The organism is Streptomyces sp. DF42, from assembly GCF_058267695.1.
In genome coordinates this window covers 8,952,448-9,010,118 of the sequence record NZ_CM177859.1, presented here as the reverse complement: position 1 = coordinate 9,010,118, position 57,671 = coordinate 8,952,448, and the positions used below count along the sequence as shown (strand labels likewise).

At 72.0% G+C, this 57,671-nt stretch carries 36 protein-coding genes, 1 tRNA gene and 2 pseudogenes (1 of these 39 running past the window's edge); 26 read left to right on the top strand and 13 right to left on the bottom strand.

Translation table 11 applies throughout. The features are described 5' to 3' along the window. The first annotated feature begins 102 nt into the window (after positions 1–102). The 10 genes from ACYUED_RS41400 to ACYUED_RS41355 all read left to right on the top strand — a co-directional run bounded on the left by ACYUED_RS41400 (position 103) and on the right by ACYUED_RS41355 (position 24,568). A complete protein-coding gene (locus ACYUED_RS41400; protein ID WP_491289542.1) occupies positions 103–918 on the top strand; it encodes an AraC family transcriptional regulator in 816 nt (271 codons plus the stop codon). Between the two features lie 486 nt (positions 919–1,404). Continuing rightward, complete coding sequence (locus tag ACYUED_RS41395) at positions 1,405–1,671, top strand: acyl carrier protein (RefSeq protein WP_491289541.1); 267 nt, start codon at positions 1,405–1,407, stop codon at positions 1,669–1,671. Continuing rightward, positions 1,655–2,512 carry an alpha/beta fold hydrolase gene (locus ACYUED_RS41390; protein WP_491289540.1) on the top strand — a complete coding sequence of 286 codons (858 nt, stop codon included), beginning with the start codon at positions 1,655–1,657 and terminating at the stop codon, positions 2,510–2,512. Before ACYUED_RS41395 ends, ACYUED_RS41390 begins: the two co-directional genes overlap by 17 nt. A gap of 147 nt (positions 2,513–2,659) precedes the next feature. After that, on the top strand, positions 2,660–9,805 hold the full coding sequence (locus tag ACYUED_RS41385) for an SDR family NAD(P)-dependent oxidoreductase (protein ID WP_491289539.1): 7,146 nt from the start codon (positions 2,660–2,662) through the stop codon (positions 9,803–9,805). Positions 9,806–9,887: 82 nt separating this feature from the next. After that, positions 9,888–17,387, top strand: coding sequence for a beta-ketoacyl synthase N-terminal-like domain-containing protein (locus tag ACYUED_RS41380; RefSeq protein WP_491289538.1), 7,500 nt, complete (start codon positions 9,888–9,890; stop codon positions 17,385–17,387). Positions 17,388–17,417: 30 nt separating this feature from the next. Further along, on the top strand, positions 17,418–19,037 hold the full coding sequence (locus ACYUED_RS41375; protein ID WP_491289537.1) for a PfaD family polyunsaturated fatty acid/polyketide biosynthesis protein: 1,620 nt from the start codon (positions 17,418–17,420) through the stop codon (positions 19,035–19,037). Then, entirely contained in the window at positions 19,034–20,722 is a 1,689-nt protein-coding gene (locus ACYUED_RS41370; RefSeq protein WP_491289536.1) for an acyl-CoA dehydrogenase family protein, read from the top strand. Before ACYUED_RS41375 ends, ACYUED_RS41370 begins: the two co-directional genes overlap by 4 nt. After that, the gene (locus tag ACYUED_RS41365) at positions 20,722–22,527 is read left to right on the top strand and encodes an acyl-CoA dehydrogenase family protein (RefSeq protein WP_491289535.1); all 1,806 of its coding nucleotides are present in this window, start codon (positions 20,722–20,724) and stop codon (positions 22,525–22,527) included. Before ACYUED_RS41370 ends, ACYUED_RS41365 begins: the two co-directional genes overlap by 1 nt. Further along, positions 22,524–23,288, top strand: coding sequence for a 4'-phosphopantetheinyl transferase family protein (locus tag ACYUED_RS41360; protein WP_491289534.1), 765 nt, complete (start codon positions 22,524–22,526; stop codon positions 23,286–23,288). Before ACYUED_RS41365 ends, ACYUED_RS41360 begins: the two co-directional genes overlap by 4 nt. Continuing rightward, positions 23,267–24,568, top strand: coding sequence for an NAD(P)/FAD-dependent oxidoreductase (locus tag ACYUED_RS41355; RefSeq protein ID WP_491289533.1), 1,302 nt, complete (start codon positions 23,267–23,269; stop codon positions 24,566–24,568). The genes ACYUED_RS41360 and ACYUED_RS41355 overlap by 22 nt, the downstream gene beginning before the upstream one ends. A 23-nt stretch (positions 24,569–24,591) precedes the next feature. On the opposite strand, the gene ACYUED_RS41350 is transcribed toward ACYUED_RS41355, so the two are convergent. Next, on the bottom strand, positions 24,592–25,212 hold the full coding sequence (locus ACYUED_RS41350; RefSeq protein ID WP_491289532.1) for a MerR family transcriptional regulator: 621 nt from the start codon (positions 25,210–25,212) through the stop codon (positions 24,592–24,594). A 102-nt stretch (positions 25,213–25,314) separates the two neighbouring features. Between ACYUED_RS41350 and ACYUED_RS41345 the strand changes: the two genes are divergently transcribed. Genes ACYUED_RS41345 through ACYUED_RS41335 form a run of 3 tightly spaced genes read left to right on the top strand, consistent with a single transcriptional unit; the run spans position 25,315 to position 27,807 of the window. Then, positions 25,315–25,716, top strand: a complete 402-nt coding sequence (locus ACYUED_RS41345; protein WP_491289531.1) for a DUF3291 domain-containing protein — start codon at positions 25,315–25,317, stop codon at positions 25,714–25,716. A gap of 32 nt (positions 25,717–25,748) precedes the next feature. Then, entirely contained in the window at positions 25,749–27,194 is a 1,446-nt protein-coding gene (locus ACYUED_RS41340; protein ID WP_491289530.1) for an MFS transporter, read from the top strand. 10 nt (positions 27,195–27,204) lie between these two features. After that, on the top strand, positions 27,205–27,807 hold the full coding sequence (locus tag ACYUED_RS41335) for a TetR/AcrR family transcriptional regulator (protein WP_491289529.1): 603 nt from the start codon (positions 27,205–27,207) through the stop codon (positions 27,805–27,807). On the opposite strand, the gene ACYUED_RS41330 is transcribed toward ACYUED_RS41335, so the two are convergent. Further along, complete coding sequence (locus ACYUED_RS41330; protein ID WP_491289528.1) at positions 27,746–28,849, bottom strand: DNA glycosylase AlkZ-like family protein; 1,104 nt, start codon at positions 28,847–28,849, stop codon at positions 27,746–27,748. The genes ACYUED_RS41335 and ACYUED_RS41330 overlap by 62 nt on opposite strands. 66 nt (positions 28,850–28,915) lie before the next feature. After that, complete coding sequence (locus ACYUED_RS41325; protein WP_491289527.1) at positions 28,916–29,257, bottom strand: DUF5713 family protein; 342 nt, start codon at positions 29,255–29,257, stop codon at positions 28,916–28,918. An 86-nt stretch (positions 29,258–29,343) separates the two neighbouring features. Between ACYUED_RS41325 and ACYUED_RS41320 the strand changes: the two genes are divergently transcribed. Together ACYUED_RS41320 and ACYUED_RS41315 are read left to right on the top strand one after the other, a co-directional pair. Continuing rightward, the gene (locus tag ACYUED_RS41320) at positions 29,344–30,141 is read left to right on the top strand and encodes an N-formylglutamate amidohydrolase (protein WP_491289526.1); all 798 of its coding nucleotides are present in this window, start codon (positions 29,344–29,346) and stop codon (positions 30,139–30,141) included. Between the two features lie 167 nt (positions 30,142–30,308). Continuing rightward, a pseudogene (locus tag ACYUED_RS41315) lies at positions 30,309–30,737 on the top strand (cytochrome P450); the annotation flags it as partial. 15 nt (positions 30,738–30,752) lie between these two features. Here ACYUED_RS41315 and ACYUED_RS41310 read toward each other — a convergent pair. From ACYUED_RS41310 to ACYUED_RS41300, 3 genes are read right to left on the bottom strand one after another with little or no spacing between them, the layout of a single operon-like run. Then, positions 30,753–31,226, bottom strand: a complete 474-nt coding sequence (locus ACYUED_RS41310; protein ID WP_491289525.1) for a hypothetical protein — start codon at positions 31,224–31,226, stop codon at positions 30,753–30,755. Between the two features lie 17 nt (positions 31,227–31,243). Next, positions 31,244–31,819, bottom strand: coding sequence for an RNA polymerase sigma factor (locus ACYUED_RS41305; protein WP_491289524.1), 576 nt, complete (start codon positions 31,817–31,819; stop codon positions 31,244–31,246). Between the two features lie 59 nt (positions 31,820–31,878). After that, on the bottom strand, positions 31,879–33,315 hold the full coding sequence (locus ACYUED_RS41300) for a S8/S53 family peptidase (RefSeq protein WP_491289523.1): 1,437 nt from the start codon (positions 33,313–33,315) through the stop codon (positions 31,879–31,881). 148 nt (positions 33,316–33,463) lie between these two features. On the opposite strand from ACYUED_RS41300, the gene ACYUED_RS41295 reads away from it, so the two are divergent. Next, on the top strand, positions 33,464–36,028 hold the full coding sequence (locus ACYUED_RS41295) for a CHAT domain-containing protein (protein WP_491294673.1): 2,565 nt from the start codon (positions 33,464–33,466) through the stop codon (positions 36,026–36,028). A gap of 94 nt (positions 36,029–36,122) precedes the next feature. On the opposite strand, the gene ACYUED_RS41290 is transcribed toward ACYUED_RS41295, so the two are convergent. From ACYUED_RS41290 to ACYUED_RS41280, 3 genes are all read right to left on the bottom strand, one after another. After that, complete coding sequence (locus tag ACYUED_RS41290; RefSeq protein WP_491289522.1) at positions 36,123–38,396, bottom strand: helix-turn-helix transcriptional regulator; 2,274 nt, start codon at positions 38,394–38,396, stop codon at positions 36,123–36,125. A 778-nt stretch (positions 38,397–39,174) separates the two neighbouring features. Next, positions 39,175–40,038 (bottom strand): glutathione S-transferase C-terminal domain-containing protein, encoded by an 864-nt coding sequence (locus ACYUED_RS41285; RefSeq protein WP_491289521.1) that lies wholly within the window; start codon positions 40,036–40,038, stop codon positions 39,175–39,177. A 56-nt stretch (positions 40,039–40,094) separates the two neighbouring features. Next, entirely contained in the window at positions 40,095–40,205 is a 111-nt protein-coding gene (locus ACYUED_RS41280; protein ID WP_491289520.1) for a putative leader peptide, read from the bottom strand. Between the two features lie 270 nt (positions 40,206–40,475). On the opposite strand from ACYUED_RS41280, the gene ACYUED_RS41275 reads away from it, so the two are divergent. After that, entirely contained in the window at positions 40,476–41,750 is a 1,275-nt protein-coding gene (locus ACYUED_RS41275; RefSeq protein WP_491289519.1) for a hypothetical protein, read from the top strand. A 166-nt stretch (positions 41,751–41,916) separates the two neighbouring features. On the opposite strand, the gene ACYUED_RS41270 is transcribed toward ACYUED_RS41275, so the two are convergent. Then, positions 41,917–42,711 (bottom strand): sulfite exporter TauE/SafE family protein, encoded by a 795-nt coding sequence (locus ACYUED_RS41270; protein ID WP_491289518.1) that lies wholly within the window; start codon positions 42,709–42,711, stop codon positions 41,917–41,919. 260 nt (positions 42,712–42,971) lie between these two features. Between ACYUED_RS41270 and ACYUED_RS41265 the strand changes: the two genes are divergently transcribed. Then, a complete protein-coding gene (locus tag ACYUED_RS41265; protein WP_491289517.1) occupies positions 42,972–43,967 on the top strand; it encodes an MASE1 domain-containing protein in 996 nt (331 codons plus the stop codon). A gap of 5 nt (positions 43,968–43,972) precedes the next feature. Here ACYUED_RS41265 and icmF read toward each other — a convergent pair whose 3' ends face one another. Further along, a complete protein-coding gene (icmF, locus tag ACYUED_RS41260; RefSeq protein WP_491294670.1) occupies positions 43,973–47,203 on the bottom strand; it encodes a fused isobutyryl-CoA mutase/GTPase IcmF in 3,231 nt (1,076 codons plus the stop codon). Between the two features lie 1,147 nt (positions 47,204–48,350). Between icmF and ACYUED_RS41255 the strand changes: the two are divergent. The 7 genes and pseudogenes from ACYUED_RS41255 to ACYUED_RS41225 all read left to right on the top strand — a co-directional run. Next, a pseudogene (locus tag ACYUED_RS41255) lies at positions 48,351–48,716 on the top strand (arabinofuranosidase catalytic domain-containing protein); the annotation flags it as partial. 29 nt (positions 48,717–48,745) lie between these two features. Then, positions 48,746–50,065, top strand: coding sequence for an extracellular catalytic domain type 1 short-chain-length polyhydroxyalkanoate depolymerase (locus tag ACYUED_RS41250; RefSeq protein ID WP_491294668.1), 1,320 nt, complete (start codon positions 48,746–48,748; stop codon positions 50,063–50,065). Positions 50,066–50,724: 659 nt separating this feature from the next. Further along, positions 50,725–50,835, top strand: a complete 111-nt coding sequence (locus tag ACYUED_RS41245) for a keywimysin-related RiPP (protein ID WP_107047813.1) — start codon at positions 50,725–50,727, stop codon at positions 50,833–50,835. Positions 50,836–50,861: 26 nt separating this feature from the next. Next, positions 50,862–52,712 carry a lasso peptide isopeptide bond-forming cyclase gene (locus tag ACYUED_RS41240; RefSeq protein ID WP_491289516.1) on the top strand — a complete coding sequence of 617 codons (1,851 nt, stop codon included), beginning with the start codon at positions 50,862–50,864 and terminating at the stop codon, positions 52,710–52,712. A gap of 36 nt (positions 52,713–52,748) precedes the next feature. Then, the gene (locus ACYUED_RS41235) at positions 52,749–53,003 is read left to right on the top strand and encodes a lasso peptide biosynthesis PqqD family chaperone (protein ID WP_491289515.1); all 255 of its coding nucleotides are present in this window, start codon (positions 52,749–52,751) and stop codon (positions 53,001–53,003) included. Beyond that, positions 53,000–53,437 (top strand): lasso peptide biosynthesis B2 protein, encoded by a 438-nt coding sequence (locus tag ACYUED_RS41230; RefSeq protein ID WP_491289514.1) that lies wholly within the window; start codon positions 53,000–53,002, stop codon positions 53,435–53,437. The genes ACYUED_RS41235 and ACYUED_RS41230 overlap by 4 nt, the downstream gene beginning before the upstream one ends. Next, entirely contained in the window at positions 53,434–55,305 is a 1,872-nt protein-coding gene (locus ACYUED_RS41225) for an ABC transporter ATP-binding protein (protein ID WP_491289513.1), read from the top strand. The genes ACYUED_RS41230 and ACYUED_RS41225 overlap by 4 nt, the downstream gene beginning before the upstream one ends. Before the next feature lie 239 nt (positions 55,306–55,544). Here the strand turns inward: ACYUED_RS41225 and ACYUED_RS41220 are convergent. Next, positions 55,545–55,618: transfer RNA gene (locus tag ACYUED_RS41220), tRNA-Pro, on the bottom strand. A 145-nt stretch (positions 55,619–55,763) separates the two neighbouring features. Further along, positions 55,764–57,245 (bottom strand): MFS transporter, encoded by a 1,482-nt coding sequence (locus ACYUED_RS41215; RefSeq protein ID WP_491289512.1) that lies wholly within the window; start codon positions 57,243–57,245, stop codon positions 55,764–55,766. A gap of 361 nt (positions 57,246–57,606) precedes the next feature. Between ACYUED_RS41215 and ACYUED_RS41210 the strand changes: the two genes are divergently transcribed. Further along, positions 57,607–57,671: the 5' portion of a TetR/AcrR family transcriptional regulator gene (locus tag ACYUED_RS41210; RefSeq protein ID WP_491289511.1), read on the top strand. 514 nt of this gene lie beyond the right edge of the window; the window shows 65 of its 579 coding nt (coding positions 1–65); its start codon is at positions 57,607–57,609; its stop codon lies beyond the right edge, outside the window.

Sequence of the window (57,671 nt, the reverse complement as noted above, 5' to 3'; positions counted from 1 at the left end):
CACTGAAAGGTCGATTCCGGAACGCTCATGGTCGATTTCGCATCGTTACCGATCCCCGTGGTGCCCTACAGACCCATCTGCCGACCGGGCCTCGCTGTCGCGATGGCGAGCCTTCGCAAGCTGCGCGCCATGGCCGACCTGGGCTTCCTCGCCGCTCCCCACCGGCTCGACTTCCACCAGATCGTGCTGGTCACCGCGGGGAGGGGAACGTTCGAGATCGACTCCACGCTGCTGGAGTGCCAGGCCGGCACGCTGCTGTGGACCCGGCCCAACCAGGTGATCCGGTCCCGCCCGCATCCGGACATGGACGCGGACATCATCATGTTCACCGAGGCGTTCCCGCTGCAGATGAGCGCCCACCTGGGCATGCTCGACGATGTCCTGCGCCCCTCGCACTGGCGGCTCTGCCCCGCCGAACTGTCCGCGTTCCAGCGGGTCCTGAGTGTCTTACAGGAGGAGTTCGAGCGACCCGACCAAGGGCTCGGCGAAGAACTCCTCAAACACCTGCTGGCCGTGGTGCTGCTCCACATCGACCAGCTCTGCCGCAGGCGCAACGGTGAGGTGGAGCCCAGCACCCTCAGCACCGACCAGAGCGAGCTCTTCCTCCGCTTCCGCCGCGAACTGGACCGGCACTACCGCGACACCCGGCTGGTGGAGGACTACGCCAACGCCCTCAACTGCAGTACGCGCGCCCTGGCCCGGGCCTGCCGGACCGTCGCCGGTACCTCCGCCAAGGACGTGATCGACGCGAGGGTCGCACTGGAGGCACGGCGTCTGCTGGTCCACACGGATCTGCCCATCACGGCCATCGCCCGCCACCTCGGATTCTCCGAAGTCACCAACTTCGGCAAGTTCTTCGTCCGACGCGTGAGTATGACACCGGGCGCCTTCCGACGCGAGGCGAAGGGTAACCAGTAGTAACCCGCCGTCCACGAGTTCCTTTTAACTTGCCCGTTACTTTGGAACGCGGCCGCCCACTCCGTAAACATGGATTTCTTTCCACTGGCCGGAAGGCCTGTTGTTAAAGATTCCAGAACCTGGCAAGACTGTGGCCTGCGTGCTTCGGGCGACCAACCAAAAGCATCGCAGGCTTGCAGGCCCGCAAGTCTTGGCCGATCGAGCACGGAATGGACCAGACCACGCATTATTGACACGTTGTCATTCGCCGCACCGTAGCGGCGTTTCGCGGAAAACGGCTTCGCCTCGTTACTGCTTACCGCGTTTTCGATTCCGGTGCGCCAGATCGTCCCCTTTCCCCACCGGCGTCCCGCGAAGCCCTGCGTCAAACACGCGTCATCTCCCTGGGCGCCACCGTCAAGGACGACGCGTGCCCTCATCTCCGACCGCACGCTCCTGAGGCGCGCCCCTGCGCCCCAGGAGCGACTCAGGAAAGGACGACACATCATGACCGCAGTGACCGCCGCCGACGCGGAGACTTGGCTCATCGAGAAGATCGCCCACCGTCTGGGCGTGGCCACCGGCGAGGTCTCGCGCGAGGTGTACTTCGACGAACTGGACCTCGACTCGACCGAAGCCCTCATCCTGGCGGGCGAGTTGGAGAACTGGCTCGGCTTCGAGCTCAGCACGACCACCCTCTGGTACCACCCGACGGTGAAGGACCTGGCCACGTATCTCGCCGAGGAGAGCGGACAGCGTGCGGCCACCGCGTGACGTACGGCCGCCGGTGGCCCGGGTCCTGAGGGCCGCGGCCTCCGGCGGGCGGACGGTGTACCTCGTCCACCCCGGCGCCCTCGCGGCCTCCGTGTACCAGGGCCTGGCCGACGCACTGCCGGCCGGCGCCGGGCTGACCGTGCTCGACCTGGGCTCGGTGCCCGAGTACGCGGAAGCGGCGCTCACCGGAGGCCGGGCCGCCACCACTGTGGAGGACCTGTCCGCCGTACTGCTGACCGCGATGGGGCCGCACCAGGGGCCGTACACGCTCGTCGGCTGGTCCTTCGGCGGTGTGCTCGCCCTGTCCATGACCGGGCAACTGCCCGCCGGCCAACTGCCCGAGCGGCTGGTCCTGTTGGACAGCATCGCCCCGACCGAGGAGTACCAGCAGCCCGACGAGGCGCTCGAACCCGACCTGCTCCTCGGCTGGTTCGCCATGTACCTCGGGGCCAAGCGCGGCCGTCCCGTCCCTGTTCCCGCCGTGCGGCTGGCCGGCCTCGGTGTCGACGAGGGGCTCACCGTCGTCCTCGACGCGGGCATCGCCGCCGGGGCCCTCCTCCCGGACACTCCGCTGCCGGGACTGCGCAAGCTCTACGACACGTACGTCGACGGGCTGCTGCGCAACAACCGCCTGACGGCTCCCCACCGTCCGGCTCCCGCTCCCCTCCCCCTCACCCTGGTCAAGGCCGAGGGCAGCCTCATCCCGGGCGACCCGACGCTCGGCTGGCAGCCGCTCGCCCCGCGCGGCCTCACCACGCGCACCGCTCCGGGCGATCACTACACGATGCTCGACCGTCCGGACGCGCTCCGTGTGCTCGCTCCCCTGCTCGCCCCCGCCTGATCCCCACCGCTTCGTCCCTTCATCCCCCTCCGCGTGTCCGCGCGTCGCTCTGCCCTGCCCTGCTCACATCCCCCTACGTCATCCGAAGGGCCCCCGACCCGCCCCGGGCCGCTCCAGCGCCCGCCGTACGACGAAGAGAGCCTCTCCGTGAACGCTTCACATCCTTCTGACCTCGACCGCCGGCTCGCGCGGGATCCCATCGCGATCGTCGGCCTGTCCGCCCTGTATCCCAAGTCGCGTGATCTGCGGGAGTTCTGGGGCAACGTCGTCTCGGCCGCCGACTGCATCGAGGACGTCCCAGCCACCCACTGGGACCTGTCGGAGCACTACGACCCCGACCCGTCCGTGCCCGACAAGACGTACGCCAGGCGGGGCGGGTTCATTCCGACCGTCGACTTCAACCCGCTGGAGTTCGGGCTGCCGCCCAACACCCTCGAAGTCACCGACGTGCTCCAGCTGCTCAGCCTCGTGGTGGCGCGCGACCTGCTCAAGGACGCGGGCGCCGGGCAGGACTGGTACGACGCCTCCCGCACCGGCGTGGTCCTCGGGGTGACCGGCGCCAACCAGCTCACCCAGCCGCTGACCGCCCGGCTGCAGACGCCGGTCCTGAAGGAGGTCGTGCGCTCCTGCGGGCTGAGCGACCGGGACGCGGAGGAGATCGCCGAGAAGTTCAAGCTGGCCTTCGCACCCTGGGAGGAGAACTCCTTCCCCGGCATGCTCGGCAACGTCGTCGCGGGCCGCATCGCCAACCGCCTCGACCTGGGCGGCACCAACATGACGATCGACGCGGCCTGCGCCAGTTCGCTCGGCGCGGTCAAGTCGGCGATCAGCGACCTGCTGGAACGGCGCTCGGACATGATGCTGGTGGGCGGCTGCGACGCCGAGAACACCATCTTCATGTACCTGTGCTTCAGCAAGACGCCGGCCTTCTCCAAGGCGGGCCGCATCCGCCCCTTCGACACGGACGCGGACGGCACCCTCATCGGCGAGGGCATCGGCATGCTGGCCCTGCGCCGGCTGTCCGACGCCGAGCGGGACGGCAACCAGATCTACGCGGTGATCCGGGGCATCGGCTCCTCCAGCGACGGCCGCTTCAAGTCCATCTACGCCCCGCGCAAGGAGGGCCAGATGACGGCCCTGCGGCGGGCGTACGAGGACGCCGACTGCTCCCCGGCCTCCGTCGAGCTCTTCGAGGCGCACGGCACCGGGACGGCGGTCGGCGAGGCGACCGAACTGTCGGCACTGGCCGCGGTGGTCTCCGAGTTCACCGAGGAGCGGCAGTTCGCGGCTGTCGGCAGTGTGAAGTCGCAGATCGGCCACACCAAGGCGGCGGCGGGCGCGGCCGGGATGATCAAGCTGGCGCTCGCGCTGCACCACAGGCTGCTGCCGCCCACCATCAACGTGGACCGGCCCAACCCGGCCCTGGACTGGACCGAGAGCCCGTTCTACGTCGGCACCCGCACCCGCCCCTGGGTCCTCGACCCGAGCCGTCCCCGACGGCGGGCAGGCGTCTCGTCGTTCGGCTTCGGCGGCACCAACTTCCATGTGGTGCTGGAGGAGCACGGCGACGGCGGCGACCTGCAGGTCCTGTTCCCGGTGAGCCGCGTTTATGCATGGCATGAACCTGACATGAACAGCCTGGTCCGGGCCGTCTCCGGCGGAGCTGCCCCGCGCACCGACCCCGCCCCGGCCGGCCACCCCCGACTCGCCCTGGTCGCCCGCGACGACACGGAGCTCGCCGAACTGCGCGCCCTGGCCGCGGCCGAGCTGCAGGCCAAGCCCACCGCCGACGCCTGGTCGCACCCCAAGGGCGTCTACTTCCGCGCGTGCGCGGCCCCCACCGGAAAGGTGGCCGCTCTTTTCGCCGGGCAGGGCAGTCAGTACGTCGAACCGGGCCGAACGGCGGTGCTCGCGCTGCCCCCGCTGCGGGCTGCCTTCGACCGGGCCAACGCGGCGTTCGGCGAGCACGAGCGGCCGGTGTCCCGCGTCGCCTTCCCGCCGCCGGCCTTCGACGAGGTGACCCGCGCGGCTCAGGAGAGCGAACTGCGCCGCACCGAGTACGCGCAGCCCGCGATCGGCGCGCTGGCGGCCGGCCACTACCGCTATCTGAGCGAACTGGGCTTCGCCGCCGACGGGTTCCTCGGGCACAGCTTCGGCGAGCTGGCGGCGCTGTGGGCAGCCGGGGCGGTCGACGACGGCACGTTCTTCGCGCTGGCCCGCGCCCGGGGCGCGGCGATGGCTCCGCCCGCCGCCCCGGGCTTCGACGCCGGGGCGATGGCCGCCGTGTCCGCACCCGAGGACCAGGTTCGCCAACTCCTCGCCGAGCACCCGGAGTTGATCGTCTGCAACCGCAACGCGGCCGACCAGATCGTGGTGGGCGGTGCCACCGACGTGGTGGAGCGGCTGGTGGCGGCTGCGGGCGCGGCCGGGATCAGGGCGCTGCGGCTGCCGGTGTCGGCCGCCTTCCACACACCGTTCGTCGCGCACGCCGTGGAGAAGTTCGGGCAGGCGGTGGCACAGGCCGAGATCGGCGAGCCGCGCCTGCCCGTGTACGCCAACTCGCCCGGCGCCTCGTACGGTCCGGACGTCGAAGCCAATCGGCGCACGCTGGTCGACCAGCTGGTCAGTCCGGTGGAGTTCGCCGATCGCGTGGAGGAGATGTACGCGGCGGGCTTCCGCACCTTCGTCGAGTTCGGCCCCAAGGGCGTGCTGACCCAGCTGGTGCGCCGCATCCTCGGTGAGCGCGAGCACTTCGCCGTGCAGCTGGACCCGGGCGACAAGCGGGACGCCGAGCCGGCCCTGAAGCGGGCCCTCGCCCAACTGGCCGTACTGGGACTGCCGTTGGCCACCGCGGACCGTTACGTGGCGGAGCCCGCCCCCGTCGAGCCGGCCAAGGGCATGACCGTGCCGCTGAACGGCATCAACCATGTGCCCGAGGCCCGTAAGGCCGCGTACCGGGATGCCGTGGCGAACGGCTACCGCGTCTCCCTTCCGGCCGCCCCCGCGCCGCGGCAATCCGTAGCGCTGCAGCAGCCCGTGGCGGCTCCGCAGCCGACCCCGGTGCCTGCCGCCGCGACCCCGTCCCCGCTTCCCTGCACGGCCGAGACGCCCGCCGCCGCGCCGCCGCTCGTGGCAGCGGCGCCGTCCGCCCAACTGGACTTCCTGGAGAGCGAGTTCATGGAAGACGAACCCCTGGCCCCCGCCCCGTCGGCCGACGACCGGCTCACCAGTCTGATCTCCGACCACCTGGCCCTGCACTACGACTACCTCACCGGCCAGCTCACCAGCGCCCAGCGCATGATGGGCCTGCTGGAGCGGGCCGACGAGCAGGGCCGCATCGACACGGTGCTGCCGGGTGTGGCCTCCGTCAAGGAGCACGGGCTGGCGATCGGGCGTGCGCATACGCGGGCCAACGAGATCCTGCGGGACATGGCGACCCTGGAGCTGGGCGCGGCTGCCCCGGTGGCACCTGCTCCCGTCGCGGTGCCGACTCCCGTACTCGCTCCCGAGCCTCCGGCATCGCTGGTGGCACCGCCTGTCCCGGCCGCGCTTCCCCCGTCTCCGCCCGCCCCGGCGCCCGCGGCCCTGGAGCCGCCGGCCGTGCCCGAAGAGTCGACGGCCACCGGCGCTGCGGCCGACGACGTCGAGGGGGCGCTGCTCGCGATCGTGTCCCAGAAGACCGGCTACCCCGCGGACATGCTGGACCTCGACATGGACGTGGAGGCGGACTTGGGCATCGACTTCATCAAGCGCGTCGAGATCATGGGCGTCCTCCAGGAGCAGTTCCCCAGCCCCACCCCCGTCGGCCCCGAACAACTCGCCGAACTCCGCACGCTCAGCGAGATCGTGAACTTCGTGCTGAGCCTGGGCGGAGTCAGGAACGGCCGCCCAAAGGCGGTGGCGACGCCGGCCGCCGTTCAGGTCGTCGACAGCGGCGCCATAGCCGCCGCACTGCTCGGCGTGGTCTCCGAGAAGACCGGCTACCCGGCGGAGACGCTGGACCTCGACATGGACGTCGAGGCGGACCTGGGCATCGACTCCATCAAGCGCGTCGAGATCATGGGCGTCCTCCAGGAACGCTTCCCCAGCCCCACCCCCGTCCGCCCCGAACAACTCGCCGAACTCCGCACGCTGAACGAGATCGTCGGCTTCGTCCTGGAGCTCAACGGCCCCGGTGCGGCCGTGACGTCGAGCACTCCCGCGACGCCCGCGCCGTCCGCCGCGCCGGCGGCGACCGCAGCGCCCACCGCCTCCGGCGCCTCCACCGACGACGTCAAGGCCGCCCTGCTGGAGGTCGTCTCGACGAAGACCGGCTACCCGGCCCACATGCTCGACCTCGCCATGGACGTCGAAGCCGACCTCGGCATCGACTCCATCAAACGCGTCGAAATCATGGGCGTCCTCCAAGAGCAGTTCCCCAGCCCCACCCCCGTCGGCCCCGAACAACTCGCCGAACTCCGCACGCTGGGCCACATCGTGGGCTTCGTCGGCGGACTCGCCGGCGCGACTACCGCTGAACCGCAGCGACCCCACGCACCGTCCGCCACGGCCGCGGCGACCGCAGCGCCCACCGCCTCCGGCGCCTCCACCGACGACGTCAAGGCCGCCCTGCTGGAGGTCGTCTCGACGAAGACCGGCTACCCGGCCAACATGCTCGACCTCGCCATGGACGTCGAAGCCGACCTCGGCATCGACTCCATCAAACGCGTCGAAATCATGGGCGTCCTCCAAGAGCAGTTCCCCAGCCCCACCCCCGTCGGCCCCGAACAACTCGCCGAACTCCGCACGCTGGGCCACATCGTGGGCTTCGTCGGCGGACTCGCCGGCGCGACTACCGCTGAACCGCAGCGATCCCACGCACCGTCCGAGACCGCCGTCGCCGACGCCCCCACGCCGGGTGCGCTGGGCCGGGGGCAGGCCGCGCTCGTGGAACTGCCGGTGCCCGACCGGCTGGTGGGTGCCTACCCGCAGAAGGCCGTCGCGCTCGTCGTGGACGACGGCAGCGAGGTCGCTCAGGCCGCTGCGGCCGGACTCGTGGCGGACGGCTGGCAGGTGCGCGTGTTGCGCCTGCCCGGTGTTCCGCAGCGGATCACCGGTGGCGCGGACGCGGCCCTCACCGGATGGGGCGCCCAGGAACTCGCCTCTCACATCGAGCAGTTGGCCGCGGAGTCGCTGCGTCTTGTCGCCTTCTTCGCCGCCGCGGACAAACTGCCGTGGGCGGAGGGAGTACGCCGGCTCGCGCACGCACTCCTCGTCGCCAAGCACGTCGTGGGACCGCTGACGGCCGCCGCCGGCACCGGGCAGCGGGCAGCGTTCGTGACCGCCACCCGGCTCGACGGCTCCTTCGGCCTGCACGGAGAGGCCGAGGACGCGGCCCCGGCCGGCGGAGTCGGCGGCCTGGTCAAGACCCTCGCCGTGGAGGCGCCCGAGGTCTTCTGCCGGGCCGTGGATCTCGCGCCCGCCCTGAGCGCGGCGCAGGCCGCCGGACTGGTCCTGGCCGAGATACACGACGCCTGCGCCACCTCGGTCCAGGTGGGCCACGACGGCACCCGCAGGGTCGCCCTCACGCTCGGCGAGGAGCCGGCCGCCCCGGCCACCGGCGTCCCCGTGCTCGCCTCGGACGATCTGCTGGTCGTCACGGGCGGCGGACGCGGCATCACCGCCCGCTGCGTCGCCGCGCTCGCCGCCACGCACCGCCCCGGGCTGCTCCTGCTCGGCCGTACCGCACTCGGCGCGGAGCCCGCGTGGGCCGCCGGGCTCACCGATGCTGCGGCGCTGAAGGCCGCGGCCGTGGAGCAGCTGCGGCAGGCCGGCGAGAAGCCGACCCCCAAGCGCGTCGAGCAGCTCTACCAGTCGGTCGTAGGCGAGCGTGAGATCCGGGCGACCTTGGCGGAGATACGGGCTGCGGGCAGCGAGGCCGAGTACCTGACGGTCGACATCACCGACGTCTCCGCCACGGCCGCCGCGCTGGCGCCGTACCGGGACCGCATCACGGGTGTGGTGCACGGTGCCGGAGTCCTCGCGGACCACCTGATCTCCGCGAAGAAGGCGGCCGAGATCGAGCGGGTGTTCGCCGTCAAGCTCGGCGGGCTGCGTTCGGTGCTCGCAGCCCTGGGTGACCGGCCGATGCGGCACGTGATGCTCTTCTCGTCGGTGGCCGGGTTCTTCGGCAACCGCGGCCAGTCGGACTACGCGATGGCCAACGAGGTGCTCAACGCCTGGGCCACGGCCTACAAGCGCCGCCACCCCGAGGCCCATGTGACCGCGCTCAACTGGGGCGCCTGGGACAGCGGAATGGTGTCGCCGCAGATCAAGGCGGTGTTCAAGGAGCGCGGCATCACCCTCATCCCGGAGGGAACCGGAGTCCGGCTGTTCACCGAGCAGTTCGCCCCCGAGCGGGCGGGTGACGTGGTCACCATCCTCGGGCCGACCACTCCCCTGTCCGCGCCGGAGCACTCCGTATCCACCGCGCCGACCGTCGTGGAACGTGACCTGTCCGGCCTCGTGACCGATCCCCTGGTCGCCGACCACGTCATCGGCGACGCACCGGTGCTGCCCGCGGCAGCGGCCCTGGGCTGGGCAGTGGGCGCCATCGAGCGGCTGACCGGTCAGGTCGTCGCCCGGATACGGGACTTCTCGGTCCACAAGGGTGTCGTCTTCGACGGTGGCCTGGACGCCGGCCGGTTCCAGCTGTCCGTCAGTCCGACGCCGGACGGGACCGAGGCCGACGTCTCGATCCGCTCCGTGAACGGGGAAGGGGCCATACGACCGCACTTCGCGGCCCGGGTGAGCCTGGGTGCGGCGTCCGAGCGGCCGCAGTCCCTGTCCGGGCTGCCCGTCCTCGGCGGCGGCAGCGACGCGCGGGACTTCTACGCCGACGGCACTCTGTTCCACGGCGAGTCGCTGCGGGGGCTGCGCCGGGTACTGGAGGCGGGGGCCTCGCGGCTGGTCGTCGAGTGTGCGCTGGCCGAACACCGGCCCGCCGGTGGGGCGTTCGGGAGCGAGCGGTACGCGCCCGGCACCGCCGATCTGCTGCTGCAGGCCGCGCTGGTGTGGATGCGGCTGAACCTGGAGACGGCGAGCCTGCCGATGGCGGTGGCACGGGTCGACCTGTTCGAGGCGCTGCCCGACGGCGAGCCGTTCCTCGTGGTGGTGGAGCCGGAGTCGACGAACGGTCAGAGCGCGGCGCTCACCGTGACGGCGTGCGCGCCCGACGGACGCGTGTTGATGCGGTTCACCGGCGTCTCCCTTGTGTCCACCCCGCAGCTGGCCGCCAAGTTCGCGAGCCGCTGAACCGACCTACGGCCAGCCGGGCCCGGCGGACGGCCTTCCCCGACCGCCCGCCGGACCCGGCCCCTTGGAGGAGACAGCTGCAATGAGCAAGTTCGCCATCGTCGGGATCTCCTGCCTGTTCCCCGGCGCCCACACCCCGGACGACTTCCTGCACAACCTCCGCGCCGGCACGGACAGCCGACGTGACGGCGGCGAGGAGGTCTTCGGAGCACCGCTCGACGAGCGTGACCTCGACCCCCGCCACCGCATCACCTCCCGTCGCGGCGGCTTCGTCACCGACTTCCGCTTCGACCCGGCCGGCTACCGCCTGGACGCCGACCGCCTCTCCCGTCTCGACCGCCTCTTCCACTGGTCGATGCACACCGCCCGCGAGGCACTGCGCGACTGCGGCCTGGCCGACCGCCCCGAGATCCTGGCCCGCACCGGCCTCGTGATGGGCAACTACTCGTTTCCTACGCCGACTTCGGCGAAGGTCAGCGTCCCGCTGGCGCAGGAGGCCGTGCTGGCCGGGCTGCGCCGGGCCGGGCTTCCCGAGCTCGCCGGGCTGGAGGGGGCGCGCCCGCTGGTGGACCGCGACGCGATCGTTCCCGAGAACCTGCGGGTGAGCGGTTCGCCCGCCGCGGTCACCGCCGCGGCCCTCGGTCTCGGCGGACCGCGCTACTGCCTGGACGCGGCGTGCTCGTCGGCGCTGTACGCCCTCAGCCTCGCCTGCGGTCACCTCGCCTCCGGCCGGGCGGACGTGGTGCTGGCGGGCGCCGTATGCGCGCCCGACCCGACCCTGATCCACCTGTCCTTCTCCGACCTGCACGCCTACCCCGAGGACGGCTTCAGCCAGCCCCTCGACGGCCGCTCCGGTGGCATCGTCACCGGGCAGGGCGCCGGCATGGTCGCGGTCAAGCGGCTGGCCGACGCGCTGCGCGACGGCGACCGCATCCACGCCGTGGTGGACGGCATCGGTCTGTCGAACGACGGCGCCGGCCGCCACCCCCTCGTGCCGCGCAAGAACGGCCAGCTCGACGCGCTGGCCCGGGCGTACGCCGACGCTGGCGTCGACCCGTCCGACGTCGACTACCTGGAGTGCCACGCAACCGGCACGCCCATCGGGGACGCGACCGAGACGGAGTCCGTCGCGGAGTTCTTCGGCGCGCACGGCCCGGTGCCCCTGCTCGGGTCGGTCAAGGGCAACATCGGGCATCTGCTGACCGTCGCGGGACTGAGCAGCCTGCTCAAGGTCGTGCTGGCCATGGCGGACGGCACCATCCCGCCGACCGTCGGAGTGGCGGAGCCGATCAGCTCCCCGGACGGAAAGGTCGGCGCCGAGACCCTGGTCCGCTCCCCGCGCCGGTGGCCCGAGACCCCGGGCCCCCGACGGGCGGCGGTGTCCGCCTTCGGCTTCGGCGGCACGAACGCGCACGTCGTGCTCTCCGCCGCACCCGACACGGCGGAGCATGCCGCCGCCGAGCCCAGGACGCTGCCCGGGCTGGACGTCGTGGGCCTCGGGGCTGCCTACGGCTCGCTGGAGACGCTGGACGCCTTCGAGCGCGCCGTCCACCGCGGCGAGGACGCGCTACGGCCGCTGCCCGAGCGGCGCTGGCGGGGCCTGGACGCCGCCGAGGGCGGAACCCTCGACCGGGCCGGACTCACCGCACCGCACGGCGCGTTCGTCGACGGCGTCGAGGTCGACCCCGCCGAACTCCGCGTTCCTCCCGCCGACTTGCGCATCTACAACCCGCAGCACGCCCTGATGACCAGGGTCGCGGACGAGGCCCTGCGCGACGCCGGGTTCCGGCTCGGCACCGGGGGTCGCGACACGCCCGCCCCGCGCCGGGTGGCCGTGGTGGTGGCCGCGGAACTGGAGCCGTACACGCACGCCCGGCTGAGCCGGTACGGCCTTGCGGCGTTCCTGCGCACCGAGTTCGACCGGGCCGGGATCCAGCTCACCGAGGAGCAGCGGGCGGCACTCGCCGAGGTCGCCCGGGACGCCGTGGTGGACCCGATCGGCGCGAACGAGGTCCTGAGCTACATCGGCAATGTCATGGCCGGGCGGATCTCCTCCCGCTGGAACTTCACCGGCCCCTCGTTCACGCTCTCGGCCGAGGGCGCGGGCACCGCGGAGGCCCTGGAGGTCGCCCGACTGCTGCTGCTCGACCCGGAGTTGGAGGCGGTGCTGGTCGGCGCCGTGGATCTGGCGGGTTCGGCGGAAAGCCTCCTGACGGGCCCCCGGCCGGCCGCCGAGGCGGGGCTGTCCTTCAACGAGGGTTCCGGTGGGTGGCGGGTCGGCGACGGTGCGGGCGCCGTGGTCGTCACGCGCGCCGATGCGCTGCCGGGCCGGGTGCACGCCCGGATCGACGCGGTCGCGGTGCGCTACGGCGACACACCCGACGCCCTGGCCGAGGCCGCGACGGCGGCACTGGATGAGGCAGGGGTCGCCGCCGCCGACGTGGGATACCTGGAGGCCCACGCGGGTGGCACCGCCGACGCCGACCGCGCAGAGGTCGCCGCTCTGTCGCGGGTCTACCGGCACGGATCCGGCAGCACGGCGCTCGGCAGCGTCAAGTCCCAGCTGGGCGACACCGGTTGCGCCGCCGGGCTGGCCGGTCTGATCCGGGCCGCGCTGTGCGTCCGGCACGGCTATCTGCCCGGCACGCCCGGCTGGCGCCGCCCCGCCGACGACCTCGCCGAGCTCTTCGCCGGCTCCGCGTTCCACGTGCCCGACGCCTCGCGTCCCTGGCTGCGGGAGCGGTCCGAGGACCGTCGTCACGCCGCCGTGGACATCGTGGGGGCGAGCGGCTCCCACGCCCACGTGGTGCTGTCCTCCGTACCGGCTGCCGAACGTCCCCGTCCCGCCGCCGACTGGCAGCGCGCCGGCGGTCCCGTGCTGCTGGCGCTGGGCGCCGACACACCGGACGGGCTGCTGGCCGAGGCCGAGCGGCACCGCGCGCTGCTCACCGACGGGGCCGACCCGCGGGTGCTGGCACGTGAGGCGGCCGAGAATCTGGGGGCACGGGCGCTGCGCATCGTGCTCGTCGGAGGCGAACGTGCGGCGCTGATACGGCAGTTGGAGCTGGCGATCCGCGATGTTCCGGCAGCTCACGCCGAGCGCAGGGAGTGGGCCACTCCGGCCGGTTCCTTCTTCACGCCGCGGCCCATCGGCCCCTCCGGCAAGGTCGCGCTGGTCTACCCCGGGGCCTTCAACAGCTACCCGGGCCTGGGCGCCGACCTGTTCCGGGCCTTCCCCGGCCTGCTCGACCGCTTCGAGCGGCAGGCCACCGAGCCGGCCCGGATGCTGCGCGCCGCCCACCTCTACCCCCGCACCCTGGAAGCCCTCGACCGGCGTGGCCTGATGCGGCTGGAGGAACGGCTCGGCGACGACGTCCCGTTCATGCTCGCCACCGGCACGAGCTTCTCGATCCTCTACACCGCGCTCGTACGGGAGGTGCTCGGCGTCACCGCGCACGGCGGGTTCGGCTACAGCCTGGGCGAGTCGAGCATGCTGTTCGCGACGGGAGGCTGGGACCCGGCCGGCCGCAGTGACGCCCTGATCAGCGACAGCCCCGTCTTCCAGGACCGGCTGTGCGGACCGCGGCGCACGGTGCGGGAGTCGTGGGGTCTGCCCGAGCGGACGCCCGACGCCCAGGTGTGGGCGTCCCATGTGCTCCTTTCCCCCGCCGAGCCGGTGCGCGAGGCGCTCACCCGCTACGACCGCGTTTACCTCACCCACGTCAACACCCCGCAGGAGCTGGTGATCGCGGGCGACCCGGCCCAATGCCGCGCGTTCATCGCGGAGTTGGGCTGTCCGGCCGCCCGCTCTCCCGTCAACGTCGTCATGCACTGCCCGGTCGTGGACCCCGAACTCGACGCCCTGGCCCGCATGAACGACTACCCGCTCGGCTCGATCGGCGGCCTGGAACTGTTCAGTGCCTACGACTACCAGCCCCTGCCCGCCGAACGGCTGGCCGAGTCCCCTCGGCGCATCGCGCACACCCTGCGCTCCGAGATCGATTTCCCGCGCCTGGTGCGGGCGGCGTACGAGCGGGGCTACCGCTACTTCATCGAGGTCGGCCCGGGCGCCACCTGCTCGCGCTGGATCCGGGACACCCTGGGCGACGCCCCGCACGTGGCGGCCTGCGTGGACCGCCGGGGCGTTCCGGCCACCACACCGCTGGCCCACCTGGCGGCCCGGCTCGTCGGCCACGGTCTGCCGGTGGACCTGACCGCCCTGCTCGGGCCGGCCGCAGAGCCCGCTGCCAAGGCCCGCCGTCTGCCCACCATCCGGGTGGGCCAGGGAGAGGCCATCCCGCAGCGCATCGCCCGTGAGGCCGTGGCCGCGCTGTCGGGAGCCGGCCGCCCGGAGCGCACGATGCCGACTCACGCGCTCCGCGAGACGGTCCCCCCACCGAGTGCCCACCGCGCCGAGGCGCCCGTCGTCCACGCGCCCGTCGTCCACGCACCTGCCGTCCGCGCACCTGTCGCGCCGGCAACCGCGGGACCGTCCGCCGTGGCTTCCGTCGCTCCGACGGCCTCGAAGCCGTCCACGATCCCGGCCTCCGCCGCCCCGGCAACCCCGCCGTCCTCCACCACCTCCACACCCGCCGCCCCGGCAACCCCGGCACCGTCCGCCGCACCCGCCGTCCCGGCGACCGCGCCGAACCTGCCCCCCGTGCCCGTCCTTTCCATCCCGCCGGAGGAGTCCGCCGACATGCCCGCCGACCCGACCCTGGAAGTCACCGACGTGATCACCTTCGACGGCGATCCGGTCACGGTCCTCGCCTGGGGCGGCCCGCAGCCGCCGGTGGCCGCCACCCCGGCCGTGACCGCGCCCCCGCTCGCCGGACCGCCTGCGCCTGGGCCTGCGCCTTCCGCCCCCACCACCGCCGACCGCGGCCCCGCCGACCGCGGCCCCGCCGCCGACCTGGTACGGGACCTGCGGCGCGAGATGCTGGCCGCCCACGAGGTCGTGATGGAAACCCACCGGGTGCTCCAGGAGGCCACCCTCGACCGCACCGAGACCCTCCTCGACCGCACCCGGACTCCCCTCGGTCGCACCGAGGTTCCCCGCCGCACCCCGACTCCCGTCGACAGGTCGGCACCCCACAACTTCCGTCCTGTCGCGCCTGCTTCAGCCCCGGCAGCCCTCCCTCAGGTGCCCCCCACGCCCGAGCGCCCCGCCCAGGTGCCCCCCACGGTCCACGAGGGCGTCGTCTGGGACGAGGCTGCCCTGCTGGAGTTCGCCACCGGCTCCGTGGCCAAGGTCTTCGGCCCCGACTTCGCCGAGATCGACACGTACGGTGCCCGGGTGCGGCTGCCCGCGCCGCCCTACCACTTCGTCACCCGCGTCACCGAACTGGACGCCAGGCCGGGGGTGTTGGAGCCGTCCCGCATCACCACCGAGTACGACGTCCCCGAGGACGCCTGGTACGCCGTCGACGGCGGGGTGCCCCCGGCCGTGACCGTGGAGTCCGGCCAGTGCGACCTGCTGCTCGTCAGCTATCTCGGCATCGACTTCCGCAACAAGGGCGAGCGGGTCTACCGCCTGCTCGACAGCTCGCTCATCTTCCACGGCGGACTGCCCACGACCGGGCAGACCCTGCGCTACGAGATCTCCATCGACCGGTTCGTCCACCAGGGCGACACCACGATCTTCTTCTTCAGCTACCACTGCTACGCCGACGGGGAACTGATCCTCGAACTCAAGGACGCCTGCGCCGGGTTCTTCAGCAAGCGGGAGCTGGAGACCCCGCTCGGTGTCGTCCTCAACGACAAGGACCGCGCCCGGCGGGCAGCGCTGCCCAAGGGCACCTTCAAGCCGCTGGCGTACGCCCGCAAGCACCAACTCGACGCACACGACCTGGAACTGCTGGCTCAGGGCCGGCCCGGCGACGTCTTCGGCCCCGACCACGCGCAGGACCCGGGCATCAACCCGGCGCTGCGGCTGCCGGACGAGCGGCTGCGCATGGTCGACGAGGTCACCATCGACCGCAAGGGCGGCCCCTGCGAGCTCGGCTCGATCGGCGCGGTCAAGCGCCTTCAGCCGGACGGCTGGTACTTCACCTGCCACTTCCCGGACGACCCGGTGCTCGCCGGCTCGCTGATCGCCGAGGGCGCGGTCCAGTTGCTGCAGATCTACCTGATGCACCAGGGCATGCATCTCACGCTCCCGGACGCCCGCTTCCAGACGGTGACCGGGCGCCGGATCGACGTCCAGGTGCGCGGCCAGGTCACCCCGAAGGACGCCGAGATCCGCTACGAGGTCGAGGTCACCGAACTGACGCTGCTGCCGCGGCCGACCGTGATCGCGGACGTCCTCGTCTACCTCGGCGACAAGCCGGTGGTGCGGATGCAGAACCTTGGTCTGCAGATCGTGGAGAAGCCCGGCACGCCGTACCGGCCGGAGATCGGCGGTGTGCCGAAGTTCCTGGGCCGTCGTAACCGCAACGGCGAAGCCGCCATGATCAACGAGCTCCATCTGGCCCATTCCGCCAAGGGCCTGCTGGACATGGCGATGGGCCCGGAGTTCGAGATCTACCGCACCACCCGCGCCCCCTACATCCCCAACGGCGACTTCCAGTTCGTCGACCGGGTCATGTCCCTCACCGGAGAGCGTGGCGACCTGAGTCCCGGCGCGGAGATGGCCACCGAGTACGACTCCCCGGAGGACGCCTGGTACTACCGCGAGAACTCCTCGCCGTACATGCCGAACTGCGTCTACATGGAGAGCTCGCTGCAGGCGGCGATCTTCCTCGGCTACTACCTGGGCGCCACGCTCCGCCAGCCCGAGGAGGAGTACGCCATCCGCAACCTCGACGGCCGGGCGACCCTGGTCAAGGACATCGACCTGCGCGGCAAGACCATCCGGCACCACTCGAAGCTGCTGACGACAAGTGTCATCTCCGGTGCAGTACTGCAGAACTTCTCGTACGAACTGAGCGCCGACGGGGAGGTGTTCTACACCGGCGAGTCCCTCTTCGGCTACTTCAACGCCGACGCGCTGTCCAACCAGGTCGGCCTGGACAAGGGCACCTACCTCAAGCCGTGGATCGAGGCCGAGCAGCCGGCGGCCGACCGGGTGAAGCGGATCGAGCTGGGCGAGGGCTCGCCGGTCTTCCGCGATCCCGCGGGCGGTCGACTGCGCCTGCCCGACGGACGGTTCGACCTCGTCGACCGGGTCGATCTGGTTGCGGACGGCGGCCGGTACGGCGCCGGATATCTGCACGGCCACCGCAGCCTCCGGCCCGACGAGTGGTACTTCGACTGCCACTTCCACCGGGACCCGGTGATGCCGGGCTCGCTGGGCGTCGAAGCGGTGCTGCAGGCGATGCGCCTGTTCGTCCTGGACGGGAACCTCCCCGAGGGCATCGCCCGGCCGCGCTTCGCCATGGCCACCGGCGTCGAGACCCAGTGGAAGTACCGCGGTCAGATCCTGCGCGACGACCGCGAGTTGTTCTTCGACGTGCACGTCAAGGAGGTCCGCAGGGAGGCCGACCGGCTGCTGCTGATCGCCGACGCGGACCTGTGGAAGCCGGGTCTGCGCATCTACGAACTCACCGACGTAGCCATCGAAGTCCGTCCCGAAGCCGACTGACGTCGCCCCAGCCGAGGAGTTTGACTACCCATGAGCACGACACAGGACCCTCTCCGCTGGTCCGGACACGGATGTCCGAGCGTCGACTCGGCCGGAATCCACCAGGCCCTGGCCCAGGTGGAGCAGCCCGGGTTCATCGTCTCGACGGCGCGCGGGATCGGCGCGGTCGCGGGCGGCACGGCGGGCCCCGGCGGCAACGGCCCCGCCGTCCTGGCCGCCGTACCCGCTCTCCCGCCTCAGCGGCTCGGCTCGGCCGAGTTCCGGTCCGCGCACGGCGTACGGCAGTCGTACATGGCGGGCGCCATGGCCGGCGGGATCGCCTCCGCCGACCTGGTGATCGCACTGGCCCGGCAGGGCTTCCTCGCCTCCTTCGGCGCGGCGGGCCTGCTGCCGGAGACGATCGCGAAGGTACTGGGCCGGTTCGCCACCGAGATCCCCGGGCTGCCGTACGCCGTGAATCTCATTCACAGCCCGAGCGAGGAACGGCTGGAGCGCGAGGCGGTCGAGCTGTTCCTGCGGCACGGTGTGCGGTGCGTGGAGGCCTCCGCGTACCTCGGACTGAACGCGCACCTGGTCCGTTACCGGCTGGCCGGGCTGCGGCGCGAACCGTCCGGCCGGGTGGTCGCCGAGCACCGGGTCATCGCCAAGGTGTCCCGGGCGGAGACCGCCGAACGCTTCATGCGCCCAGCCCCGGCCGCACTGGTCGACACCCTGCTGCGGGACGGGCTCGTCACCCCGGAGCAGGCGCAGCTCGCCCACCATGTCCCGCTCGCGGACGACATCACCGTGGAGGCCGACTCCGGCGGCCACACCGACCGCCGTCCGCTGCCGGCCCTCTTCCCGGTCATCCTGCGTGTGCGCGACCACATCCAGCGCGAACACCGCTACGCCACCCCCATCCGGGTCGGTGCGGCGGGCGGCCTCGGCACCCCGGCAGCCGTGGCCGCCGCCTTCACCATGGGCGCGGCCTACGTGGTCACCGGCTCCGTCAACCAGTCCTGCCTGGAGTCGGGGACCTCACCGGCCGCCCGGGCGCTGCTCGCCCAGGCGGAGGTCACGGACTGCGTGATGGCGCCCGCGGCCGACATGTTCGAGATGGGGGTGGAGCTGCAAGTGCTCCGCCGCGGCTCGATGTTCGGGATGCGGGCCCAGCAGCTGTACCGCCTCTACCAGGCCTACGACGGCCTGGAGGCGTTGCCCGCCGAGGAGCGGGCGCGGCTGGAGTCGCAGCTGTTCCGCCGCCCACTGGAGGCGATCTGGCAGGAGTGCGTGGCGTACTTCAGCCGCCGCGACCCGGACCAGCTCGCGCGTGCCGCGGACAACCCCAAGCGCCGGATGGCGCTGGTGTTCCGCTGGTACCTGGGGATGGCCTCGCGCTGGGCGGTGACCGGCGAGGCCGACCGCACGGCCGACTACCAGATCTGGTGCGGCCCTTCGATGGGCAGCTTCAACGCCTGGGTCGCCGGCAGCTACCTCAGCTCCCCCGAGAACCGCACGGTCGCCGACGTCGCCCACCACCTGATGCGCGGCGCCGCCTTCCACACCCGCCTCGCCCAGCTGGCCACCGCGGGCGTGACCATCCCGTCCTCCGCGGCCGACTACCAGCCCGTGCCGCTGGAGCTGCCCGCCCTCACCGAGGCCGCCCGATGAGCGAGTTGACGCCGCAGGCCGTCGAGGAGCTCCTCGGGGATCCCGACGACCCTGCCAACCCGCACGGCTTCGCGGCCGCCGTCGCCCGCGACGAGGCCGACGCCCACCCGGACGAGCTGTGCCGCACGCTCGTCTCGGCAGGCTTCCACCTCAACTACCTGCCCAGGGAGTGGGGCGGCACCCTCGCCTCCTTCGCCGACAGCATGACTCTGGTGCGCGCCGCGGCCCGCCGGGACGTCAACGTCATGCCCGGGACCATGTTCAGCATCATCGCCGCCACCTGCCTACAACTGCACGGCAACGAGGAGCAGCGGCGTCGGGTGGCCGGCATCCTGACCCGCGGCGGCTCGGTGGGGTTCGCCCTGACCGAGGCCGACCACGGCAGCGATCTGCTGTCGGGCGAGGTGCGGCTCGACGAGGACGGCCGGCTGTACGGCGAGAAGTGGATGGTCGGCAACGGCCTGCGCTGCGAGGCCGTCTATGTGCTCGCCCGCACCGGCAAGCGTGGCCCGGGGGCGTTCTCGGCGTTCCTGCTGGACCCGGAGAGTGAGGGGCTGGTCCGTGAACCCGGCGCCCGCACCGGGGGCATGCGGGGCGTGGACACCGCGCGCTTGCGCTTCACCGGGCTGCGGGTTCCCGACGACGCGCTGGTCGGCAAGAAGGGTGAGGGGCTCGAAGTGGCCGTCCTCGCCCAGCAGGCCGTACGCCTGATGAGCATGGCCGGCAGCCTCGGCTGCGCGGACACCGCTCTGCGCCTGACGCTTGGTTTCGCCGCCGAGCGGCGGGTCGCCGGTCGGCCGCTGGCCGAATCACCGCACCCGCGCCGGGACTTGGCGATCGCCTCCGCGGCGCTGCTGGCCGCGGACGCGGTGGCGCTGGCCGCCGCCCGGGGCATCCATGTCGCCCCGGGGGCGTTCAGCGTCTGGGCGCTCGCCGCCAAGCATGTGGTGGCGGAGGCCACGGACGAACTGGTCCGGCGCTGTGCCGGCGTCCTCGCCACCCGCTCGGTGCTGCGCGAACAGGCGCCGGGCGCCGGGCTGTTCCAGAAGCTCCGGCGTGATGTGACCGTGGTCCGGGTGATCGACGCCAGCCCGCTGGCCAACCTGCGCGCGTACGCGGCGCAGATCCCCTCGCTCGCCGGGCGGGCGGACACAGCGGATCAGGACGTCCTGCGCCAGATCTTCGACCTGGACGCCGAGTTGCCGCCATACGAGCCGACCCGGCTGGACCTGGTCGTCCGTGGCGCGGATCCCGTGATGGGCCAACTGCCCGACGTCTCGGACTTCCTGGAGGACCGGACCGCGGCGCTCGTATGGCAACTCGGCGACGCGCTGGCCACGTTGGAGCGCGAGGCCGGTGCGGTACGGCGGCCCGGCGCCTGCCCCACCGCCCGGGTCGACCTGGCCGAGCGCTACGCATGGCTGCACGCGGGCGCCGCGTGCGTGCACCTGTGGTGGGCCAACCGCGGCCGTTCGCTGTACGGCGGTGAGCCGGGCGACCCGGGCTGGCTGCGGGCGGCCCTCGCCTTCCTGCTGGCCCGCGCCGACGGCGTCGACCCTCGCCGCGCGGGCGCCGACCTGCTGCCCGCCCTGGACACCACCCTGGCGCTCACCGGCGACAACCGGCTACTGACCGCCCTGCCCGTCCCTCTCGCTCCCGCCTCGCACCGGATGGAGAACTCCTGATGTCCCAGGCCGAGTTGACCGAACTCGCCGAGCGGCTCGAACAGTACCTCGGCGATCCGCACGACCCGGCGAGCCGGATGTCCTTCCCCGCCGTACTCGACCACGACGAGCGCGACAGCTTCCCGTACTCCTTCGTCAGCATGCTGCACCGTTGGGGCTTCCTCGACTACGGGCTGCCCGCCGAGCAGGGCGGCAAGGCCGGCAACCCGGAGACCGGGTTCACGCTGATGCGGCTGGTCGCACGCCGGGACGGGGCGACCGCGATCGCGCTGGGCCTGACCAACGCCGCGTTCACGCCCGTGTGGATCGCGGGCACCGACGAGCAGAAGCGCCGGCAGATCGACGACGTGCACGGGGGCGTCAGCATCGCGTGGGGGCTGTCCGAGGCCGCGCACGGCAGCGATCTGCTGAGCAATGAGGTGGTCGCCGAGAAGGTGCCGGGCGGCTACCGGGTGACCGGTGAGAAGTGGCCGATCGGCAACGCCACCTTCGCCGACCGCATGGTCGTCTTCGCCCGCACCGGGCCGCGCGGCGGCGCCGGGGACTATTCGATCCTCGTCGTCGACAAATGGCGGGCCGAGGCCGAGACGCTGCGCGAGACGCCGCTGCTCAAGCTGCACGGCGTGCGGGCCCTGGATCTCAGCGGCCTGCGGATGGACGGGGTGTTCGTGCCCGAGTCCGACCGCATCGGGGCCGAGGGGCAGGGACTGGAGATCGCCCTGAAGACCAGTCAGACGGCGCGGGTGGTGATCCTCAGCCTCGCCCTGTCGGGCGTGGACACCTCGCTGCGTACCGCGCTGGAGTTCGCGGGGGACCGGGTGCTGTTCAACACCCCGGTGATCGAGTCTCCCTACACCGGGCGCCAACTCGCCGAGTGCTTCTCCGACCTGATGGTGGCGGACGCGGTGTGCCTGGGCGCGGTGCGCAGCGTGCAGGCCTCGCCGGCGCAGGTGAGCGTGTGGTCGTCGGTGGCCAAGTACGTGGTGCCGACGCTCCTGGAGCAGACGCACTCCCGGCTGAGCGTGGTGCTCGGCGCGCGGACGTTCCTGCGCACGCATCCCCGTTTCGGCATGCACCAGAAGATGCTGCGCGACCTGATGGTGACGAACGTCGCCGACGGCAACACCGTCGTCAATCTGCGCAATATCGGCCACCAGCTGGCCTCCCTCCTGGAGAGGGCGCGTACGGCGAGCCCGGAGCTGCGCCGCCAGGCCGCGGAGCGCACCGCCGTGCTCTACGCCATGGACGCCGAACTTCCCCTCTACCGGCCGCACTTGCAGGAGTTGTCCAGCCGCGGTCTCGACGACGCGATCCTGGCCGCACCCGACGCTCTGGTACGGCTGCGGGTGCTCGCCGACCGGGCGGCCGACAAGGACCGCGACCGGCTGCTGCTCGCCGCCGACGTGGCCGGCGCGCTCCTCGCCAGGCTCGGCCCGTTGGAGGAGCAGGCCCAGCAGCTGCGCGCGGAGCTGGGCCGCGGGTACGCCACCTCGGCCGAGCTGTTCGACCTGGCGCAGGAGTACTGCCTGGTGCACGCGGCCACCGCGTGCGTGCACACCTACGTCCACTCGCAGGAGTCGATGGCCGCCCCGCTGCCGAGTGCCGCGCTGCTGCTGCTCCAACTGGAGCGGCTGAACCGGCAGTTGCACCCGTACGAGCCCTACCGCGACCCGACCGCCGCCGACGAGGTCCTGGCCGTACTCACGCGGCTGCACCACGAGAACCGGCTGCTGTCGCACTGGCCGATCACCCTGGCGGAGCGCACCGCCCCCACCGAGGGGGCCCGGTGCGCGGAAGCCCGGTGAGCGATGACACGCGGGCGATCGACGTATGGACGCTGCCCGAGCAGCGGGTGGCGGAGCTGGCCTCCCGTATGGGCGGAACGGCGCTGCTGAGTTCCACGGAGCGGGAGCGGCATGACCGTCTGCGCCGCCCGGCCTCCCGGCGGCGCTTCCTCGGCGGGCGTCTGCTGAGCCGGCTCGCCCTCAGCACCCGCGCCGAACTACCGCCGGACACCTGGCAGTTCGCCCTCACCCGCACCGGCCGGCCCGAGCCCCGTCCGGATCACGGACTGCGGTTCAACCTGTCGCACACCGATGGCCTGATCGTGTGCGTGGTCACGCAGGGCCGAGCCTGCGGGGTGGACGTCGAGCGCGTCCCCTTCGACCCCGACAAGACGCGCTTCGTGAGCGCCTACTTCGACACCGCCGACCGGTCCGGCCCCTACCGGTCCGCCATCTCGGACCTCGACCCGACCAACCGATGGGTGCTCACCGAGGCCTACCTCAAGGGCCTCGGTGTCGGACTGACCGACGGCCCGGCGGGCGTGCACTTCCGGCGGACCGGTGCCGGACGGTTCGCCGTCACCGACCACCGCAGGCCGGCCACCGCCGCGCCATGGCGGCTCCGGCTGGTGCGCCCGTACCCGGACCACCTCATCGCCGTGGCGACCGAGGGCGGCGGCACCCTGCGCCACCGCCACCCCGCCTGGGGCCGGCAGACCACGCCCCCCATTCCGCATCTCCCCCGGAAGGAAGACCTGCCATGCCCGAGCACACCCCGTTGAACATCGCCGTGATCGGGGCCGGCCCCGCCGGCCTGTCCGCCGCCTACCACCTGCGCGACCGCGCCCGCATCACGATCTTCGAGCGCGAGCACCGGCCCGGCGGCCACGCCAACACGGTGGAGGTCGAGGAGAACGGCCGGACCATCGGCCTGGACACGGCGTTCATCGTCTGCAACCGCCGCTACTACCCGCAACTGACCGCCTTCTTTGACGAGTTGGGCGTGGAGACCGTCGCCCACCCGGGCGGCTTCACCTTCTTCGACCTCGACAGCGGCCTGGAGTTCGGCACCGAGGAACTCGAGTGGGACGAGTCCGCCATCGAGGAGCGCTACGCCGCCGACCACCCGACCTTCCCGACGGTCTGGCGGGAGGCGCGCCGCTTCCACGAGGAGAGCCGCCGGGACTTCGTGCGCGGCCGGGCGAACATGTCGCTGGGCGCCTACCTCGACCAGGGCGGCTACGGCCAGGAGTTCCGCCACTCGTTCCTGATCATGCTGTGCTCGGCGGTCTGGTCGGTGCCCGCCGAGCTGATCTGGGAGATGCCGGCGGCGACGGTGATCGCGTTCTTCGTCGGCCACGACGAGGGCGGTCTCGGCGGGCAGCGGGTCGACTGGCGGACGGTGGGCGGCGGTTCGATCTCCTACGTCCGCAAGGCCCTCGCGGCGACCGGCCCCGACCTGCGGGTCTCCGCTCCGGCGGTCGCCGTACGGCAGGAGCAGGATCACGTCGCCGTGACCACGGCGTCCGGCACGGAGCGGTTCGACTACGCGGTGCTCGCCACGCACGCCGACGAGGCCCTCGCCATGCTGCACAACCCCACCGACGCCCAGCGGGCGGCGGTGGAAGGGGTGCGGTACAGCAGCTCCCGGGTCGTCCTGCACACCGACCCGTCCCTGATGCCCACGGACCGGGACAGCTGGATGTCCTGGAACTACGGCAAACGCCAGGTGGACGGCGAGACCCGTTGCTTCGTCACCTACTACCTCAACCAACTGCAGGACTTCACCGCCGAGCGGGACTACTTCGTCACCCTCGACCCGCCCGGCCCGGTGGACACCGCCTCGGTCCTCGCCGAGTTCGACTACACCCACCCGGTCATCGACATGGCTCTGCGCGAGCGGCAGTCGGTGATCTACGACGCCAACGAGGGCACCCGGGTGAAGCTGTGCGGGTCCTACTTCCACTCCAAGCAGCTGGGCCCGGACCAGATCGGTTCGCACGAGGCCGCGTTCGCGGCGGGCGCGGAGGCGGCAGCCCAGCTGCTGCGCGAACTGGGCTGAACCGGACGGATTCCAGGGGCGGTTCAGTGCTCGCCGTGCCGTCGCGCCGACTCGTTCTCCTGGGCCATGCGCCGCAGTGCCAGCAGCGCGGGCTCCAGCAGGACGGTCAGCAGCAGCGCCCGTTCCGCCAGCTCCAACGGGTCCTCCATGCCGTCGAGCTGGTCGAGGTCGAGAGTCGCAGTCTGTTCGGCCAGGCGGGCGTAGGGCAGCAGGGTGCGCAGGTCCAGTGGGGCGCCGAGAGTGCGCAGCGAGGTCAGGGTCTCGGCGAGGTCGGCTCTGGCCGGTGCCGCCTGGTGCACGTTCCAGTTCAACTCCTTGACCAGTTCGTCGACTTCCACCGTTTCCGGCGAGCCCGCCGCGGGCTCCTCGGCCAGCCGGATCGCGCCGAGGGCGAGGCCCAGGACGCGGTGGGTGTCGTCGGTGTGTTCGGCCAGGGCGTTCAGCACGTCCCGGGCGGTGCTCACGGGCAGGCCCCGCACGCCGACGAGGGCGCGGATCAGGCGCAGCCGGCGCAGGTGCTGATCGTCGTACTCGGCCTGGGTCGCGGCGGTCTGCCGTCCGGGCGGGAGCAGTCCCTCGCGGATGTAGTACTTGATCGTCGTGACCGAGGCGCCGCTGCGACGGCTCAGTTCGGACATGCGCATCGGAATCGACTCCGCTCTGGAAATTGGATACCTTCACTGTCTAGTCTGGATAGTAGAGGTATCCAATTCTATCCCTCCGAGCAGCCGGAGAAGGCCGCAGCCATGCCCACTCTGCCCTGGACCACCGTCTCCACCCCAACACCGGACGCCCAGCCGTTCGTCATGGCGTCCCGCCTGGAGGTGCGCTCCCTCAAGGACGTGCCGCGTTTCTTCCTCAAGTCCCTGGCCGCGTGGAGGCAGGTCTCCAAAGCGCCCGGCGCGTACGGCGCCTCGCTGATCGCGGAGCCGTTCAAGCGCACCTTCTGGACCCTGTCGGCCTGGCAGGACAAGGAGGCGCTGTACACGTACGCGAAGACCGAGCCGCACCGCTCGATCATGACCGGGCTGCGCCCCACGATGAAGGACTCGGTCTTCACTTTCTGGCAGGTCAAGGCGGCCGACCTGCCCATCGACTGGACGGACGCCCGGCGCCGGCTCGCCGAGCAGCAGAGCACCGACGCCTGATCCCCCCACCGGCTCCCAGGAGAGATCCCACCATGACCCTGTCCGAACAGAACCCGGCCGTCGCCGACCCGGTCGACACACCGGCGGCCCCCGCCGCCCGCCGCATCCCGCTCTGGCTGGCGATCGTGGCGTGCAGCGTGCCCATGTTCATGGTCGCGCTCGACAACCTCGTCGTGTCGACCGCCCTGCACACCCTCGCCGTCGACCTCAAGGCGTCCACCCAGCAACTGCAGTGGTTCGTCAACGCCTACGTCCTCAGCTTCGCCTGTCTGCTGATGACCGGCGCGGCCCTCGGTGACCGGTTCGGCCGCCGCCGCGTCTTCGTGCTCGGCATCGCCGTGTTCACGCTGGCCTCCATCGGCTGCGGCCTGGCCGACACCAGCACGCAGCTGATCACGTTCCGCACGATCCAGGGCTTCGGCGCGGCGGCCGTCATGCCGCTGTCGCTGACCCTGCTCTCCCACGCGGTGCCGGAGCGGCTGCGCGGCATGGCGCTCGGCGTGTGGTCCGGGGTCAGCGGGCTCGCCGTGGCGATGGGCCCGGTGGTGGGCGGCGCGGTGGTCGACGGCCTGGACTGGCGGTGGATCTTCTGGATCAACGTGCCGGTCTGCGTGATCGCCGTCCCGCTGGTCCTCTTCGCCCTGCGCGAGAGCTCCCTGCCCGCCGTGCGCCTGGACCTGGCGGGCATGCTGCTGGCCGCGGCCGGCCTGTGCGCCGTGGTGTGGGCCATCGTGCACGGCGAGACCGACGGCTGGACCTCGGCGAAGGTACTCGGGGCGTTCGCGGCCGGTGCCGTACTGCTGGCCGCCTTCGTCGTGTGGGAGGCCCGCACCCCGCAGCCGATGCTGCCGCTCTCCTTCTACAAGGTCCGCGCCTTCACCCTCACCAACATCGTCTCTGCGACCATGTACTTCGGCGTCTTCGGCTCCCTGTTCCTGCTCGCCCAGTACCTCCAGATCGTGCCCTCGCGCACCCCGCTGGAGGCGGGTGTCCGCACCCTCGCCTGGACCCTGATGCCGATGTTCGTCGCCCCGGTCGCCGGGCTGCTGACGGACAGGGTCGGCGGCGGCCGGCTCATGGCGCTGGGGCTGTTCCTTCAGGGTGTGGGCCTCGGCTGGATCAACCTGGTCGCCGACACCGACACCGCGTACTCGTCCCTCGTCGGCCCCATGATCGTCGCCGGTATCGGCATGGGCTTCGTGTTCGCGCCGACGGCGGCCGTCGTGCTCGGCTCGGTCGCCAAGGAACACGCGGGCAAGGCGTCCGGCGCCAACACGACGGTGCGGGAGATCGGCGGCGCGCTCGGCATCGCCGTACTGAGTTCGGTGTTCGTGACGTACGGCAGCACGCAGAGCCCGCAGCAGTTCATCGACGGGCTGCACCACGCGGTGTGGGTCGGCGTGGCGGTGGTGTTCGGCGGCGCGCTGTGCGCCCTCGGCATCCCGCGCCGGCCCCGCCCGGCGGACATGGAGGGGTGAACCCGTCCGCATGGTGAGGATGAGCGCGGCGGAACGACGGGAGGCCGTGGTGCGGGCGGCTCTGGCCGAGTTCGCGCGGCAGGGCTATCACGCCACCTCGACCGGTGCGATCGCCCAGCGCGTGGGCGTCTCGCAGCCGTATCTGTTCCGGCTGTTCCCCGACAAGAAGGCGATCTTCGTCGCCGCCGCGCTCAGGTCCCTGGAGGACACCCGCCTGGTCATGGAGGAAGCGGCCCGGGGCCTGGAAGGCGCCGAGGCGCGCCGAGCCATGGCGCAGGCCTGCACCCGGCTGATCACGGAGCGGCCCGACCGGCTGGCGATGCAACTCCAGTCCTACGTCGCGGTGGCCGCCGCAGAGGCGGAGGGAGACCACACGCTCGGCGAGGCGATCCGGGCCGGCTGGACCGGGCTGTGGGAGACGGTGCACACGCCACTGGGTGCCGACACCGCCGAGACCTCGGCCTTCATGGCCTGCGGGATGCTGCTGGGCGCACTGACGACGATGGGGTTTCCGCCCGGGCACCGGGTGTGGGAGTGGGCCTGCTCGGCCCTCAATCCGGCAGGAGAAGCTCCAGCTCCAGCCAGCGGGCCAGGTCCGCTGTCTCCTGGCTGATCTCGGCCCGCATGGCCTCGGTGAACGGCACGTCCTCGTGGACGGCGTTGACGCGCAGCACCCCGGCCTTGCGGTCGGCAGCGGCGTCGAGCTTGCCGACCAGCCGGTCGCCGTACAGGATCGGCAGCGCGAAGTAGCCCCAGCGGCGCTTGGCGGCCGGCTTGTACATCTCCAGCTGGTACTCGTACTCGAACAGCTCGGTCGTGCGCCTGCGGTCGTGGACGAGACGGTCGAAGGGTGACAGCAGTGCTGCCCGCCCCTCGAAGGGCAGGCCCAACTGGGCAGGATCCACGCGCCACTTGCCCCGGACGCCCGCGACGACAGCGGCCTCACCCGCCTCGCCCACGTCCGCCGGCTCGACCTGGCACTCGGGTCCGCGGGCGCGCGCGATACCGAGGGCGCTCAGCCGCCGCTCGTCGCGGATGCGCAGCGCCTCCTCGACCGGGATCGAGGGGATGCCGGGATAGACGCGGTCGGCCAGGTCCCACAGCCGGTCCCCGTCGGAGCGGCCCGCGACGGCCACTTCGCCCCGCTGCACCATGAGTTCGAGGAGCTTGGTGACATTGCGGTTGTTCGTCCAGCCGCTCGACTTCCACGGCTCGGCACAGGTGTCCGGCAGGGTCCGGGAGGGCAACGGCCCCTCGGCGCCGAGCCGTTCGAGGATGTCGCGTCGGCACGCGTCGTTGGCCTCCACCCATGTGCGGTGGTACTCGCGCCAGGACGAGGGCGTCCCCCGCTCGGGCCACTCGGCCATCTCGGCGCGGTAGAGCGCGAGGTCCTCGGCCGGCCGGATCATCGCCTGCAGCTCCATCAGCGACCGCTTCTGGCGGGCGGCACCCAGCTCGGCCGGTGCGTACGACGATCCGAGCCGGCTCCACGCGACGAGGTCCGCGTTCGGGGCGATGGCGGCGATCGGGTCGATCTGCAGCAGGGTCAGCCCGCGCACCAGCTCCAGCAGCCCGCCCGGCCGTGAGCCGTCCAGGAGTTGGGCGCGTACGGCGATGCGGCGGGCGTCGGTGCGCGAAAGCTCGTGGACGGTCATGCGAACGAGGCTAGGCGACGGGTCCGACAAAGAGCCGTGCTCTGCCCGGTCCCGGGAGGCGATCGGCTACCAGTCCCGGGTGGCGATCAGCTCCTCCACGTCGGCGCCCTCGAAGCCGTAGGCCCGCGCGACGAACCAGAAGTCCTCGGCTATCTCCTCCCGCGCCACCGTCTCGATGTCGCTGTCGGCCTCCCAGAAGGCGTCCTGCAGGGTGTTGAACTCCTCGGTGGCGGCCCGGGTCAGGACGTACAGCGCCTCCAGGTCGGCCGGCCCCTCGGCCTCGATGCGCTCACACAGCGCGAGCAGGACCGCCCTGCCGCGGTCCACGAGGTGGTCCGGGTAGTAGCCGTCCCGGTACAGGGCCTTCAGAAACGGGTGTGTGAGCACCTGCTGGTTGCTGACGGGCACGCTGGTCCCCCGCCCTCCTGGACGTCCGATGTGACACCTTGATCGTGCACCACGCCTCCGACAACGCCCGCCCGGGAGCCCGCCGCATGACCCCTGACCCCCCGCCCTTCCAGCTCCTGCCCGGCGCCGCCCACTCCCCCGTGATCCTGCACGTGCCGCACTCGGCGCGTCGGATACCGGCCGAGGTGCGGGCCGGCATCGTGCTCGACGAGGCGGCGCTGGAGCGGGAGTTGGACCACATCACCGACGGGCACACGGCCGAGCTGGCGGATGCCGCGGCGCAGCGGTGCGCCGTCGCGCCGTGGCGGTTCGTGAACCGGCTCTCGCGGCTGGTCGTCGACCCGGAGCGCTTCCCGGACGAGCGGGAGGAGATGAGCTCCGTCGGGATGGGCGCGGTCTACACCCGCACCACCCACCGGGACGTGCTGCGGCCCGCGGACACCGACGCCGAGCCGCTGATCGACCGCTACTTCCGGCCGTACGCGCGGGCCATGACCGAGGCGGTGGCCGACCGGCTGGCCGCCACGGGCCGGGCTGTGATCATCGACGTCCACTCCTACCCGAGCGCCCCCCTGCCCTACGAGCTGCACGGCGCGGGCCCCCGTCCGCCGGTCTGCGTCGGCACGGACTCCTTCCACACGCCGTCCGAGTTGTCGGCAGCGGCGCGGGAGGCGTTCGCGGTGTGCGGGGAGACGGGGCTCGACAGCCCTTTCAGCGGAACGTACGTCCCTTTGGAGTTCTACGGGAAGGATCCGCGCGTCGGTGCGCTGATGGTGGAGATCCGCCGGGACACGTACATGATCGAGCCGGGCGGCCCGGCCGGCCCCGGACTGACCCGGCTGGCCTCGGCGCTCGCCGCTCTCGTCGACGCCGTGACGGGCTGACCTCCGCCTGGCGCACTCCCGCGCGACAGCTGCCCGACCGGGGTCGAGGGTGGAGGGCATGACCGAGGAGACCACCACGCTGACCGGGAAGACCCCGCCCCCGGTACGGGACTGGCGCCCGCGCTCGGCCTGACCGGGACGGAGTTCGACCCGGTGCTCGCGGAGTTGAGTTGACGGAGCGCGCGCGGGAGCCGCGGTCGCGCGGACCCGTACTCGACGAGCTGCTGCGCCACATCTCGCACCGCACCTCGGTCGGCCTGGCCCGTGTCGCCCTGGAGGACGTCGAGTTGCACGGCCACCGCATCAGCGCCGGTGACCCCGTCCACGTCTCCTACCTGGCCGCCAACCGCGACCCGGACGTCTTCCCCGACCCGGACCGGATCGACCCCGACCGTGACCCCAACCCGCACCTCGCCTTCGGCAACGGCCCGCACTTCTGCACCGGCGCCCTGCTCGCCCGGCTGCAGACCGAGCTGCTCGTCGACACGCTGCTGGAGCGGCTGCCGGGCCTGCGTCTCGCGGTCCCCGCCGACCAGGTCGTCTGGCGCCGCAGCACCATGATCCGCGGACCGCGAACCCTGCCCGTCACCTGGTGACGACGAGGTCCGCGGTCAGGCCGTCAGCCAGTCCGTGACGAGCACTCCCTCGCCGGTCCGCAGCCGCAGGGCGAAGGGACCGGCGGGGGGTTCGTCGTAGGTGAAGCGCCCCATGGTGTCGGTCTCCAGCGGCGAACCTGCCTGTGGGCCGCTGAGCACCTCGACGGCGGCGGTCTGCGGCGGCAGCACCTGTCCCATCAGGCCCTGCGCGGTCAGTTCGACGTCGACGGTCACCCCGCCCGCGTGGAACGTGAGCATCCGTGGTACGTCCGTCGCGCCGCGCACGGGGATGGCGTCGACCACCGAGTCGAAGGTCAGCTCGGCGATACGGGCGTCGAGGTCGTGCAGTGCGAAGGCCTCGACGGCGAGGCGGCGCAGTTCGGGCGGCACCGGGTCCAGGATGGCCGCGGCCCGGCGGAGTTCCTCCTCCAGCAGGTCGAAGCCCAGGTCCTCGCCGTCGAAGTCGTCCTCGCCGCTCATGTCACTCATGTCGTCGTCCATGTCCCTCACACCGCCCCCCGTGCTTCCAGTCGTGCCCGCAGGCGCCGCAGACAGCGCTGGCGGAGCGGCCCGATGCTGCCCACGGCGATGCCCAGCGCCGAGGACACCTCCTGGTAGCTGGGCGGCGGCGAGGACATCAGGACCCGCAGCAACTGCCTGCAACGCTCGCCCAGTTCCTCGAACTCCTGCCACAGGTGCCGGATCCGCTCGGTCTCGGCCGCCGCGTCCTCCAGATCGAGGAACGACTGCTCGGGCGTGCGGTCCTCACTGACCCGGTCGAGCAGCTGCGGATCGTCCGTCGGGGTCAGCCGCCTTAAGCTCTTGAGCACCTTCAGGCATTCGTGGCGCGCGGTACTCGCCAGCCACGCCCCCGCCTTCTCCGGTTCGCGGATCCGCCCCAGATGCTGGGCGAAGCGGAACCACACCGTCTGGTACACCTCGTGCGCGTCGGCGTCGGAGAGCCGGTGCGAGCGCACCACCGACCACACCAGTGGACTCAGCCCTTCCACGAGCGCCTTCCAGGCCGCCGCGTCACCGTCGACGGCGGTCCGGACCAACGCGCCGACATCTGCTCGGTCCACGGCCCCACCCCTCGTGTACGGCAAGTCATCGTACGCCGTGGAGGGTGCCGTTCCGGACCTCATGCTCCGGGGGAGAGCTGTACGACCGGACCCGGGCGCCAGCCGGCCGGGCGCAGCGCCGGTACATGCGCCCCGCGTACTTCCGCGAACCCGTTGTTCGCCGCGAGCAGTTGCGCTCGGGCGGCGCGGGCGTCGCTCATCTTGTTGGCGGTCATGTAGGCGGCGACCATGCCTGCGGCCACCGGAGCGGAGAACGAGGTGCCGCTCCAGTGCGCGTAGCCCTCGAACATCACCTGGTCCGCCTTGGCGGACGAAGGGGTGCCCGCCTCGCTCAACGCACCCGTGTGGCGCGGGTACTGGCAGGTGCACGCGTACGTGAAGCCGAACCGGCACGCTTCGTACGTGGAGTGCTGGTAGAGGTACGGCACGGGCGCGTCGAAGCCGGTCAGCGCGCTGGTGAGGCGCTCGCCGGGGGCGTACGCGTTCACCCAGGAGCCGTGGTTGCTGAAGCAGGCACCGTACTCGCCGTCGCCGCGCAGCGCGCCGACCGACAGCACGACGTCGGCGTAGTCGGGCAGGGAGGCGTAGGCGGCGGGCCAGAACGGGGTGGCGCTCGCGTTGTTGCCGGCCGCCGAGACCAGCAGGGTGCGCTGCCCGCGGAGTGCCTGCATGAAGCTCTCCACGCCGAGCAGGCCGTCGGTGCGGCCGTTGGAGGTGCCGGCGGACAGGCTGATGATGTCCGGCCAGCCGTGCTCGTCGACCGCTTCGAAGAGCCGCCGGCCGAAGTCGGACTCCAGGATGGCGCCGGCGTCGTTGAGAGTGTTGCGCACGGTGACGTTCGTGTTGGGGGCGACGGCCGCGAGCAGGCCGGCGATGAACGTGCCGTGGCCGACGTACTGCAGCAGGTTGCCCTGCTCGTCGGTCTCGACGCCGTGCAGGTCGCCCTGGACGTGGGCGAGCAGCGGGACCATCCCGTAGTCGTGCGTGAGGCCGTTGTCGATGACCAGGACGCCGACGGCGGTGTCCGCGTCGTGGCCGGCCTCGGCCGCGACCGGGTTGGTGCCCTGGGTGAGCGGGGCCGGCACGGGCTCGTCGCCCGGACAGGAGTTGACCGCGATCGACACCACGTGGTTGCGGCTGACCAGCCGGCGCTCGGCGCGCCCCTCCTGCGCGCGCAGGGCCCGCAGGGCGTGCGCGACGGCCCGGTCGCCGCGCCGGTCTCCGTGGCCCGGGTCGCCGACCTGGATACGCGTGATGCCCGACCGGTTGGTCTCCGGGCTCACCCGCTGCACACGGTCGGCGGTCAGTCCGGTCGCCTCGGTGAAGTGCGTGCGCACGGTGTCCTCGACGAGGCGCGCCTCCTCACCGTCACGGGCGAGCACCACACCCTTCTCGTAGATGAACTCCGCCGCGTCGTCGGGCCCCATGGCCAGGGACACGTCGGGCATCGAACGCTGGATCTGGTCGAACTGCTCGTGGAATCGCTGAGGTGCCATGGCGTGTCCTCCCGTTGAGGCGACAGTCGTCAATCAGAGTCTCGGGGCAGTCGATTGATACAGCACCAAACCGGTGTGGGGCGCGACCGGGGCCACTACCATCCGTGGAGTGACAGCGGGAAGCGACTCGGTTCTCGAACTGCTGCCGATGGTGTTCGCCGACCCGGGCGAGGCTGTGGCGCGGGCGCAGGGCGTTCTCGACGCCGATCCCTCACCGTGGCGCGCCTCCGTCGCCCACCAGGTGATCGGTATCTGGCAGCGGGACTGGGGCGACATGAAGGTCGCGCTGCACCATCTGCGCCGGGCCCGTGACCTGGCCGCGCGAGCGCAGTCGCCGGACCGGGAGGCGGACGCCCTGGCCGCCCTCGGCGTGGCACTCGTGCACGCGGGCCGCACACGGCAGGGCCTGGCGGCGCTGGAGCGGGGTGTCGCGGTGAGCAGCGGCCACACCCGCGCGCGTGTGCTGTTCCGGCGGGCCTACGCGTCCTGGGTGCTGGGCCGTCACCCCGAGGCGCTGGAGGACGTACGCCGGGCGATTCCGGTGCTGCGGCAGGCGGACGACGTCATCTGGACCGCGCGGGCGCTGACCCTGCGGGCCACCGTGCATCTGGCGCTCGGCGCGGTGGACCGGGCGGAGGCCGACTTCACCGCCGCCCATGCGCAGTGGGACACCACCGGCCAGGAACACGACAAGGCGGACGTGGTGGAGAGCCGGGGCCTTGCCGCCTTCCGGTCGGGTGACATTCCCGTCGCGCTGCGCCTGCTCGACGAGGCCGAGGAGCGGTACGCCAAGCTCGGCACGCCGTCCTTCATGCTCTACATCCGGCGCTGCGAGGTCTTGATGGCCGCCGGGCTCGCCCCGGAGGCCCTCGCCGAGGCGGACACCGCCATCGGGGCGCTCGACGAGATCGGCGGCCAGTCCACGCGTAAGGCCGAGCTGCTGCTGGTGGCGGCACGCGCGGCCCGTCTGGCGGGCGACGCGCACACGGCGATCGCGCGAGCGGCGCTGGCGGTGCGCCTGTTCGCCGGGCAACGGCGCACATGGTGGGAGACGCACGCCCGACTGGTGCTGATCGAGGCGCAGGTGGCCGCCGGGCGCGGCTCGGGACGCCTGGTCTCGGACGCGGCAGCGGTCGCCGAACGGCTCGCCTCGTTCGGCGCGCCGGCCGCCCCGGAGGCGTCGCTGCTGGCGGGCCGGATCGCGTTGGGTCTGGGCTGGACGGCGGACGCGGAGCGGCATCTGGCCGTGGCCGCGCGCAGCCGGCACAGCGGGCCGCCGCTGGCGCGCATGACGGGCTGGGCCGCGCAGGCGTTGCGGGCCCGGGCGTCCGGCTCCGGGCGGGGCGTGCTGGAGGCGTGCCGGCGCGGCCTCGACGTGCTCGACGACCACCGGATGACGCTGGGCGCCTCGGAGCTTCGGGCGCGGGCCACCGAGCAGGGCGCGGAGCTGGCCGCGCTCGCCCAGCAGGCCAGTCTCGACTCGGGCAGCCCGCGCCGGCTGCTGACCTGGAGCGAACGCTGGCGGGCCACCGTGCTGTCCGCACCGCCCACCCGCCCGCCCGCCGACCCGGCCCTGCTCGGCAACCTGACCGCCTTCCGGGAGATCGCCGCCCGCGCCGAGGAGGCCCGCTGGGACGGCCGGTCGATCCCCGCCCTGGAGCGTGAACAACGCCGGCTGGAGCGGGAGATCCGCTCCCGGACCCTGCACATGCGCGGCGACGCTCCGGGCGCCGAGCACCGCTTCGACCCCGCCGGACTCCTCGAACGGCTGGGCGGGACGCGGCTGGTGGAACTCGCCGTGCTCGACGGGCGGGTCCAGGTGCTGCTGTGCGGGCAGGGGCGGGTGCGGCGGTTCGAGACGGGGCTGCTCGCCGACGCCGAGACCGAGGCCGAGCATGTGCAGGCCGGGCTGCGACGGCTGGCCCACCCGGGGGCCGAGGGCCGGCTTCCGGTGGTCGAGGCGATGGGCCGCCGCCTGGAGGAGCTGCTGCTCGGCCCGGCCGCCGCGCACCTGGGCTCCGGCCCGGTCGTGGTCGTACCCCCGAGCCGGCTGCACCGTGTGCCGTGGGCGCTGCTGCCGTCCCTGCGGGAGCGGGTGCTCAGCGTGTCGCCTTCGGCGAGCAGCTGGCTGCGCGCCCACGAGACCGAGCCTCCGCCCGGCGGCCGGCACGTTCTGGTCCGCGGGCCGGGGCTGGCCACCGGCGGCGCGGAGGTGCCCGAACTCGCCGACCGCTACGGCAGGCCGACCCTCCTGGAACACGACGACGCGCGCGTGCCGCGCGTGCTGCACGAACTCGACGGTGCCGCGCTCGCCCACATCGCCGCGCACGGCGCCTTCCGCGCCGACAGCCCTTTGTTCTCCTCGCTGCGGATGGCCGACGGCCCACTCATCGTGCACGACTTCGAACGCCTGGACCGCAGCCCGTACCGGATCATCCTCTCCAGCTGCGACACCGCCCGCCTCGCCTCGGTCGGCGCGGACGAACTCCTCGGCCTGGTCACCGCGTTGCTGCCGCTCGGCACGGCGGGAGTGGTGGCGAGCAGCGCACCCGTCAACGACGCCGCGGTGGTGCCCCTGATGCTCGCCCTGCACAAGGGGCTGAGTTCGGGCCTGTCGCTGGCGGAGTCCCTGCGCGACGCACGCGCCGCGATGCCGGGGGATGCGCTGCACCAGGCGACGGGGTGGGCGTTCACGGCGTTCGGAGCGGCCTGAAGTGGCAGGCGCCGCAAGGGCGTTGCGGCATGAGTGGGCGGCCTGACCCCTCCCCCGAATACTGGGGGTCAGACCGCCGGTTCATGGGCGTGGCTCAGGCCGGCTGCGCGTCCGGCAGCTCCACGAGCCACGGCAGCGCACTGCGGTCGCTCGCGCCGAGCCGGGCGTAGGCGCTGTAGAGGTGGTTGCCCACGGTGCGGATGGACAGCGTGAGCTTCTCCGCGATCTGCCGGTTGCTCAGGCCCGCGGCCGCGAGTGTGACGATCTGCCGCTGGCGGGCGGTCAGTTCACCCAGGACCAGACCGGACAGGGCCGGCGTGCGGGCGCCCTGACAGCGGCGGGCGAGGGCCACCGCACGGGTGCGTGAGGTGCGTGCGGCGCGCGGGTCGCGGTGCGCGGGTACGGCCTGCGCGTGCGCCTCTGCGGCGAACAGCAGGAACCCGCGCCCCTCCAGCTCCTCGGCCGCCCGGTCCAGCGCCGGACCGTCCCCACGGGCCAGCGCGTCGGCATGCCGGGCGAACACGCCGTCGGCCGGAAGACGCTCGACGGCCTTCTCCGGGGCCCCGAGCCGTACGAGGTCGTAGAGTGCGAACGCGGCCTCCGCGCAGGCGAGTTCGACCGCGCCCCCCGTGTCGGCTCCTACCGCCCGGGCCCAACGACCACCATCGACACCCGTCGTGCCGACGACCCCACCCCCGCCCACGGCCGCCCCCGCCTCGGCCCCACCACGCCCCCGCGCGCGTGCCGTCGCGTTTCCACGGTCACTGTCGGTGACACCGATCTCCGCCGTACGGTCGCCATCGGTGACGCCGGTCCCCGCCCCGCGGACGACGCCGGCGGCACCTGCCCCCATCTCATCGTCGCCATCAGTGGCACCGGTCTCCATCTCACGGTCACCGCCGGTGGCACCGAACCCCGCCGCAGGGCCGCCGTCGGTGTCACCGATGCCCACCCCACGGCCTCCATCGATGGCGCCGAGCCCCGCCGTACGGTCGCCGCCCCCGCCGTACCTCTGCTCCATGCCGTCCGTCGCCTCGCCGATCGCCGCCAGTGCTCCGTCGACGTCTCCGCGGGACGCGACCAGCCATGCGGACGGCTCGTCGAGGCCGGGGCAGCCCGTCACGGCCTCCTGTGCCGTCGTCGAGTCACCCGACTGCGCGGCGGCCAGGGCGAGTTCGGCGCGGCAGGACGCGTCGTCCGGAGCGTCCCGCAGGCCCTCCCTCGCCCAGGCCGCCGCCTCCCGCAGCTCCCCCCGAAGCCGCGCGAACCGGGCGCGTACGGACGCGTACCGGGCCGGCACCGGTGCGCCCTCCTGCGCGAGCCACTCCCCCACGGGCGTCGGCAGCGACCGTACGTCCGCCTGCTCGATCCGTCCGGTCAGCGCCGCCGACTCGGCGGCGAGGGCCGCGGCGCACTGGTCCGGGGTGCGGGCCAGCCGCCGCGCCCGCAGTCGGCCTGCCGCGGCGCGCAGCACCGGGCCGTGCAGCGGGTGGAGGAGGCGGACCATGCCGTGGTCGTCGATGTGGATCAGGCCGCCGGCCTCAAGGTTTTCGAGGTCGTCGAGGTCTCGCAGGGCGAAGTCGTCCAGGTGCGGGGGCAGGGGCTCTCCGAAGGCGAGACGTTCCAGGGTCCTGCGCTCCTCGGGGCCGGGGCCTTCGAGGACGTCGACGGTGCGTTCGCGGACGGTCGCCGTGACCGGCACCGGGCCCCGCCACGCCCACGCGTCCGTCTCGGGCAGGCGTGTGAGCAGGCCGCGCTCGCGCACCGCGTCCACCAGATCGCGCAGGAGCCGCAGATCTCCCTGGCACAACTGGTGGAGGCGGTTGAGGGTGAGCGGCTCCAGGCTGCCGCCGACGCCGGCCGCGAGCAGCTGTTCCGTGTCCTCACGGGGCAGCGGATCCAGGAGCAGGCGCGGGAGCAGTTCCCCGGTCCACAGGCGGGAGATCGCACCGGGGTACCGGCCGCCGTCCGCGGCGACGACGACCAGCCGGGTGCGGCCGTGCACGGCCAGCTGGTGCACGAGGGCGGCCGAGGCGTCGTCCAGCAGGTGCGCGTCGTCGACCACCAGCAGCCGCACCCCGGACAGGAGCTGGACCGCCCGGTGCAGGGAGACCGCCTCGGGCAGCAGGTGGGCGAACGCGGCGAAGGGGACGTGCCGGGTCTCGGGCGTCCCGGCTGCCCGGGCGCGGTCGCTGCCCCGCACGGCCTCGGTGACCAGCCGGGTCTTGCCGCAGCCGGCCGGGCCGGTCACCACGATGCCGTGGTGGCCCGCGGTCAGGGACCGGCGGATCAGCTCCAGTTCGTCCTCACGTCCGGTGAACCGCCAGGGCAGCTCAAGCGTCTTCGCGTCGCGTTCGAAGGTCGTCACGGGAGTATGAGTGCGAGTACTCATTCCTGATACAGGGGGACTTGAGTAGACCCCGACTCAGGCGCCCGTGGCCCTGGTCGCGGCAGTCTGTGCGCATGACCGGACGCCATGGCTCCCTCACACGGCAGTCGGCGCCACGTCGTCCGAGTACGTCTGTACTCCGCGCGGGTCCGGGGGAGACAGCGGTCATGTGCTGGTGACAGCACGGATCCGCACCACGCGGTCGGCTGGACCACAGTCCGGCGCCGGGGGAGCGGTCGGGGACGGTCACCTTCGGGGGAGGGAGACCGTCCCCGGCCCATGCCGGGGCCGACGCGAATGAGCCCTCCCGCGGCCTCGGCTCGGCGCAGCTCGGCTTCCGGAGTGCGCTACACTTGATCTTGAGCCGGTCACCACAACTCCTGGTCACCGCTCATGCGTTGGTGGTCCAAGGAAAGACGCCCCGCTTCCTGCGGGGAGATGCAGGTGCAAGGCCTGCCCAGCGCTCGCATGGAAGCCTCGTCCCGAGTTGCGCGGGACGGGGCTTCTGGCGTTGTACGCCGACTCGCACGGGGGCCGGTGAACCCGGGCGCCCCTCCCCCGCACCGTCAGACTGGTCCTCGCCCGGTTCAGCGTCGATGCCACTCCCGCGCCAGTCGACGGCGCGGTCGGCGACCGAGCGGGTTCGCGTACGGCCGTACGCAGCCCGTTCGGGCGGCTCGCGGCCGTCCTGGGCGCTGCGTACATCGCGTCAGCGTCGCTGTTCCGGCCCTGTGGGCCTCGCGCTTGAAGGGAACGGCTAGTGGGCGGCGTGGGCCGCCCAGTCCAGGATCTGGACGGCCGCTCCGGCGGCCTCCAGGCCCTGACAGCGGGCGTGGTGACGGCGCTCGATGCCGTCGAGGTCGAGGTGGGCGCCGAAAGCCGGGTGGGCGGTGAGACGGCGGGCGTAGGCCCACAGCACGGGGTGATCGGCGATGCGCTGCACGGCGGAGGCATCGAGGTGGTTGCGGTGCACGGTGTCGAGCTGGACCAGCGCGACCCACAACTCGACGTCCGCGGCGGTGATGTCGTCACGGATCATGTACGTACGCCCGACGAGCCAGCGCTCCAGCGCACCGAGCGCCTCCAGTAGCTCCTCAAGTGCCGCTTCGCGTTCGCCCTGCTCGCCGCCGGCCGATCCGGCGCGCTGCGCGGCGCCCTCGATGCCCTGCCGGCACATGCGTTCGACGGCCTCGATCTCGGACTCCGCGCCGCACGGGTAGGGCGAGGGATGGTCGCTGCCGAAGCGACGGGCGAGGTCGCGCATGATGTCCGGGGCGTGGGTGCTGACGATCCGTCCGGACCAGTCGTCGCTGAGCACCGGCGCGACGGCCGGACCGGAGTAGCGGTGGGCGCTCGCCTCGTACAGCGGACGCAGGGCGCAGTGGCTGCCCTCGGGAGTGTCGGGGACGGCGGCCAGGAAGGTCGCCGGGCAGACGGTGTCCAGGCCCAGCAGGCTGTGGGTGACGGCGATACGCAGGCCGTCGGGACATGCGGCCGACAGATGGAGCCGGTAGCGACCCGGTACGGCGTAGTGGCCGCTGCGGGCGTCGCTGCCGATCCGGCCGCGGAACGCGGGCGTGGGCCGGTCGGACGAGTGGGCGGCCAGAGGCGTGACGGACATGGTTCTCCCCGGGTGAGGGCGCGGACGTACGCGCGGCGGAAGCGACGTCGGGCAACTCAGCCCTGGGGGCTGATCGCACTGCAGACTCGCTGCAGATCGATGTGACGGCGGGAGGTCAGAAGAGGCGTACGGCTCACCGGGACGATGACCGACTCCAGGCGCCTCATATTTCCCTACCTGTTCACTAGGATTCCCTGGGTGAGTGTCGGTCCGGCCCGCGACGACGTCAAGAGGGCCGTCCCACATCGCGGACAGCCTGGTGGACGGGGGTGGCCATGGGTGCCAGGCACGAGCACGCGCACAGGCCCCGCGCGACACCCTCGCATCTACGTTCCCAGTGCAACCATCCGACGCCCGGACGTGTCTCCTGTAGCGGAACTCGCGTTCCCGCACAGTTCGTTCGCCCGTCATCGATGCTTCACCGGAGGACCCCCCACATGCCCCTGAGCTCTCCCGGCCTTCGTCCGCTCCGACAGACCGCCGGCGCGCTCGGCGCAGTCGCCCTGATCGCGCTGGGTGCCGCGCCGGCCGTCGCGGAGGACGGCTCCTCGACCGCCGTGACGCTCGGCAAGATCGCGCCCATCGACGGCGTGAAGCCGGGCAGCACCTTCGAACCGCCGGTCGCCTTCACGAACACGGGCACCGCGGCGGCGGACAAGGTCTGGCTCTCGTACACCGTCACGCGCGGCCTGAGCCACACCGAGCTGCCCTCCAACTGCCTTCGCTACGAGATACCTTCCTACGACGAGGCACCGAGCAAGTCGGAGGCGGTCTGCGAGTTCGACCAGACCGTCAAGCCCGGCTCGGTCTACGCTCCCGAGAAGGCGCTGACGCTGAAGGCCCTCGACCGTGCGCTCTACGACCGGCTGCGTGTGGTGGTGGAGACCACCGAGCCGGGCCTCGACGACAACGCGAGCGAGCCCGTGCGTGGAACAGGCCCGGCGGTCAAGCTCGTCGAGCAGCCCGACGCCACCCCCGCCGCCCCCGGCGACGGCTCCCACCCCGACTGGGACGACGCCGATGTGAAGGTCACCGCGGACAACACGGCCGACTTCAAGGTGACGGGCGCCCAACTGAAGGGTGCCGTCGGAGACACGGTCGACCTCTCGGTGAAGTTCACCAACGCGGGCCCGGCCTGGGTGCTGCGGGACGGCACCGTCTCGGCGACCAAGGTCAGGATCAAGATGCCTGCCGGTACGACCGTGACCAAGGGCCACGGCTTCTGCGAAAAAGTGGCCACCGGCACCTACGAGTGCGGCACCAGCGAGTCCTGGCAGAACGAGGGCGGAGGTGAGACCTACACCTTCAAGCTGAGGATCGACAAGGCGGTGCCGGGCGCCAAGGGCTCGGTGGCACTCGCCGGGGAGCCCCGCCCGTTCGACAAGAACAAGGCCGACGACACGGCCGACATCAAGCTCACCGCCTCCGGCGGCGGCGGTACGACCGGCGGTACCGGCTCGACGGGCGGCGACGGCGGCTCCACGACGTCCGCCGGAGGCACCGGCTCCTCCACCCAAGGCTCCACGGGCGGCAGCACGTCCACCGGGGGCGGCTCCGCCACCAGCGCCTCCGGCTCCACCACCGTCGACGGCGACCTGGCGAGCACCGGGTCCGGTGCGACCCTGCCCATCGCGGGCGCGGCAGCCGCGGCTGTCGCCGTCGGGACGGGCGCCATCCTGCTGGTACGCCGCCGCCGTACCGACCGACCGTAGAAAGCGATCGCAGAAACCGGCTGCAGAGGACGGCAGCAGAAACAACGCCACCGACGTGCGTCGGCCCCCGCTCGGGCAGGGTTGCGCCGATACGGTCGTACTGCTGCCGTCGGCCTGGCCACATGCCCCGGGCGGCGTGCCGTTGGTCCTCCCCGGCCGGCCCGGGTCAGGGCGCGACCGCGTCCCGCCACAGGCTCCAGGCCAGGCCCAGTCCGGCGAGGGCGATGGCGATGCGCAGCGGCTTCTCGGGCAGCCGGCGCACCATCGCCGGTCCCAGCCAGGCGCCCGCGAGGCAGCCGAGGCCGAGTGCGGCGGCTGCGCCCCAGTCGACCGGGGCGAGAAAGGCGTAGGCGACGGCGGCGGTGACGTTGGCCGCGCCGGTGGCGACGTTCTTGACGGCGTTGGTCACGGGCAACGGCTCCGTCGCGGACAGGGAGAGCACCGCCAGCATCAGCACGCCGGCCGCAGCGCCGAAGTATCCGCCATAGAGGCCGACCAGCAACACGGCGCAGGCGAGCGGCAGTTGAGGCAAGGGGGCCAAATCGGGACGGTACCTCGCGGTCAGGCGCCGCAGCGGGTCGCGTGCCAGGATCAGTACCGACCCGAGGGCGATGAGCCACGGTACGACCAGCTGGAAGGTCGACGACGGCGTGCCGAGCAGCAGGGCCGCGCCGATCGCCCCGCCCAGCGCCGCCGTGGCCGCCAGGGGGACGAGGCGCCCGCGCTGCCCCTGCAGCTCCGCCCGTGAACCGGCCGCGGTACCCACCGTGTTGGAGAACAGGGCCACGGTGTTGGTGACGTTGGCGGCCACGGGACCGAGGCCCGCGGCGAGCAGCGCGGGATAGCTGAACAGCGAGGCCAGACCGGCTATGGAACCGGCGAGGCCCGAGGCGATCCCGGCCGCCAGGAGCAGCAGCACCGAGCCGAGGCCCGACGGGTGGATGTGCAGCAGTTCTCTCACGTCTTCCGGGGATCAGCAGGTCGGTCGGAGGCACTCTTTCCTTCGGGCCGGTCAACCATATGCGCCGCCGGTCGCTGCCGCGGCGGCGGTGGGGGTCGGTCCGCAGGGCGCGGTCGACAACGGTTCGACCACGCGGACAGCCACGGCATCCTCCAGGCCGATGACACCGGCCGGCGGCCCGGCCGATGCCGGCGCTGTGGAGGATCCGCGGGATCCGACGGATGATGGCTCCGGGGCGATGTCGACACGGAGGTCGCCCGATGGCTGTCGAGCGACACGAACGGCTGCGGGGCAGCGCCCTGGCCGCCCTGGAGATCTGTGCCGTCGCCGCGCTGTATTTCGGCTCGGCCAAGGTGGGACTGCTCCAGCAGCTGGTGCGCGGCCAGGTCACCCCGCTCTGGCCGCCGAGCGGTATCGCGGTCGCGAGCCTGCTCCTGCGCGGCCGGCGGGTCTGGCCCGGCATCGCCCTGGGCGCGTTCCTGGTCAACGTCTCGCTGGGGCCGTCGCTGCCTGCCGTGCTCGCGATCGCGGCGGGAAACACCGTCGCGCCCCTGTGCTCGTACGCGCTGCTGCGCCGAGCGGGGTTCCGCAACGCGCTGGAACGGCTGCGGGACGCACTCGCGCTGATCTTTCTCGGTGCACTCACCGGGATGCTGGTCAGCGCGACGACGGGCACGGCGAGCCTGGCCCTGGCCGGTGCGCTGGACACCGGTGAATTCTGGCCGACGTGGTGGGTCTGGTGGACCGGGGACGCGATGGGCGTCATGGTGGTCACGCCGGTCCTGCTCCTCCTCCGCTCGGCGCACCGCCCGCGGGACGCATCGCTGTCCCGGTGGCTGGAAGGGGTGCTCCTCGTGGCCACCACGGTCGGCGTCGGCGTCGTGGAGACAGGTCCCGCGCCGCTGCTGTTCCTGGGCTTCCCGCTGCTGATCTGGGCAGCCTTCCGTTTCCAGCTGGCCGGGGCCGCGCCCTGCGCACTGGCCGTGTCGACCTTTGCGATCATCGCCGCCGGCCGGGGATCGGGCCCGTTCTCCGGCCACAACCTGCTCACCGAGATGATCACCCTGCAGGCGTTCAACGGCTCCGCCTCGCTGACCGCGCTGCTTCTCGCGGCGGTGGTCAGCGAGCGGAACCAGACCCAGCGGGAGATCGCGCGGGCCTGCGCCCAGCTCGCCGAGGTGGTGACCCGGATGGCCGCAGGCGACCACCGCCCTCTGCTCCCTCGTGGGGAGGAGGAGACGGAACGCCCACGGTGACTCGGTCAGACGTTGCGCCGGTACTGGCCGCCGACCTCGAAGAAGGCGTCGGTGACCTGCTGCAGTGAGCAGACGCGGGCGGCGTCCATGAGGACGGCGAAGACGTTCTCCCCGCTGACCGCGGCGTCCTTGAGGGCGGCCAGCGCCGCGTGGGCGGGCTCCTGGTGGCGGCCCTGGAAGTCGTGGACGCGCTCCAGTTGGGAACGCTTCTCCTCCTCGGTGGCGCGGGCCAGCTCGATGACGCCCGGCTCGGCGGTGTCGGCGTGGGGTTTGCGGAAGGTGTTGACGCCGATGAGAGGCAGGGTGCCGTCGTGCTTGCGCTGTTCGTAGAGCATCGACTCGTCCTGGATACGGCCGCGCTGGTAGCCGGTCTCCATCGCGCCGAGCACACCGCCGCGCTCGCTGATCCGCTCGAACTCCTGCAGCACCGCCTCCTCGACCAGGTCGGTGAGCTCGTCGATGATGAACGACCCCTGCAGCGGGTTCTCGTTCATCGCCAGGCCCCACTCCCGGTTGATGATCAGCTGGATGGCCAGAGCCCGGCGGACGGAATCCTCGGTGGGGGTGGTGACGGCCTCGTCGTAGGCATTGGTGTGCAGGCTGTTGCAGTTGTCGTAGATCGCGATGAGTGCCTGAAGGGTGGTGCGGATGTCGTTGAAGTCCATCTCCTGGGCGTGCAGGGAGCGGCCGGAGGTCTGGACGTGGTACTTCAGCTTCTGGCTGCGGTCGCCCGCGCCGTACTTCTCCTGCATCGCCACGGCCCAGATGCGGCGGGCGACGCGGCCCAGCACCGAGTACTCGGGGTCCATGCCGTTGGAGAAGAAGAACGACAGGTTCGGGGCGAAGTCGTCGATGCGCATGCCCCTCGCGAGGTAGGCCTCGACGTAGGTGAAGCCGTTGGCCAGGGTGAAGGCGAGCTGGCTGATGGGGTTCGCACCGGCTTCGGCGATGTGGTAGCCGGAGATGGACACCGAGTAGAAGTTGCGGACCTTGTGCGCGATGAACCACTCCTGGATGTCGGCCATCATCCGCAGGGAGAACTCGGTGGAGAACAGGCAGGTGTTCTGGCCCTGGTCCTCCTTGAGGATGTCGGCCTGCACCGTGCCGCGCACGTTCGCCAGCGCGTGGGCGCGCAGCGCGTCCGTCTCCTCGGGCGAGGGGTCACGGCCCTCGGTGGTCCGGAACCGCTCGATCTGCTGGTCGATCACCGTGTTGAGGAAGAACGCCAGGATGGTCGGCGCGGGCCCGTTGATCGTCATCGACACCGAGGTCGTCGGCGCGACCAGGTCGAAGCCGCCGTAGAGCGTCTTCATGTCCTCCAGTGTGGCCACCGAGACGCCCGAGGTGCCGACCTTGCCATAGATGTCGGGGCGTTCGTCGGGGTCGCGGCCGTAGAGGGTGACGGAGTCGAAAGCGGTGGACAGGCGGGTGGCCGGCTGGCCCTCGGAGAGCAGCTTGAAGCGCCGGTTGGTGCGGAACGGGTCGCCCTCGCCGGCGAACATACGGGCCGGGTCCTCGCCGTCACGCTTGAAGGGGAACACCCCGGCGGTGAAGGGGAAGCGACCGGGCAGGTTCTCGCCGCGCCAGAACCGCACCAGCTCCCCGTGATCGGTGAATCGGGGCAGCGCCACGCGGGGGATCCTGTTGCCGGACAGGGACTCGCGCGTGAGCTTGGTGCGGATCTCCTTGTCCCGCACCTTCACCACCTGTTCGTCACCGGAGTACGAGGCGATGACGGCGGGCCAGTTCTCGATCTGCTGTGTGATCTCGTACGGGAGGTGCCGGCGGGCGCTCTCCAGCAGTGCGCGCACGTTCTCGGTGTCAAAGCCGGCGTCGACGAACTCTCCCTCGACCGTCTCCAGACGCTGCACCCGCCGCGCCGCTTCGGCCAGTTGACCGGTCTCGGTGTGATAGGCGCGGACCGTGTCGGTGATCTCGGCGAGGTAGCGCACCCGGTCCGCGGGGACCACCTGCCGGATTCCGGAGGAGTACCGTACGTCGACCGGCGCCAGCGCGCCCTCGGACAGCACCAGCCCCTTCTCGGCCAGGACGGTCTTCAGGTGCTGGTGCAGCGCGGTGACACCGTCGTCGTTGAAGGTGGCCGCCGAGGTGCCGTAGACCGGCATGTCCTCGGGCCGCATGCCGAACGCCTCGCGGTTGCGCACCAGTTGGCGGCCGACGTCGCGCAGCGCGTCCTTCGCGCCGCGCCGCTCGAACTTGTTGATCGCGACGACGTCCGCGAAATCGAGCATGTCTATCTTCTCCAGCTGCGAGGCGGCGCCGAACTCCGGCGTCATCACATACAGCGAGGTGTCGACGAACGGCACGATCGCCGCGTCGCCCTGGCCGATACCCGGCGTCTCCACGACCACCAGGTCGAAGCCGGCGGCCTTCACGACGTCGATCACGTCGGTCAGGTGCTCGGGCAGTTCGCGGCTGCCGCGGGTGGCGAGGCTCCGGAAGAACACCCTGTTGCCGTCGAGGGAGTTCATCCGGATCCGGTCGCCGAGCAGCGCGCCGCCGCCGCGGCGACGGGTCGGGTCGACCGCGATCACCGCGATCCGCAGCTTGTCCTGCTGGTCGACGCGGAACCGGCGCACCAACTCGTCGGTCAGTGACGACTTCCCCGAACCGCCGGTGCCGGTGATACCCAGCACCGGCACCACCCGCGCCCCGGCCGCGGCACGCAGCTGTGCCAGGAACTCCGCGGGCAGCTTGCCCCGCTCGGCACCGGTGATGGCGCGGGCGACCGCGAACCGATCGCCCGCCACCACGGCCGCGGCCTCGGCCGGCTTGCCGTCCCACAGGTCGAAGTCACAGTCCCGCACCACGGAGTTGACCATCCCGGCCAGACCCATCCGCTGCCCGTCCTCCGGGGAGAAGATCGTCACCCCGCTGTTGCGGAGCCGGGTGATCTCCTCGGGGACGATGACGCCGCCTCCCCCGCCCACCACGTGGACGTGCTCCGCTCCCCGCGCACGCAGCGATTCGACCAGGTATTCGAAGTACTCGACGTGTCCGCCCTGATAGGACGAGACCGCGACCCCGTGCGCGTCCTCCTCCAGCGCCGCGTCCACGACTTCCTGCACCGAGCGGTTGTGACCGAGGTGGATCACCTCGGCGCCCTGGGACTGGAAGATCCGCCGCATGATGTTGATCGACGCGTCATGCCCGTCGAACAGGGCCGAAGCGGTGACCAGGCGGACAGGATGCACGGGACGGTGCAGTTCGCTCACGGCGGGGCCTTCCAGGTACAGATCGGAGTGCACTCTTGGAAAAATAGTAGGACGTCCAAGTATTTTTGGCAGTGTGAGGAGCAGCACAGATACTAGGGCGTCCTACTATCTCGCGGCCCGAGCGGGACCGGAGCGGATGCGGTGTCGCCGCCCACTCATCGGCATGGGCCCCTCGATCATGGCGTCGACAGGTTGGGCATCCGGCGGGCCGACCGGGAGGGCCGGACAGGCCTAGCAGGCCGAACTCGGGCCTTCGCCCCCGGAGACGGCTTGTCAATGCGTCGGCATCCGGACGAGACCGGGGCCGTTGGCCGGCGGGTGGTGACCGTGCTCCACGCCGTCCGGCAATGGCGCGCCGCATCACCGGACGTCACCGGACGTCTGCGGGGGATCGCGATCGGCAGCCGGGGCGGCGCCGGCAGGACGACCCTGGCCGAGCGGCTGCGCAGGACGGTGCCCCACTCCGCCCGCGTGCACACCGGACGACATCGCCTGGAACCACGCCCGACCACCACGGCACCTCGGTTCCCACCCGCACCGGCACGCCCACGCCTCAACCCTGTCCGTGCACACCTCTTGAGGATGCGCCGGTACATATGACAGGCTCATGCCGACCGAGAGTCGGCCAATAGGTCGACCTCAGGTCATGCACTCTCCTACCCCACGCCGCGGATGTGAGCGCTTACTCGAGCAGTCAGCGATCGCATTCCCCCCTTTCAGGAGTGCCTCCGTGCAGCCAGGAATGGCCCGCGCCGCCCCTCAGAGCGACCCAGTAGCCAGTGAAAGCCTGATCGCCAGTAGTTGATTGGCATGGTTGCCGGCGCTGGTGGGTGATGAGTCCGGGAGTCCACCCGTCACAGGCGTCGGAGCACCTTGGATGAGTACTACTCATCAAGGGACGTGATCCGCTCGCGTCCGGGTGAGCCGACCACGATGGCCTGGCCAAGGAGTGAGATATGCCCACCTTCTTTCTCCGGAATGGGTCGCAACAAGGTCGATGGCGGAGCTGATGCGTACCGGCGCCGGCTGATGGTCGTGTTCGGAGGCCTGGCAGCAGTCGGCGGTCCGGCGGTGGCCTCGCCCTACCGTCCACCGGGTCGGTTCGGACGCATCCGCCGCCACCGCGTCGCCGTCCTGTGCTGTCCACGCCGCCTGCGGCCCGCCATGCATCGCCGCCCACTCCACCACGCGGGCGCCGTTCTCGTCGTACAACGAGCCGCCGTGCCGAATCCGGCGCGCGGCCCGCCACGCCGGTGTCGCCGACTACCCGTCTGACGTCACCGACACGCGGTACGCACCGACATCACCGCGGCCGGCTGTGGCTGAGCCGGGCGGTGACCGGGGCCATGCCGCTCGCAGCCGCGCGGCGCAGGCCCCCTGGACACCCCGTGCGGCTGCCTCCCGGCCGCACCCCCACAGACACCGACGCGGACGCCCGGCCGGCCCGCCACGAACCGCCGCCCGGCGTGCCGTTGCCCGACCGATACCGATCACCGGAAAAGAGGTTCATTAGTGAGACGCACTCTGCGCGCGGTCCTGGCGATGGTGCTACTGCCACTGGCCGCAGCCTTCACACTCCTGGCACCCCAACCCGCGGCCGCGGCGAGCCTGACCCCCATCACCGGCTTCGGGAACAACCCCACCCATCTCAACATGTACCTCTACGTGCCCGACCACGTAGCGCCCAAGCCCGCCGTGCTGGTCCTGGTCCACTACTGCGGGGGCTCGGCCGGGGGGATCTTCGGCGGCAACGGACACGACTACGTCACCGCCGCCGACCGGTACGGCTTCATCATCGTCCTGCCCGAGGCCACCCGCGACGGGCACTGCTTCGACGTCTCGTCACCGGCGGCGCTCAAGCGTGATGGCGGCAGCGACTCCACCGGCATCATGTCGATGGTCGGTTACACACGCCAGCACTACAACGTCGACCCGGCCCGCATCGTCGTCAGCGGATTCTCGTCGGGAGCCATGATGACGAATGTGCTGGCCGCCGAATACCCCGACGTCTTCAGTGCCGCCTCGGCGTTCTCCGGGGTGCCGGCGGGCTGCTTCGCCACCACGGACGGTTCCCAGTGGAACGGCCAGTGCTCCAGCGGCAATGTCATCAAATCGGCTCAGCAGTGGGGGGCGCTCGCCCGTTCCATGTATCCGGGCTACACCGGAGGCTACCCACGAATGCAGATGTGGCACGGCACCACCGACACGACCCTCGCCTATCCCAACTTCGGCGAGGAGATCAAACAGTGGACCAACCTCCACGCCCTGAGCCAGACACCCGCCGCCACCGATCGGCCGCAGTCGTCCTGGACCCGCACCCGCTACGGCGGCACCGGCCCGCAGTCCCCCGTCGAAGGCATCAGCATCGCGGGCACGGGCCACACCCTGCCGCAGCCCGGGATGCTCGCCTACGCCATCACCTTCCTCGGCCTCGACAACGGCGGCACCACCACTCCGCCGCCCAGCACCTCCGGTGAGCTGCACGCGGTGGGTGCGGGCAAGTGCCTGGACGTGCCGAACGCGTCGACGACGGCAGGTACGCAGGTGCAGATCCGGGACTGCCAGGGCGGGGCCGGCCAGCTGTGGACCCGTACCGGGTCCGGGCAGCTGACGGTGGCCATGTCGGGGACCACCATGTGTCTGGACGCCTACAACCACCAGACCACCTCCGGCACCAAGGTGGTGACCTGGCCGTGCAACGGCGGGGCCAACCAGCTGTGGAACCTCAACGCCGACGGAAGCGTCACCGGCGTCCAGTCCGGCCTGTGCCTGGACGTCACCGGCGCTTCCACCGCCAACGGCGCGCCGGTCCAACTGTGGACCTGCAGCGGCGGCACCAACCAGAAGTGGAACCTCAACTGACTCCACCACTGTCCGGGCCGGGCACGCCCCGGCCCGGGACACTACGGCCGCCGCCGGCGGCAGCGGCTCGGGTGGGGTGGTGGGGCGCCGTTCTCGGCGGCCAGTTCCAGCACGGTCTCGCGGGTGGTCTCCAGCCGTTCACGAGCACCATCAAGCGACTCCTCCCGTTCTCTGCCGAGCCCGGGCATCGATGCGGAAACCCGACCTGTCGCCTCCACACGGCTCGCCGGTGAGGACTCTGGTGAACGATTCGGAGCGCGGGGACGTGAAAAGGAGCACGTAGAGGGCATGGAGCGCGCCCCGGCGGCGCCCACCCGTGGCCGCCGTCGGACACGTCCTGGCAGGTGCTGCGAGCAATTGCCGGGACGCATGTCAAAACGTTCATTCGAGCATGTGTACACCCGGGTCGCACAACAATACTGGGCCGATGACAACCAAAACGAGAGCGGGCGCACAACCCAGGGCATTCGAAATTTGCATATTATCCGAGCTTCGCAAGGGCTCTTGTCTTGATCTCACGCTCTGCAGCTAGCTAGTGCTGCATCCGCTTCCCGGCCCGGGTTCCCGATGAGCCCTGTGCCGACCGACAGCACACAGGCTCAGTCCCCTGGGCCGTCGGTCAGGGAGGTGGCCGGCAATCCTGCATGTGAGGAGTGGTCATGAAGAAGGCTTATGAGGCGCCGACGCTCGTCCGGCTCGGTACCTTCCGGAAGGAGACGGGGCTCCTTCAGCGCTCCGGCAACGACCGGCTGATCCTGAGCAAGAACTGACGACCGACGGTCCCTGACCCGACGTCATGACTGAACTGCACGAAAGTGCGGGGACGGGCCCCGGCGACGCGCACTTCGCGGTCTTCACGGACTGTGCGGACGCGGCCGCCGCGGCCCGCTCCTTCGCCCGTCCTGGAAGCCGGACCCTCGCGCATGCGTCGGGCCGGCCCTGGCTGGTCGGCCAATGGCACGACGACGAGGTCGTCACGGCGAGCGTCGGCGGCGCCTCCCTCGCCATCGTCGGCTGCTGCCCGATCGACGCCGACGAACTGCGGCGCCGGGCCGCACGATTGCGTGATCTGGCGGAACTCGACGCGCTGGCTCGCTCCCTCTCGGGCAGTTTTCACCTCGTCGGCGCCCTCGACGGACGGATCAGGGTGCAGGGCACCGCCTCCGGACTGCGACTCGTCTTCCACGCGGAGATCGACGGCGTGCGAGTGGCCGCCACCCGCGCCGACACCCTGGCCGCCGTCCTGGGCCTGGACCCCGACGTGGAGGAACTGGCCGTAAGGCTGCTGTGGCCCGCCCCGTACCCGCTGTTCGAGACATCAATGTGGCGTGCGGTCACCGCCGTTCCTCCGCAGGACGCCGTGGTCGTCGCCGCGGACGGCCGCACCGTACGGCACACCCGGTGGTGGACACCGCCGGAGCCGGTCCGGCGGCTTGCCGAAGCGGCGCCCCTGATCCGGACGGCACTGGAGGAGGCCGTCGGCGCGCGCACCCGTCAGGGCGGCGTGCTGAGCTGCGACCTCTCCGGGGGCCTGGACTCCACCTCCCTCTGCTTCCTGGCCGACCGCTCCCCCGCCCGCGTGGTGGCCAGTACCTGGCCGGGACGGGATCCGGCGGACACCGACCTGTCCTGGGCGAAGCGGGCGATGGGGCACCTGCCGGACGTCGAGCACGTGGTCTGGGACGCCGACGCCTCGCCGCTGGTCTACGAGGACCTGCTCGGCATCGACGACCTCCTCGACGAACCCACCATCGGCGTCATGGACCGCTCCCGGGTCCTGCACCACCTTCCCGGCCTCGCGGCACGCGGCAGCCAGTTGCACCTGACCGGCATCGGCGGCGACCACGTGGCATGGTGCTCCGAGGCGTACTACCACCGGCTGCTGCGCACTCATCCGCTGTTCGCCCTGCGCCAGTTGCGCGGGTTCCGGGCGCTGTGGCAATGGCCGATCGGCGGCACACTGCGCGCTCTCGCCGACTCACGGCCGTACGGGGAGTGGCTCGCCGACGCCGCCGGTGGCCTACGTGGCCCGCTGCCCCCGTCTGTCACGACGGGTCTCGGCTGGGGCATGGCCCCGCGCCTGTTCGACTGGGTGACCCCCGAGGCCGAGCGGATGGCCCGCCGGGCCCTGCTCGATGCCGCGGCGACGGCCTCCCCGCTGCATCCGGACCGTGGACTGCACACCGACCTGGAGCAGATCCGCTCGTGCACCCGCGTCATCCGGCAGTGGGACCGAATGGCGGCCCGAGCCGGCCTGCCGATGGCCTCTCCCTTCCTCGACGACCGCGTCATCGAGGCGTTTCTCGCCGTACGCGCCAGCGAGCGTGTCACGCCCTGGCGCTACAAGCCCGTCCTGAGCGCCGCGATGCGCGGAATCGTGCCCGAGGAGTGCCTGCGACGCAGCAACAAGGCCACGGCCTCCATGGACGCCTCCAACGGACTGCGGGAACACCGCGCCGACCTGCTGGCCCTGTGGGAGGACTCACGGCTGGCGGAGCTGGGCCTGGTGGACGGCGCCGAGCTGCGCCGCCTCGCCCGGCGGCCCGCCTCCCCCGGGCTCTCCGACGCCATCCTCTACTCCACGATCGCCGCGGAGGTGTGGCTACGCGGGCTTGCCCACGGCCGCACCCGTGTTCCACACCCCTGACTGCACCCCTGTCAAACACGTCAGAAAGGCCCTCGCATGCCCCTGCGGTTCGGCGACAACGTCTCCACGGCCGAGACCGACTACGGCACGGTGCTGCTGGATGAACAGGTGGGCGCCTATTGGGAGTTGAACCCGACGGCCACCTTGGTGCTGCGGACGCTGCTGGACGGCGGTGAGGAGGCGGACGCGGCCGCCGCCCTGGTCCAGGAGTTCGACATCGATCGGGCGCAAGCCCTGCAGGACGTCGAGACGCTCGTACGGGAGCTGCGTGACTCGGGGCTCGCCTCATGACCACGCCCAGCGCGCTGGAGCGGCCCACCGGTGTGCCCCTGGCCCGACGCCTGACCGCCCGCCTGGTCCTGCTCCCCGCCGTCGCCCTCGCCCTGCTGCCGCCCCGCCACATCCGCGCCGTGCTCGGCATCCTGCGGCGCGGCGCCGCGCCGGCGACCACCGCGCAGGCACAGGACGCACGCGACGCCATGTGCGCCGCCAGCCTGCGCTGTGCCGGGCCGAAGGGGTGCCTGCCGCGCTCCCTGGGAGCGGCACTGCTGTGCCGGCTCGGCGGAACATGGGCGACCTGGTGCACCGGCGTACGGGTCACCCCGCCCTTCACCGCGCACGCCTGGATCGAGGCCGAAGGCCGTCCCGTCGGCGAGGGGGTCCCACAGGGCTATTTCGCCCGGCTGGTGGCGGTCGCCCCGGTGCCACGGCCTACTGACCGATGACCGGCGCGACGGCGTCGCACGGCAGCCGGGCCGCGGTCGCCGATGCCGAAGCCGCGCCCGAAGCCGGCAAGTCCACCCTGGCGGCGGTGGCCACGATGTACCGGCTCACCGCCGGGCATCGGAGCGCCATCGCCGTCGCCAGCTTGCTGACCCTCGTGGGCTCCGCCCTGGGGCTGGCCCAGCCGCTCGTCGCCAAGCAGGTCGTGGACGCGAGCGGCCGCGGACAGCTCATCTGGCCGCTGCTGGTACTCCTGGGCACGCTGTTCGCCGTCGAGGCGGCGGCGGGGGCAGCAGGACGCTTCCTTCTGGAACGGATGGGCGAAGGCGTCGTGCGGCAACTCCGGCACGGGCTGGTGGGTCGGCTGCTCCGGCTGGAGATGAGGGAGTACCACCGCCACCGGGGCGGCGACCTCATCTCCCGGGTGACGGCCGACACCACCTTGCTGCGGGAGGTCGTCTCGCAGGCCCTGGTCGATCTCGTGACGGGAAGCCTGGTCGCCGCCGGGGCGATCGCCCTCATGGCGTGGCTGGACCTTCTGCTGCTGCTCCTGGTCGCCGTCACCGTGGCAGCGGCGGCCGTGGTGGTCGCCTCGCTGCTCACCGGCATCAGGACCGCGTCGGAACACATGCAGGGCTCGGTCGGCGCCGTCGCCGCCGACATGGAACGCGCCCTGAGCGCCCTGCCGATGGTCCGTGTGCACCGCGCCGAGGAGCGCGAAGCGGCCGGCATCGGCGCCCGCGTGGACGCGGCCTACGGCGCGGGAGTGCGCAGCGCGAAGCTCGCCTCCGTGATGAGCTCCGCCGTCGAACTCGCCGTCCAGGGATCCTTCCTCATCGTCCTGGTCGTCGGCGGCCTGCGCGTAGGCGGTCATGCGGGCTCCCTCGGTGACCTCGTCGCGTTCCTGCTGTACGCCTCCTACCTCGTCCTGCCGCTGTCCTCCGTCTTCCGCGCCGTGGGCCTCGTCCAACGCGGGATGGGCGCCTACCAGCGCATCGACGAGGCACTCCGCCTCCCTGTGGAGCCCACCGCGCCCCAGAACCCGAAGGGCCCGGCGCCCACACCGCGGCCGACCGGGCCGTCCGGCACCCGCGAACAGCCCGTACTCGCCCTGCGCGACGTCCACTTCGGCTACGACCCTGAGCGGCCGGTCCTGCGCGGTGTCTCGTTCGCCGTCCCGCAGCGCCGGCACGTGGCCCTGGTGGGCCGGTCCGGCGCCGGCAAGAGCACGGTGTTCGCCCTGGTCGCGAGGTTCTACGAGCCGGATGCGGGCACCTTGCTCTTCGACGGGCGGCCCGCGACCGAACTCACCCGTGGCGCCTGTCGCCGAGGCATCGCCGTGGTCGACCAGAACACCCATGTCGTCCACGGCACCCTGCGCGACAACATCACCTACGCCGTACCCGACGCCACGGAAGCGGAGATCCGTCGCGTCGTCGAACTGGCCCGGCTCGAAGAGGTCGTCGAGCGGCTGCCCGGGGGCCTTGCCGCCGTCATCGGTGAACGCGGCGGCAACCTCTCCGGCGGCGAACGTCAGCGTGTCGCCCTCGCCCGCGCGTTGCTGGCCGGCCCCGCGCTGCTCCTCCTGGACGAGCCCACCTCCCACCTCGACGCGATCAACGAATCGGCGCTCACCACCGTCATGAAGGACATCGCCCAGGAGTGCGCCCTGCTGGTCATCGCCCACCGTCTGTCCACCGTGCAGCACGCCGACCACATCGTGGTGCTCCAGGACGGCCGCACAGCCGCCGGCGGACGCCACGAGGAATTGCTGGTCAGCAGTGCCCTCTACCGCGAGCTCGCCGCGAGCCAGATGCTCCGGGCGGGCGGGGGCCCCGGGATCGGCAAGCGAGTGCTGACGGACGGTTGAAGCGTTCCCTCCCCGCGACCCAGCAGGCCGAGAACCGGACCATGCACGGACCATCGGCCCGGCGGTCACGGCCATGCCCTTCCAACTGGTCAACGGCGGTACGGCAGCTGTACCACCAGGTGACTCCGCCGGCCCCTTCATCCCGGCCTGCCACTGGTCCCCAAGCGGTTCCCCAAGAATGATCAAGGGGCCGCTTCAGATCTCCTCTGAAACGGCCCCTGACCTGCGACTTCGCAAAGTCGGGACGACAGGATTTGAACCTGCGACCCCTTGACCCCCAGTCAAGTGCGCTACCAAGCTGCGCCACGTCCCGGTGCGCTTCCGCGGTGAACCGCGTGATCGCGCAGGTCGACTTTACCGTACGTACACCCGTGTTCTCACCGGGCCCTGTGGCCGTCCTTCCGGCCGGCCCTCCGCGGCGGAGGCGGCCCGGTGGATCCGGGTCGCCTCCGTGGACGTCAGCCTCGGGTGCCCGGCGCCACCGGCTCCGGGGTCACCGGCTTCGGAGTCACCGGCTTCGGAGTCACCGGTGTCACGGAGGAGGCGGCCCGCGGTGTCCCCGCGAGACCTCCCGGGCGGCGTACCGGCACCAGCAGGGCCGCCAGTGCCGCCGCCAGGCACAGGACCGCCAGCAGGGCGAAGCCGTGGGTGTAGCCGGAGGCGTACGGCAGGCCCGAAGGCTGGAGGTGGCCGGTGACCAGGACGCTGGTCAGCGCGGCGCCGATGGAGCCGCCGATGGTGCGGATGTTGGCGTTCATGCCGGTCGCGGCGCCGGTCTGGGAGGCCGGGACGCTGCCGACGATGAGATGGGCCATGGAGGCGAATGCGAGCCCGATGCCAAGGCCGAACACGCCCGAGACCAGGGCGATCTGCCATTGCTGGTCATGGAGGACGGCGAGCAGGCCGAGGGCGAGGGCGCCGAGTACGGCACCGGTCGTCAGCAGCGCCTTCGCACCCACGACGGGCTCCAGGCGGCCGCTCAGGATGCCCGAGAAGAACATCGCCACCAGCATGGGCAGCATCAGCAGCCCGGAGGCCGTGACGCTCGCGCCGAAGCCGTAGCCCGCGGAGCTGGGCGTCTGGACGAAGCCGGGCAGGAAGGACCAGAGCGCGTACATGCCGGCGCCGAACAACAGGGCCGCGGTGTTGGTGGTCCACACGGCCGGCAGACGCATGACGCGCAGGTCGATCAGCGGGGTGCGGGAGCGGGCCTCGGCGAGCAGCCATGCGGTGAACAGGACGACCGCCGCGGCGAACAGGCCGACGGTCTTCACCGATCCCCAGCCCCACACGCTCGCCTGGCTCAGCGGCAGCAGCAGCGCCACCAGCCAGGCGGACAGCAGGCCGGCGCCCAGCCAACTGACCTTCCCCTCCGCACGGTTGGGCGACTCGGGCACATAGCGCAGGGCTATCAGAGCAGTGACCGCCACGACGGCCACCGGGATCCAGAACAGCCACCGGTAGTCGAGCGCGGACACGATCGGGCCCGCCGCGACGATGCCGACGCCGCCACCCGCGGCGATCACGGCGGACAGGTTGCTGATGCTGCCCGGGACCTCGGACGCGGCGAACTCGTCCCGGAGTATGCCGAAGGAGAGCGGGACGAGCGCGCCGCCGACGCCCTGGACGACCCGGGCGACGATCAGTGCGCCGATGTTCGGGGCGAGCGCGGCGAGGAGACAGCCGAGGAGCACGACGAGCAGGACGGCGACGAGGGTGCGCTTCTTGCCGATCAGGTCGCCGACGCGGCCGAGGATCGGGGTGAAGACGGAAGCGGACAGCAGATAGGCCGTCATCACCCACGTCGCGGTGGACTGTGAGGTGTGCATGGCGTGCTGGACGGTCGGCAGGGCCGGCGCGATCAGCGACTGCAGCATGGCGAACACACCGGCACCGGTCGCGAGGACCGCGAAGGTGAGACGGGTGGACTTGCGGGGCATGGAGGGCCTCTCCGAACGAACGGGGTGCGGCCGAGGATCTCGGGCCACGGTCGTACGGACCCGGAGTGCCGATGGGACGGCAGCGGGCACGCCGACGGCCGCGGCGGCGAGCGGTCGCGGAAAAGTGGAGGTGAAGGCGAAGGCGTAGGCGTAGATGGTCGATACGGGGTGTGTGGGTGGATCGCGCGCTGCGGTGCGCCGAGGCGCGGTCCGCGGGAGCACCTGGGTGTCGTCGCGTCGCCGATGCGTGCGGCCGCACGCATCCACGGCGAGCGCACCCACACTGCTAAAGTGGAGGTACCCCTCCACTGTACCGGAGGCTCACCTCCGGTTCAACCTCGTGCCGCCCCGGGAGGCAGCAGTGTCGGCCCAGCCGTTCCCCGTCCGTGAGCTCGTGGCGTCCAAGCGCCCCCACCGGAAGGACGC

Bases quoted from the DNA above. Each gene is read 5' to 3' on its own strand.
- ACYUED_RS41400 (WP_491289542.1), top strand. From the start codon at position 103: ATGGCGAGCCTTCGCAAGCTGCGCGCCATGGCCGACCTGGGCTTCCTC.
- ACYUED_RS41285 (WP_491289521.1), bottom strand. From the start codon at position 40,038: ATGTCCGTCACGCCTCTGGCCGCCCACTCGTCCGACCGGCCCACGCCC.
- ACYUED_RS41310 (WP_491289525.1), bottom strand. From the start codon at position 31,226: ATGAGTGACATGAGCGGCGAGGACGACTTCGACGGCGAGGACCTGGGC.
- ACYUED_RS41225 (WP_491289513.1), top strand. From the start codon at position 53,434: ATGACCGGCGCGACGGCGTCGCACGGCAGCCGGGCCGCGGTCGCCGAT.
- ACYUED_RS41245 (WP_107047813.1), top strand. From the start codon at position 50,725: ATGAAGAAGGCTTATGAGGCGCCGACGCTCGTCCGGCTCGGTACCTTC.
- ACYUED_RS41240 (WP_491289516.1), top strand. From the start codon at position 50,862: ATGACTGAACTGCACGAAAGTGCGGGGACGGGCCCCGGCGACGCGCAC.
- ACYUED_RS41230 (WP_491289514.1), top strand. From the start codon at position 53,000: ATGACCACGCCCAGCGCGCTGGAGCGGCCCACCGGTGTGCCCCTGGCC.
- ACYUED_RS41235 (WP_491289515.1), top strand. From the start codon at position 52,749: ATGCCCCTGCGGTTCGGCGACAACGTCTCCACGGCCGAGACCGACTAC.
- ACYUED_RS41380 (WP_491289538.1), top strand. From the start codon at position 9,888: ATGAGCAAGTTCGCCATCGTCGGGATCTCCTGCCTGTTCCCCGGCGCC.
- ACYUED_RS41350 (WP_491289532.1), bottom strand. From the start codon at position 25,212: ATGCGCATGTCCGAACTGAGCCGTCGCAGCGGCGCCTCGGTCACGACG.
- ACYUED_RS41280 (WP_491289520.1), bottom strand. From the start codon at position 40,205: ATGAGGCGCCTGGAGTCGGTCATCGTCCCGGTGAGCCGTACGCCTCTT.
- ACYUED_RS41370 (WP_491289536.1), top strand. From the start codon at position 19,034: ATGAGCGAGTTGACGCCGCAGGCCGTCGAGGAGCTCCTCGGGGATCCC.
- ACYUED_RS41375 (WP_491289537.1), top strand. From the start codon at position 17,418: ATGAGCACGACACAGGACCCTCTCCGCTGGTCCGGACACGGATGTCCG.
- ACYUED_RS41395 (WP_491289541.1), top strand. From the start codon at position 1,405: ATGACCGCAGTGACCGCCGCCGACGCGGAGACTTGGCTCATCGAGAAG.
- ACYUED_RS41250 (WP_491294668.1), top strand. From the start codon at position 48,746: ATGGTGCTACTGCCACTGGCCGCAGCCTTCACACTCCTGGCACCCCAA.
- ACYUED_RS41275 (WP_491289519.1), top strand. From the start codon at position 40,476: ATGCCCCTGAGCTCTCCCGGCCTTCGTCCGCTCCGACAGACCGCCGGC.
- ACYUED_RS41215 (WP_491289512.1), bottom strand. From the start codon at position 57,245: ATGCCCCGCAAGTCCACCCGTCTCACCTTCGCGGTCCTCGCGACCGGT.
- ACYUED_RS41365 (WP_491289535.1), top strand. From the start codon at position 20,722: ATGTCCCAGGCCGAGTTGACCGAACTCGCCGAGCGGCTCGAACAGTAC.
- ACYUED_RS41340 (WP_491289530.1), top strand. From the start codon at position 25,749: ATGACCCTGTCCGAACAGAACCCGGCCGTCGCCGACCCGGTCGACACA.
- ACYUED_RS41355 (WP_491289533.1), top strand. From the start codon at position 23,267: ATGCCCGAGCACACCCCGTTGAACATCGCCGTGATCGGGGCCGGCCCC.
- ACYUED_RS41295 (WP_491294673.1), top strand. From the start codon at position 33,464: ATGGTGTTCGCCGACCCGGGCGAGGCTGTGGCGCGGGCGCAGGGCGTT.
- ACYUED_RS41320 (WP_491289526.1), top strand. From the start codon at position 29,344: ATGACCCCTGACCCCCCGCCCTTCCAGCTCCTGCCCGGCGCCGCCCAC.
- ACYUED_RS41345 (WP_491289531.1), top strand. From the start codon at position 25,315: ATGCCCACTCTGCCCTGGACCACCGTCTCCACCCCAACACCGGACGCC.
- ACYUED_RS41330 (WP_491289528.1), bottom strand. From the start codon at position 28,849: ATGACCGTCCACGAGCTTTCGCGCACCGACGCCCGCCGCATCGCCGTA.
- ACYUED_RS41300 (WP_491289523.1), bottom strand. From the start codon at position 33,315: ATGGCACCTCAGCGATTCCACGAGCAGTTCGACCAGATCCAGCGTTCG.
- ACYUED_RS41265 (WP_491289517.1), top strand. From the start codon at position 42,972: ATGGCTGTCGAGCGACACGAACGGCTGCGGGGCAGCGCCCTGGCCGCC.
- ACYUED_RS41335 (WP_491289529.1), top strand. From the start codon at position 27,205: ATGGTGAGGATGAGCGCGGCGGAACGACGGGAGGCCGTGGTGCGGGCG.